The organism is Mesorhizobium sp. B2-4-12 (genome assembly GCF_006441575.1).
Lineage (GTDB): Bacteria > Pseudomonadota > Alphaproteobacteria > Rhizobiales > Rhizobiaceae > Mesorhizobium.
Genome location: NZ_VFVC01000014.1, coordinates 1 through 55,169, shown reverse-complemented (window position 1 = coordinate 55,169; position 55,169 = coordinate 1). Strand labels below are relative to the sequence as shown.

Here is a 55,169-nt window from a genome sequence, read left to right as displayed (position 1 = left end):
TGCCAACGCCTCGGTGACCGTCAATCCCTATAGCTCAGGCCGCCTTGCCGAACTGCTGGTCGAATCCGGCACTCATGTCGACAAGGGACAGATCATCGCGGCGCTCGATTCCGAAACCGAGATCATCGCTCTGGACCGGGCCAAGCTCGCTTTGCAGGATGCCCAGTCCAAGCTCGATCGCGTCAAGTCGCTGCGCGCCTCCAATGCCGCGACGCCGGTCGCCGTGGCCGATGCCGAAGTGGCACTGGCGAACGCCAGACTGGCGCTTCAGGACGCGGAGCTCGCGCTACGGCGCCGCTCCGTTCTGGCGCCTGTATCGGGCACTGTCGGCATCCTGCCGATCTCGGCCGGCAATTATGTCACCAACCAGTCGGCGATCGCCACGCTCGACGACCGCTCCTCGATCCTGGTCGATTTCCAGGTGCCTGAGCGCTTCGCCGCCGCCGTCAAGGTTGGTGCGCAATTGACGGCGACGCCGATCGCCAATCCGAGCAACGCCTATACCGGCACGGTATCAGCCATCGACAACCACATCGACGAGAAGAGCCGCACGCTGCTGGTCAAGGCCAAGATCGCCAATCCGGCCGATTCGCTGCGCGCCGGCATGTCGTTCTCCATCACCATGAAATTCCCCGGCGAAACCTATCCCGCCGTCAGTCCGCTGGCGATCCTGTGGGGGTCGGACGGCGCCTATGTCTGGCAGATCGAGGATGGCAAGGCCAAGCGCGTGCCGGTGCGTATCATCCAGCGCAACACCGAGACCGTGCTGATCGATGCCGAGATCGACAGCGGCGACATGGTGGTCACCGAAGGCACGCAGAGCGTCAGCGAAGGCGGCGAGGTCCGCATCGCCGGCCAGGACCAGCTCAACGCCAATACCGCCGAAGGCTCATGACCGGTACCGTCAACGCCGCCAGCGATACCGGCTTCACCGCCCTGTTCATCCGCAGGCCGGTCTTGGCCTTCGTGCTGAACGTGCTCATCGCGGTTGCCGGCCTCGCCGCCTTCTACGGCGTGGAGGTCCGCGAACTGCCCGACGTCGACCGCGCTGTGGTCACGGTCACGACCACCTTCGAAGGGGCGGCCGCCGAAACCGTTGACCGCGAGCTGACCGACACGATCGAGGGTGCGGTCGCCCGCGTCTCCGGCGTCAAGTCGATCTCTTCTTCCTCCTCCTTTGGCCAGAGCCGCGTCACCATCGAATTCAACGACGGCATCGACCTTAATGTGGCTGCTTCCGATGTGCGCGATGCCGTCGGCCGCGTCGCCAACCAGATGCCGGACACCGCCGATCCGCCGCGCATCGTCAAGGCGGACGCCAATTCCGACGCGGTGATGCGGCTTGCGGTGACCTCGGACAGCATGTCGATCCAGGACATGACAGTGGTGGTTCAGGATCAGATCGAGGATGAGCTAGCCGCCGTGCCCGGCGTCGCCGACGTCCAGGTCTATGGCGGCCGCGACAAGATCTTCCGCATCGATGTCGACCAGAACAAGCTCGCCAGTCTTGGCTTCACCGTCGCCGATCTCAGGGCGGCCCTTGCCTCGGTCGCCTTCGATTCGCCGGCCGGGTCGATCACCACGACCAACCAGGACCTGATCGTCCGTACCACGGCTGATGTGACCACCCCCGAGGAATTCGAAAACATCATCATCGGCGGCACGACGCGCATCCGCGATGTCGCCACCGTCACGCTCGGCCCCGATGTCGGCCAGACCACGCTGCGTTCCGACGGCAAGACCGGCATCGGTATCGGCATCATCCGCCAGGCGGAATCGAACACGTTGGATATTTCGACCGGCGTCCAGGCCGCCGTCGCCAAACTGCAGCAGAACCTGCCCAAGGGCATGGCGATCAAGATCACCAGCGACGACGCCGTGTTCGTCAAGGGCGCGGTGCACGAGGTCGAGATCGCGCTCGGCCTGTCGGTGACAATGGTGCTGATCGTCATCTATGCCTTCCTGCTCGACTGGCGCGCCACGCTGATCCCGGGCCTGTCGATGCCGGTCGCCATGATCGGCACCATCGCCGCCATCTATCTGGCCGGCTTCTCGGTTAACATCCTGACGCTGCTCGCGCTTGTGCTGGCGACGGGCCTTGTCGTCGACGACGCCATCGTCGTCCTGGAAAACATCGTGCGCCGCCGCAACGAAGGCATGGGGCCCCGCGCCGCTGCCGTGCTTGGTGCGCGGGAGGTGTTCTTCGCCGTCGTCGCCACGACGCTGACGCTGGTCGCCGTCTTCGTACCGATCTCGTTCCTGCCCGGCCAGACCGGCGGCCTGTTCCGCGAATTCGGCTTCGTGCTAGCCATGTCGGTGCTTCTGTCCTGCGTGGTGGCGCTGACGCTTTGCCCGATGCTCGCTTCGCGCATGCTGACCAGCGCATCGCTGCATCATCAAGGCGGCCATGGCATCGGCGCCCGTATCGGCGGCGCGTTGAACGCTGGCTACAAGCGGGCCCTGCACGCTTGCCTCGATGCGCCCTGGATCGTGATGCTTGTCGCGGTGCTGTTTGCCGGCACCGCCTTCACCCTGTTCGGCACCATCCGCCAGGAACTGACGCCGACCGAGGACCGCGCGGCGGTGCTGTTGCGCATCAATGCCCCGCAAGGCGTCAGCCTCGACTACACGACGCAGCAGATGCGGAAGATCGAGAAGCTGATCCAGCCGATGCGCGATTCCGGCGAGATCCGCTCCACCTTCGAGAACGCCGGTCAGAACGGCTCCTACAACTCCGGCTTCATGGTGATGACGCTGGCGCCATGGAACGAGCGCAGCCGCAGCCAGCAGGAAATCATGGCCGAGATCAGCCAGCTGACCAGGCAGGTGCCCAGCGTGCGCATCTTCCCGGTGCAGCCCAACAGCCTCGGCATCCGCGGGGCCGGCAACGGCCTGCAGTTCGCGCTGGTCGGCAACGACCGCAAGGCGCTCGGCGACGCGGCGGTCAAGATCATCGCCGAGATGCAGAAGGATTCCCGCTTCCAGACACCGCGCCTTTCGATCGATCCGACGCAGCCGCAGCTTGCCGTCGCCATCGACCGCGAGCGCGCCTCCGATCTCGGCATCGACATTACGGGCCTCGCCAACACCTTGCAGGCCATGCTCGACGGCAACGATGTCGTCGACGTCTACATCGCCGACCGCAGCTATGGCGTGAAGCTGGTCTCGACCACCAACCCGATCAACGATCCGACCGACCTGGAAAATATCTTCCTGAAGACGGCTGACGGCCGCTTCGTGCCGATGTCGACCATCGCCACGCTGACCGAACGCGCCGTGCCGCCGTCGCTGTCGCGCGAACAACAGCAGCCGTCGGTGGCCATCACCTCCAACCTCAGCGGCAATTTCGCACTTGGCGATGCGCTGACGCGCGCCGAGGAAATCGCCACGCCGCTCTTGCCGCCTGGCAGCCGCATTCTGCCGCTGGCCGAAGCCGCGACGCTGGGCGAGACCAACAGCGCCATGGTCACCATCTTCGGCTTCGCGCTGGTCATCATACTTCTGGTGCTGGCCGCCCAGTTCGAGAGCTTCGTCAGCGCGGTCATCATCATGGCCACGGTGCCGCTCGGTCTTGCTTGCGCCATCTTCGCGCTGCTGCTGTCTGGCACCAGCCTCAACGCCTACAGCCAGATCGGCCTGGTGCTGCTGGTCGGCGTCATGGCCAAGAACGGCATCCTGATCGTCGAGTTCGCCAACCAGCTGCGCGATCGCGGGCTCGGCGTGCGCGAGGCGATCGAGCAGGCCTCGACCATCCGCCTGCGGCCGGTGATGATGACGATGATCTGCACCGTGCTCGGCGGCGTGCCGCTGGTGCTGGCGGCCGGCGCGGGCGCCGAAGCGCGCGTGGCGCTCGGCTGGGTAATCGTCGGCGGGCTGGGGCTGGCCACCATCTCGACGCTCTTCCTGACGCCAGTCGCCTATCTGCTGATTGGCCGTTTCGTTACGCCGAAGACCCACGAGGAAGCGCGGCTGAAGCGCGAGCTCGAGGAAGCCGCCTACGCCAATGTGGAACCGGCGGAATAGGGAAAATCCAGGTCTATTTCAGCACCCGACCCTCAATCGACCAGCGCGCGGCGAGGAAATTCAGCACCGCCGCCACAATGACACCGCCGATCTTTGCCGGCCACACGCCGGCGATGCCGGCAAAGAGTGCGATCGACAGGCTGGAGACGCCGAGCGAAATCAGCGCCCCGAGCGAGGCGAAACGCAGGAAGGCGTCATGCAGCCGGATGGCTTGATTGCGCTCGAACGACCAGAAGCCATTTGCCACGAAAGAGAAGACGACGGCGATCGACCACGAGATGACGTTGGCGGGCAACGGCGGGATATGCAGCTCAAGCAGCAGGAAAAAGCCGGCAAGGTCGATGGCGGTGTTCGCGAGCCCGACAATGGCAAAGCGGACGATCTTGTTGCCGGTCGAACGCCGGGGCTGGTCGGCGCCGCTCATCCCCTGCCGTCCATGATCTCGACACCGGCGCGGGCGAGGCTCGCGCCGAAAGCGTCCGAGGCCAGAATCTCCAATTCGACCGTGCGCACGCTTTGCATCGGATCTCGCGCGCGCAGCGTTTCGTCGACATGGCCGGGATGGCACATGAATAACCCCCCTTGCGGCAACGCCTCGACGGCGGCCTGCAGCGCAGGCGCGAACTTTTCCGGCTGCCGCCAATCGTAGATGCCGGCAAGAGGCGTCATGACGATGAAACCGGCGCCTTGCATCGACCGATTGAAGCCCCGGGCCAGTGCTGCGATCGCCGCGACCTTCGGCATCGCTGCCGGTGCAGGAGCGCCGCGCAGCATCGGCCGGCCCGTGTCCGCGGGAAAACGCGCCAGCAGCCATTTGCGTACGACCGGCAGGAAATGCACGTGCTGGTGCCCGTCGACGAAGTCGGGCAGCCGGCCAAGCGTCTCGATGAAACGGCTGTATTGCGCGTCGAGCTCGGCATGGACATCCCGGTCGTCGACACGGCCGCGCAGGACTGGCAATGCCAGCGAACGGAGCGGCGGCAGCCGGCCCTCCGGCGCCAGGCTGGACTGGCCGGTGATGGCCCGCTGATCGGTGAGGGTCAGGTGCAATCCGATCGCCACGCGGCCGCGCAGCGGCTTGATAAGCGCCGCCGCCTCCGCCCATTCGGGAAAGCCGGTCATGCAGCTAGTGCCGGTCAGGCGTCCACGATCGAGCAGGTCGAGAATCCCCGCCGAGACGCCGGGCGCCAGGCCATAGTCATCGGCGATCAGGCGGATGCGCCGCGTCATGCGCCGGACGCGCCTGGCGGCCTGTGCAAAACGTCGCCGCGCACGACATCGCGTACGATGTAAATCGGCCGGTCCTTGCTCTCGCTGAGTGTGACCCAGACATATTCGCCGATCAGTCCAAGCAAGGTGAGGTTGAGGCCACCAAGCAGGACAACGGCGACCAGAAGGCTGGGGTAGCCTGGAACGGCAATGCCGTAGAATAACACTTCGAAGAACACCTTGGCGCCATAGGCCGCACCCGCCAGCGCCGCCAGCAATCCGCTCAGGCTGATCAGGCGCAGGGGAATGACGGAAAACGAGGTAAAACCTTCCAGCGAAAAGGCAAGCAGGTTGAGCCTGCTCCATTTCGACGTGCCGCTGGCGCGGTTCTCCGGCGAATAAGGTATGGCCTTCTGGCGAAAGCCAGCCCAGGCGAACAGACCCTTGTTGAATCGCCTTTTGTCACGCAAGCTTGTCAGCGCGCGGGCCACGGTACCGCGCATGACGCGAAAATCGCCCGCATTCTCGGGAATGTCGAAACGCTGGCTGCTGTTGATCAGGCTATAGAACAGCTTCGCCAACTGGCTGCGCCGCCAGCTGGCCTCGCGCCGGTCGTTCTGGGCGTAGACCACGTCGATGTCGGGGTGCTCCACCAACTCGCCAATCATTCGCAGGCTGACATCCATGGAATGCTGAAGGTCGGAATCCATGATCAGCACCATGTCACCGCGCGCGTAGTCGAGGCCGGCGAGCACCGCGACCTCCTTGCCGAAATTGCGGCTGAGCCGCACGATCTCCCAGGAACCGGACAGCGCCCGCGAAAATCGCTCCGCGCCGTCATCGCGGCTGCCGTCGTCGACCAGGATCTTGTGGACGGCCATGCCGAAACGCTGCGACACCACGACCTCCAGCTTGTCGAGCAAGGCGGCGAAAGCCGATGCGGATTGCGCCTCGTTGAAGAACGGCGCCACGATATCGAGAACAGACCGCGACTCAGCCATTTGCGACAGGCCCCTCATTCATCACCTTGCCTCGCGCCCTGGCCCAGAACCACCAGATCAGGGAACCGGCAATGACGGTGACCGCGATCGGCCGGAACCAAGGGTACGTGAAATCTTGGATATGACGCTCGATGCCCGTCAACCCTGTCACGAACAGCATCACGGACAGTATCGAGACGAGCACACCACCTCGCTCCTCGCGCCACAGCAAGGCAATGGCCAGACCGGCGGGCACGGCGATCATGGCATAGGTGTTGGGCTCGACGCGCGGGTTGAAGACACACATGTAGAACGTCGCCGTCAGGAAGATGGCGAGCTCAGCTGTTCCGCGTTCGAGCTTGCGATCGAACCAGACGACCATGGAAAGCGTGAACAGCGCCATGACGATGCGAACGATCGTCGCGCCGAATTCCGGGATTGGCAGCCCCATTTTGGTGAAGGGCGCCGTGAAGTCGGTGGGAACAAAATGGCTGGTATTGTCGACAGCCATCGAGGTCAGCATCCCCGCAAAAACCCGGTACTGCTCGGTCAGGTAGCCGGCGGGAGCGAATGCATAAGGCAGCGCGATCACGAACAGCACCGCGAGCACCAGCACCGGTATCAACCGGAAGCGCAGGGCGCCCACCAACAACAGCATGATGACCGCGGTCGGCTTGGCGATGATGGCAACCGAAGCCCAGAAGAAGGTCTCGGCGCGCCGCCCTTCGAGCGCCGACAGAGTGAGGAGCCAGCAGGCACCGGTCAAAAGGACCGTTGCCTGGCCATTGCGGATCGCGCCCAGGGACATCGGCAGGGCAAGGAAGAGCCCGAACGAAAGCAGCCACGTCAATTCCCCGCCGCCAAGCTTGCGCACCTGCCGCATCGCGACGAAGGTCAGCACCGCGAAACCGATGATATGCCACACCAGGCCGCCAAGATGAGAGCCGAGCTTGAACAGCGGGATGTAGAGCGCTGCAAAGGCCGGCGCGTAGAGATATCCCATCTCGGACTGGATATTGTAGAGCGGACGGCCGGCCAGAAACTCTTCGCTGCCATACCTGTAGGCCATCAACACGGAACGCGTGTCGGGCGCCCACAGGACGAGGACAAGAACGACCAGAAACGCTCCGACCCACAGGCCAAATCCCAAACGGTCGAAAACCGGCTTGGAAATCGTCATAAACGCACCCCACACCACTTCAGAACAGGCCCTTGCCCGCGCCGTCCGGCATTTCGATGGCGGCGGCATATCACGGACAAAGCGAATTGGCATAGGGGCTGAAGGACACGGCCATCAACTTCGCGAACTGCCGGCGACGGCCATGCACCGCGGCCTGGCTCGGAAAAGCCCTGAAAGCCTCGCATTGAAACTTCCGGCGCAGCTCCGAATGGCCTCAAGGCCGGATGAAAACCTTGCCGTTCGGCTTGGCCAGTTCACCCGGCACCCGCGTCACCGCCTCGGCGAGCGGCACGACAGCCGTCACGTCGGTCGACCAGCGTCCGTCGGAGAAACGCTTCTGGGCTTCCAGGATCGCAGGACCGCGCCGATCCTTGTATTGCCGCATCCATTCGCTCAGCCAGAAGCCTTCGATATGTTTGTGCTGGAAGATCAGCTGGCCGGGCTCGCGGATGATGGTGGGGTCGGGATCGAGCCGGCCATAGATGATCCACCGCGCCCGTTTCGGCATCGCATTGAAGATGGCTGACGCCAGCGGACCGGTGACCGCGTCCAGCAAGATGCGTGGCTGTTCGGCCTTCATCACCTCGCGCAGCGAGGCTTCGAAATCCGGCGCCCTCTCGTTGAGCACATGGGCAGCGCCGATCTCCTTCAGAAGAGCGATCTGCTCATCGCGGCGCACGGTGACGACAGCCCGGAACCCCTCCTCCCTGGCCAGGCCGATGATCAGCTTGCAGAGCTGGCTGGCGCCGGCAGTCATGACGAAGGCCTTTTCGCCCTCCTGCTTGACGATGTCGAACATGGCGATCGCGGTAAGCGGATTGACGATCATCGCCGCACCGTCCTCGTCGCGCACCGTATCGAGGAGCGGAATGCAGGCCGCCGCCTCGGCAACGGCATACTCGGCCCACGAGCCCCAGTTGCTGAGTCCTGTGGCGAAGGCCACGCGCTTTCCGACAAGGCTCTTGGGGTAAGGCTCGTCGCCGCCGGCCACGACGGTGCCGACGCCCTCGAAGCCGGCCGGCCGGCCCTTGGCGCGCGGCTGGCCATACTGGCCCTTGATGAAGGCGACATCGGATGGATTGATCGAAGCCAGACTGACCTTGATCAGCGCCTGGCTCGGTCCCGGCGTTGGCACCGCGATGCTGCCCGGCTGAAGATAAGGCTCCATTGCCTCAAGCATGCTGCCGCTCGGCGTCTTGGTGTAACCATCACCGACAAGCAGCAGTGCCTTCATCTGGGACGGGACGGTCATCGGAATAATCCTTCTTTGCTGGCGGAGAGATCGCAACGGGCCGGGATTGACCGGGCGCTCAGATCTTCTCCTGTGTGTATTTCTTCAGCTCCGTGCGCGCCACCTGCCGCCGATGCACGGCGTCCGGCCCATCGGCAAGGCGCAAGGTTCTGAGATGCGTCCACGAGCGGGCCAGCGGCGTGTCCTGGCTGATGCCTTGCGCCCCGAACATCTGCACCGCCTCGTCGGTGACTTTCAGCGCGACGCGCGGTGCGATCACCTTGATCTGGCTGATCCAGGGAGCCGCGGCGCGCGCATCGCCCTGGTCGATCATCCACGCCGCCTTGAGGCACAGCAGCCGGGCCATCTCGATCTCCATGCGGCATTCGGCGATAATGTCGAAATTGGCGCCGAGTTTCGCCAGGGGCTGGCCGAAGGCCTCGCGGCGCACCGAGCGCTGGCACAGCATCTCCAGCGCCATCTCGGCCTGGCCGATGGCGCGCATGCAATGATGGATACGGCCGGGGCCGAGCCGGCCCTGCGCGATCTCGAACCCCCTGCTCTCGCCGAGTATCAGGTTCGATGCCGGTACCCGGACATTGTCGAAGCGAAGGTGCATGTGGCCATGCGGTGCGTCATCGTCGCCATAGACCTGCATGGCGCGGACCTTGGTCACGCCTTTCGCGCCGGCAGGCACCAGGATCATCGAATGGCGGCGGTGCTGTGGCTCCCCGTCGCCGCCAGTCCGCACCATGACGATGTAGATGGCGCAGCGCGGATCGCCCGCGCCCGATGCCCACCATTTCTCGCCATTGAGCACATAGTCGTCGCCCTGCCGCTCGCAGCGCATCGAAATGTTGGTGGCGTCGGACGAGGCGACATCCGGCTCGGTCATCAGATAGGCCGAGCGGATTTTTCCATCCAAAAGCGGCTCGAGCCAGGTCATCTTGTGCTCGGCCGTGCCATAGCGCTCCAGCACCTCCATATTGCCGGTGTCGGGCGCCGAGCAGTTGAAGGTCTCGGCGCCGAGATGCGCCTTGCCCATTTCTTCTGCAAGATAGGCGTATTCGACAGTGGAAAGGCCATAGCCGCGTCCCGAGCCGGTCAGCCAGAAATTCCAAAGGCCGCGCTCTCTCGCGGTCTTCTTCAGCCCTTCCAGGATTTCGCTTTGGCGCTTGCTGTAGACCCAGCGGTCGCCCGCCTTGCCGACTTCGCCCAGGAATTCCTTGTCGAGCGGCATGATCTCGTCGCGCACCATGGCCGCGACACGCGTGTGGATCGGCTTCAGCCGCTCGGTCATGCCGAGATTCATCTCCGTCATCGGTCGCTAACCCTTCATGCAAGCCGGGCATTTTGTCAGTGGCAAGGATGACCGCACTTCGGATAGCCTTGTCAACGCGAACCGTTTGCCCGCATGCCGAGCGCGGAGGATTGTGATGAGCTATCTCGACGAGCTGTTTGCGGTAGCCGGCAAGACCGCGCTGGTGACGGGAGCGGCGACCGGCATCGGCCGCATGGCGGCGACCGCGCTGGTCAGGGCGGGAGCCAGCGTGATGATCGCGTCGCGCAAGGGCGAGGATTGCATCAAGGTCGCCGGCGAGTTGAACGCGCTCGGCGCTTCTGGCCGCGCCGAGGGCTTTGCCGGCGACGTCTCCAGCGAAGCCGGCATTGCGGCGCTCGTCGCCGAGGTCAAGGCGCGGACCGACAGGCTCGATATCCTCGTCAACAATGCCGGCGTTTCCTGGGGCGCGCCGCTGGAGAGTTTTCCCTACTCGGCCTGGGCCAAGGTGTTCGGCGTCAATGTCACCGCGGTCTTCCATCTGACGCGCGAATTGCTGCCGCTGCTCGAAGCGGCCGCCAGCGACGACGATCCGGCCCGGGTGATCAATCTGGGTTCGGTGATGGGCACGCAGCCCTTGGCCGACGATGCCTATTCCTACGCCGCCTCCAAGGCCGCCGTTCATCATCTGACACGCACGTTGGCGCTTGAGTTCGCCGCCCGCCGCATCACCGTCAACGCCTTCGCGCCGGGGCCTTTCCAGAGTCGCATGACGGCGTTTGCCACCGGCACGGATGAACAGGCCAGGCATGTCGGCAGCCACGTCCCGATCGGCCGCATCGGCGCGCCAGATGACATTGCCGGCGCAACGCTCTATTTGTGCAGCCGTGCGGGCAACTATGTCACCGGCGCCATCCTGCCGATCGACGGCGGGCAGTCGGTGCAGCATGGATTGACCCTGTTCAAGGAATGACATGTTCCGGCCGCAGAAGCCGGAGATGAACTGGAGGACATGAGCGTGGAACCGATCAGTCTCGATGTGCTTCTGGCCAGTGTCGGCAAGGAAGTCGGCGTCTCACCGTGGCGTGTGGTCACGCAACGCATGATCGACCAGTTCGCCGACGCTACGGACGACCATCAGTTCATCCACTGCGATCCGGAGCGGGCCAAGCGCGAGACGCCGTTCGGCGGCACCATCGCGCATGGCTTTCTGTCGCTGTCGCTGTTGTCGGCGATGACCTTCGAGACCATGCCACCGCTGGAAAATGGCAAGATGGGGGTCAATCACGGCTTCGATTCGCTGCGCTTTCTGGCCCCGGTAAAGACCGGCGCCCGTATCCGCACCCATTTCGTGCTGGCCGACGTCAAGGTCCGGCCGTCGGGCTGGGTGCAGACAGCGCACGATGTGACGATTGAGATCGAGGGATCGAAGAAACCGGCGCTGACCGCCCGCTGGCTGACGCTGACCCTGATCGAACGCCAGCCCGAGACCGCATGAACGACGCCAACGCGCTCGACCAGGCAGCGCTCGCGCCTTACCTTGAGGCGGCAATACCGGGCTTTTCGGGGCTCGCCACGATCGAGAAATTCAAATCCGGCCAGTCCAACCCGACCTATCTTCTTAAGGCGGCCAGCAGCCGCTATGTGCTGCGCGCCAAGCCACCGGGGCGGTTGCTGAAATCGGCGCATCAGGTCGACCGCGAATTCCGCGTGATGAAAGCGCTTTCCGGCACCGCCGTGCCGGTGCCGAAAATGCTGCATCTGTCGGCCGAGGAGTCGCCGATCGGCCGCATGTTCTACGTCATGGATTTCCTCGACGGCCGCATCTTCTGGGATCCGGCACTGCCGGAGGCGCGCGACAATGACGAGCGCGCCGCGATCTACGATACCACGAACGCCACGCTCGCGGCCCTGCACGATGTCGACGTCGAGGCCGTGGGCCTGTCCGATTTCGGCCGGCCGGGCAATTATTTCGAGCGCCAGCTGGCACGTTGGACCAGCCAGTACCGTGCCTCGGAAACCGGCACCATCGCCGAAATGGACCAGCTGATCGCCTGGCTGGAAACGCATATGCCCGCCGATGATGGCCTGATATCGCTGGTGCATGGCGACTATCGGCTGGACAATCTGATCTTCGCGCCGGACCGGCCAAAGGTGCTGGCGGTGCTTGATTGGGAACTGTCGACATTGGGCCACCCCTTCGCCGACATCGCCTATCAGTGCATGCAATGGCGCCTGCCGCACGCCTCCGGCTTTCGCGGCTTGGGCGGTATCGACCGCGCCGCCCTCGGGCTGCCCTCGGAAGAGGACTACGTCGCGGCCTACTGTCGCCGGCGCGGGCTCTCCGGCATCGGCAACTGGACCTTCTTCCTCGCCTTCTCCTTCTTCAGGCTGGCCGCGATCTGCCAGGGCGTCTACAAGCGGGCGCTCGACGGCAACGCCTCCAATCCTGAAAAGGCCAAAACCTACGGCGAGGCGGTGAAGCTGCTTTCGCATCTCGCCGCCAGACTGATTGAGGACAAGGCATGACGGACAGCTTTGAGGGAGCAACGGTGCTGATCACGGGTGCCGCCGGAGGTCTCGGCCGCGGTGCCGCGAAAGGCTCCTTCATGACCGGGCACGCACTGGCCGTCGATGGCGGCGTCGGCGCCATCTGATCCTGCCGCTTGGGAACAGGCGATGCCCTTGTTCGTTTCCGTACAGCGTATATAATTAGCCACGTACACCAACCAAAAGAGGCACCAGACTTGCCGCTGAGCGTCCAGAAACGCCGCGAAAAACAAAAGGCCGAACTGCGCTCCGAGCTCGTCGAGGCCGCGCACAAGCTCGTCCAGGAAGAAGGTTATGAAGGCCTGACCATCCGCAAGCTGGCCAAGCGGGTCGGCTATGCGCCGATGTCGGTCTATTCCTATTTCGCCGACAAGCAGGACATCCTGTTCGCCCTGGCAGAAGATGCGTTCGAGACGCTTGCCCGCCGTATCGAGGAGCACCCGTCCGACGATCCGATCGAGGCCTTGCAGGCTGTGATGACCGAGTATGCCGCGTTCGGGCTCGGCAATCCCAACGAATACCGCACCGTCTTCATGACCGAAAAGACCAAACTGCCGGAAGGCAGGAGCTATGAAGACATGGAGGAAGGCAACCCGGCGATGAAGGTGCTCATCAAACGGGTCGAAGCCTGTGTCGCCGCCGGCAAATTGCAGGGCGATCCGCGCGCCATCGCCACCATGCTGTGGGCTGTCGGCCACGGCACGATCTCGCTGCTGATCACCTTTCCCTTCTATCCCTTTGGCGACCCTCAGGCTTTCGTGAAACGGATGTGCGATTTCACCCTTGCCACGCTGAGCACGCAAGACGTGCCACCGCTGACCGAGACGCCGGTCAACTGCTGATAGTCGCTTGTTTAATTCCCGGATCTCTTCCCGTCATCCCGGCCGAACCGGGGGCAATTCTTGGGTTAACAATAATTTATCGTACGCGTACGATTTTGGCTTGAACTTCCGGATCGACGGGCGTATCTGTACGGCATATCGTACATGTACGAACAGAATTCGCCCGTCGAAAACGGAGACTGACAATGAAAAAGACCCTCCTCACCCTAGCCGCCGTGCTGGCACTTTCGGGCTCGGCCTTCGCCGCCAGCGCCGCCCAGCCGGTCAAGCAGGCGCCTGCCGCCTGCGTTGACACCAAGACCCATGCGAAGCTTGACTGCAGCGCGACGGGATCGATCGAAAAAACGACCACCAGCTCGACCGAAGGCAAGAGCCCGCGGCTCGGCATCGACATCAATCCGTGGATCGTGCCGAACTTCTGATCCACGGCCCTCGAAAAAGGGGCCACGGAGCCCTTGGGGCCGGAACTGGCTCTCCGAACGACCCTATCAGGCGATCGTCAGCGGTCGCCTGGCAGCAGAACTCTCAAAGGCCGCGTCGATCAGCTTCTGCATGTCGGCGGCGCGCCGGAAGGACGGATCGCCGTTGAGGCCGGTGTTCAGCGCGTCGGCAAAGCGCCGGGCGTTGCGCTTGACATCCGGCGGCGTCAGCGTCCGCCAGCGTTGCTGGTCGACATCCTTGCCGAGGCAAGCTGACAGGCTTGATACCTTGCCGTCGGTCTCGACCTTGATGGCTCCCTTGGTGCCGTGCATGGCCAGCGACAGCTCATTGGTGTTGCCGGTCATGTAGCGGCTCGCCACGATCGTGGCGAGGGCGCCCGACTTCAGCCGCGCCGTCATCACCACGCTGTCATTGGCATCCAGCACGTAGTCGCCGATCCGGTCGCCGTCGGCCTTGGGAAACGTCACCAGATCGGCATGGAGACTGACGATATCCTCCGCCGCGCCGTAGGTGGCGAAGTCCAGTATGTGGATACCGACATCGCCCAGCACGCCTGTCGAACCATGCCGGCTCGACAGGCGCCACAGCCATTTGTCCTCGACCCGCCAGTCGCCCCAGGATTTGCTGACCAGCCAGCTCTGCTTGTAGCTCGCCTCGACATGGCGCAAATCGCCGATCTCGCCGGCCTGCACCATGCGCCGCGCTTCCTGGATCGCGGGCGAGTTGCGATAGGTCAGGTTGACCATGTTAACGACCCCGGCCGCCTCGGCCGCTTCCGTCATGGCCAGCGCATCGGCGTGGTTCGGCGCCAGAGGCTTTTCGCAGAAAATGTGCTTTTCCGTAGCCAGCAGGGCCAGCGTCGTTGCCTTGTGCACGCCGTCCGGCGTCGCATTGATGGCGGCATCGAACTGCCCCCAGGCGATCGCCGCCTCCAGGCTCTCGAAGAAATCGCCGATCCTGTTGGCGGCGGCAAACGCCGCCGCGCGGCCCGGCACCTGATCGACACAAGCGACGATCGTGCAGCCGGGAATCGCGGCAAATTCCTCGACGTGATGCCCGGCAATGCCGCCGGTGCCAAGCAGAAGCAGCCTGTGTGTCATCGGCCCAAGCCCCTCATCAACTCACCCCAGGCAACTCAGCCCCGATCAGCTCATGCCCTTATCGCCGTCGGCATGCAGGCGTAGGCCCTTTTGGACAATCTTCTCCTTGGCCTTGTCGGCCGGCACGTTGGGCGCATCAGTGATGCCGGCCCATGCCGGTGCCGGGTTGTGCGCCCAGTGCACGGCGTTGCGCAGCACCTGCTGCACGCCCTCATTGTGATAGATCGGATAGGTCTCGTGGCCGGGCGAGAAATAAAAGATGCGGCCGGCGCCGCGCTGATAGGTCAGCCCCGACCGGAACACCTCGCCGCCCTCATACCAGGAGATGAACACTGTCTCGAGCGGCTCCGGCACCGCGAACGGCTCGCCATACATTTCGGTCTCGCCGATCTCCAGGCATTCGCCGATGCCTTGCGCGATCGGGTGACCGCGGTTGATCGCCCAGACGCGCTCGCGCTCGCCCGCCTCGCGCCATTTCAGCGAGCAGGGCGTGCCCATCAGCCGCTTGAATATCTTCGAGTAGTGGCCGGAATGGAGCACGATCAGCCCCATGCCTTCCCAGACCCGCTTCTGCACGCGCTCGACGACCTCATCCTTGACCTCGCCATGCGCTGCATGCCCCCACCATAGAAGCACGTCGGTGGCGGCAAGGCGCTTTTCGCTCAGGCCATGCTCCGGTTCCTGCAAGGTGGCAGCGGTCGCCTCGATGCCCTTGTCCTGGTTGAGCGCGGCCGCGATGGTGCCATGCATGCCAAGGGGATAGAGGCCGCGCACGGTGGCATTGGTCTGCTCATGGACGTTCTCACCCCAGACAATGGCTCTTATCGTCATCTTTCCCTCTCCAAAGCGCTTTGAATATCGCATCCACTGAGGTGCTGGGAAGATGCCTCTCAACCAAAATTTCTCAAAATCAGGGCTGGCGAGCCTTGCGTCCGGGGACGGTCTTGGCCTTGCCGGGTTTCGCCGGCCCGCCCGGAATGGCCGACCCGGTGATGGACACCGGATCGCTGGCCGGGAACGTGTCCTCGAGACCCTCCTCGAGTTCCTCTTCGGCGTTGGCCTCGTGATGCCGCTCCTGCTCAAGCGAGCGAACCGCCGCCGTTTTCGCTGTGGTTTTCCTGGGCGATTTCGGCGCGGACTTCGACGGCATCGGTATTTCTCCCTCGACCTGTCGCCGCACAACGAATGCTGGCGGCAAACGTTCCGGGGTCAGCCGGCGGCGTCGCGGGCTCCCTCGGACAGAAAAGTAAAGACATAGTCCGAGAAGGAACGCCAGCATTCGACCCGGAAGGCGTCGTCGGCCGTACGCAACAGCACGATCTCTGCCTTGCCGAGAATGGTGCGCGAGGCTGCGCCCACCGGAAATGCGTCGAGCGACAGATCCTGCGGGCAGCCCGAATTGATCGCGGCTTCGGCCGCCGGACCGGTGACGGCTATGGCAATGTTGCGATGCGAGATGCCGACCGACGAATGCAAGGCGGAAACCCCTGCGCAATCGGCGAGCGGGTCTTTGCCGGCCTCGTCAATGACAAGCCATTCGTCCGGCCCAAGCCAAAGCGCCGTGCGCCCGGCTTTCGACGTTGAAGTCTTCGGCTTCTTCGGCAAGGTCACGCCGAGCGCCTTTGACAGGGCAGCGACGGAAGCCTCCGGCGCGCGCAGCGAGATGCGTTCCGCCGGCGGCAGGACCTCGACCTTGACACCTGTCGCGGAGACGCTGCGCCCGGCCAATGCCGGACGCCGCTCGGCCGAAGGCGAAGCCGTCGCGGTGGTCTTTGCAGCAGCCTTAGCCATTGAGGCGCCCTCCCGTCTCGTCGAAGAACACCATGCCGGTAACCTCCACTTCGATCACCCCGTTCGGCATCGGCACGTAAAGCGTGTCGCCCATCCGGTCACGGCCGCCGGCGACCAGCGCCAACGCTATGGAACGGCCGCAATTCTGCGACCAGTAGCTCGAGGTGACATGGCCGATCATCTTCATCGGGATTGCCTGTTTGGGATCCTCGACGATCTGCGCGCCCTCTTCCAGCACCACCTTCGGGTCCTTGGTCTTGAGGCCGACAAGCTGCTTGCGGCCCTTGGCGACCAGGTCCGGCCGCATCATGCCCCTGATGCCGACGAAGTCGGTCTTTTTCTTGCCGACCGCCCAGTCGAGCCCAGCGTCGTTCGGCGTCACCGTGCCATCCGTGTCCTGGCCGACGATGATATAGCCCTTCTCGGCGCGCAGCACGTGCATGGCCTCGGTGCCGTAGGCGGCGGCGCCATGCTTCTGGCCTTCGGCCCACAGCGCCTCCCAGACGGCCTGGCCGTAATCGGCCGGCACGTTGACTTCGAAGCCGCGCTCGCCGGTGAACGACATGCGGAACAACCTGGTCGGCACGCCGCAGATCTTGCCTTCGCGCACCGACATATGCGGCAGCGCCTCGTCGGACATGTCTATGCCTTCGACCAAGGGTTCGATAATCTTCCGCGCGCTCGGCCCCTGCACGGCGATGACCGCCCATTGCTCGGTGATCGAGGTCAGCCAGACATTCAAATGCGGGAATTCGGTCTGGAGATAGTCCTCCATATGGTTCATGACGCGCGGTGCGCCACCAGTCGTCGTCGTCACGTGGAAACGGTCCGGCGCCAGCCTGCCGACGACGCCGTCATCATAGATGAAGCCGTCCTCGCGCAGCATGATGCCATAGCGGCAACGGCCGGGCTCCAGCTTCTCCCACGGGTTGGTGTAGAGCAGTTCCATGAACTTGGCGGCATCCGGCCCGACCACTTCGATCTTGCCCAGTGTCGAGGCGTCGAACAGGCCTGCCTGGTTACGGACGGCGACGCATTCGCGGTCGACCGCGGCATGCATGTCTTCGCCGGCCTTGGGGAAATACCAGGCGCGCTTCCACTGGCCGACATCCTCGAACACGGCACCATGTGCCTCTGCCCACGGATGGATCGCCGTCTTGCGCGTCGGATCGAACAGCGGCCCGCGCGCATGGCTGACGATCGCGCCGAAGGTGACAGGCGTGTAAGGCGCGCGGAACGTGGTCAGGCCGACCTCCGGGATCGGCTTGCCCAGCATTTCCGCCGCGATCGCCAGTCCATGCATGTTGGAGGTCTTGCCCTGGTCGGTCGCCATGCCGTTGGTGGTGAAGCGCTTGACGTGCTCGATCGAGCGCATGCCTTCATGCACCGCCTGGCGGATGTCCTTGGCGGTAACGTCGTTCTGGAAATCGACAAAGGCTTTCACCGTCGTGTCCGGCCCGGCCCCCGGCGCGGCGCCCAGCATGCCGCGCGACCAGTTCTCCGAGGCATCGACCTTCGGCTTCGTGCCCTTGGCGGTTTTGGCGCCGGCATCCTTGGCCGCCTTGGCGCCCGCCGCATAGGCCTCGTCCACCGTGGCCGACAAGCCGTCGGTGCCGTTGCAAGCGCCGACCGAGACGCAGTCCTGCGCATAAGTGCCCGGCACGAAGCGCTGAGTCTCGTCGTTGAAGGCGACTTTGCCGCGCGACTGCGAGAACAAATGCACCGACGGCGTCCAGCCGGCCGACATCAGGATTGCATCGACGGGAATGGTGCGCTCGCCGCCGCCATTCTTCGGCTGTACCGTCATCGACGCCACGCGCAGTTTGCCGCCGGCGCGGATCACCGCGCGGCCGAAATTGATCTCGATGCCGAGCGCCCTTGCCTCGTCGATCACCGGACCGGTCGGATTGTCGCGCAGGTCGACGATCGCCGCGACATTGACGCCGGCCTTCTTCAGGTCGATCGCCGCCGCGTAAGCCGAGTCATTGGCGGTATAGACGCCGACATTCCTGCCGACGGCCACGCCATAGTGGTTGAGGAAGGTGCGCGCCGCGCCCGCCAGCATAATGCCCGGCCGGTCATTGTTGGCGAACACCATATGGCGCTCGATGGCGCCGGAGGCCAGCACGACGCGCTTGGCGCGGACCTGCCAGAGCCGTTCGCGCGGCAGATCATGGCCGGGAGCCTTGAGGTGATCGCTGACGCGCTCGACCAGGCCGACGAAATTCTGCGCGTAGTAGCCGAACGCCGTGGTGCGCGGCAGCACGCGGACATTGTCCATCGCGCTCAGCCTGGCGATGGCCGCTTGCGCCCAGGCAAAACCGTCCTGGCCATCGATCTTCGCTCCACTCTCGAAACGCAGGCTGCCGCCAAACTCGGCCTGCTCGTCGGCCAGGATGACGCGTACGCCGGTCTCGGCCGCCGCAAGTGCCGCCGCGATGCCGGCGGCACCGCCGCCCAGCACCAGCACGTCGCAATGAGCATAGCGCGAGGAATAATGATCGGGATCAGGCTTGTTCGGAGAAACGCCAAGGCCGGCGGCTTCGCGGATCTTGGGCTCGTAGAGGCTCTTCCAGGCCGCCTTCGGCCACATGAAGGTCTTGTAGTAGAAGCCGGCCGAAAACATCGGCGACGCGATGTCGTTGACCGCGCCGACGTCGAAGGCGAGCGACGGCCAGCGGTTCTGCGAGTTGGCGGCGAGCCCGTCATAGAGCTCCTGCACGGTCGCGCGCACATTGGGCGTCTTGCGCGCGTCGTCGCGTACGATCTGCACCAGCGCGTTGGGCTCTTCCGCGCCGGCGGACAGCACGCCGCGCGGCCGGTGGTATTTGAACGAGCGACCGACCAGATGCACGCCATTGGCAAGCAGTGCCGAGGCCAGCGTGTCGCCCTCGATGCCGCTATAGGACCGGCCGTCGAAGCTGAACCGCGCGGTCTTGGCCTGGCTGAGGCGACCGGCGCTCGGAATGCGGAATGCGCCGCTCATTTGGCAACCACTTCGTTGGAGTTTTTGGGCAGCTTGGTGGGTTTCGGCTCGCCGGCCTTGTAGGTCATGACGAACTTGTCGGTCACGGTGTCACGCACGGCATTGAAGAAGCGGGCGCAGCCATGCATGTGCCGCCAGCGCTCGTAGATGATGCCCTTAGGGTTCGAGCGGATGAAGAAGAACTTCTCGAAATCGTCGTCGCTCTCGCCGGCCATGTTGGCCGAACGCGCTATATGCGCCTCGCCGGCGTTGCGGAACTCGAGTTCCGGGCGCTCTTCCTCGCAATAGGGGCAGCGGATGAGAAGCATTTTTCGTTGATCCTACAATTCGCCATGGCCGACGCGGGCGCCGGCGGGTTGGTCGCAAAGCTTCTGGCCCATTGTCATGAAGGGAGCGACGAGCCGCAGCCGCTCCTCGACGCTAGCCGAGGCACGAAACAGGTCGCGATTGGCCATGTTGCCGAGTGTCAATTGCATCGGGTCCGTGGTGACGATGACGCCGCGCGGTTTCAAATTCTCGTCCTCGTCCAGGCCTTCCGGCCGGCCTTCAAAGAACATCACGACTTTCTGGCCGGCGCTCCACACACAGGCGAGCATTCCCTCGTCGATCGAAAACGGCCATGCGGTCTCGTTGCCGGCGCGGCTGATCGGCTGCAGCCGCACTTCCTCCGGCGTCGGAAAATGGAACATGCCCTGTTCCCCCGCCAGCATCAGCGGCATCGCGACAGCCATTTCGGCCATCATCAGTGCGCCACCGCCGCCGCTGCCGCCTCGTCGATAAGACGGCCGGTGCGGAAGCGTTCGATGGTGAAGGGCGCGTTGATCGGATGCGGATCGTCCTTGGCGATTGTGTGGGCAAAGACATGGCCCGAGCCCGGTGTCGCCTTGAAGCCGCCCGTGCCCCAGCCGCAATTCACGTAGAGGCCGGGCACCGGCGTCTTGGCCAGGATCGGCGAGCGGTCGGGCGTCACGTCGACGATGCCGCCCCACGAGCGCAGCATCTTCATGCGCGTGAAGATCGGGAACATCTCGCAGATGGCGTCGAGCGTATGCTGCAATATGTGAAGCCCGCCGGTCTGCGAATAGGAGACATACTGGTCGGTGCCGGCGCCGATCACCAGTTCGCCCTTGTCGGACTGCGAGATGTAGGCATGCACGGTGTTCGACATCACCACGCAGGGCACCACCGGCTTGATCGGCTCCGACACCAGCGCCTGCAGCGGATAGCTCTCCAGCGGCATACGCACGCCGGCCATGTTCATGATCACCGAGGAGTGTCCGGCGGCGACGACGCCGACCTTCTTGGCGCCGATGAAGCCGCGTGTCGTCTCGACGCCGGTGACCGCGCCGTTCGGTGCCCGCTTGACCCCGGTCACCTCGCAATTCTGGATGATGTGGACGCCGCGCGCCGAAGCGCCGCGCGCATAGCCCCAGGCGACGGCATCGTGGCGCGCCGTGCCGCCCCGGCGCTGCAGCGCCGCACCCACCACCGGGTAGCGCGCATCTTTCGAGGTATTGAGCGGCGGGCAGAATTCCTTGGCCTGCTCCGGTGTCAGCCATTCATTGTCGATGCCGTTCAGCCGGTTGGCGTGGACATGGCGCTTCAGCACCTGGATGTCGTGCACATTGTGAGCGAGCATCATGACGCCGCGCGCCGAATACATGACGTTGTAGTTGAGTTCCTGGCTCAGCCCATCCCACAGCTTCAGCGCGTGGTCGTAGATGCCGGCGCTCTCGTCATAGAGATAGTTGGAACGGATGATGGTGGTGTTGCGGCCGGTGTTGCCGCCGCCCAGCCAGCCCTTTTCCAGCACAGCGACATTGGTGATGCCGTGCACCGTGGCAAGATAATAGGCGGTGGCCAGGCCATGGCCGCCGGCACCGACGATGATGACGTCGTATTCCTTCTTGGGCTCGGGCGAGGACCATTGCTCCTCCCAGCCCTTATGGCCGCGCATGGCCTCGCGGGCGATGGCGAATACCGAATATTTTTTCAACGTCCCAGCCTCTCGCCAAAAAGGTCTCGCAAAATGGCGCAGGGGCATTCACTCGGCCCCGGCGCGCGAGGTGTATCACTAGCGAAACAGCGCTGCCACCCTTGCGCTGTTTGCGACGGCGCTTGCCGTTTTGCGCCGTGGTGAAAAAGACGCCCGCTAGGCATCGGCACATTGGCCGGTTTCGGGTCGCCCGTCCGATCCCGGCTACCGCCAGGCCATCCGATGCCTCGAGCTTCACCACGGGCATCGCGCTGTTTGCCGACGGCGATCTCGATCAGCCGGACGTAAAAGGGCTTCAAGGCGATGAGGCCGTCCGTCACTTTTACCAGTCCGCCGGGCTTGCTTTTTTGGCGCGATTTGACGATCTCGTTTCCTGTCGAAACGGGTCTTCTTGCCGAAAAAGGTCCTGGAACCATGATGCTGATCCGAACCTACGTCGCCGCGAGCGCAATCGAGGGCGTCGGCATGTTCGCCGCCGAGCCGATCCGGAAAGGCGCCTCGATCTGGCGCCTCGATCCCGATTTCGACCGGCTGATCCCGATGGACAAATACGAGGCGGCGCCGCCGCCTCTGAAGGAATTGCTCGACCGCTACGCCTATCCGAGTCCCGATCGGCCGGGTTTCATGGTCTATGAGGTCGACAATGGCCGCTTCATGAACCATTCGGCGACGCCGAACACCGACTTTTCGCAATATGGCGGCGCGACCGCCACCCGCGACATTGCAATTGGCGAAGAGATCACCTGTGATTATGGCGAGTTCTTCGAGGATTTTGAGCGGCTGCATCTGGCCACGGCGTAGTCGGCCCCCTATCTCTTGTCCATTCGTGGCGATTAGGCCGCCGTCCTTCATTTCGGCTGTGGACAGCGCGGTCTGATTCTGCTATCAGCCGCCACAATTCGTGGTGTCGACCGCTGCGGAGGCTAGTGGCTATGGCCGCCTGCCTATTAATATCAAACCCGAAAGACAGGATTGCCCGTGCAGGTACTCGTCCGCGACAATAACGTTGATCAGGCGCTTCGCGCGCTGAAGAAGAAGATGCAGCGCGAAGGCATTTTCCGCGAAATGAAGATGCGTGGTCACTACGAGAAGCCTTCCGAGAAGCGCGCCCGCGAAAAGGCTGAAGCCGTGCGCCGCGCCCGCAAGCTGGCCCGCAAGCGCGCACAGCGCGAAGGCCTGCTGCCGATGACGCCGCGTCCGGTGGCTGCCGGTGCTGCCGGTGCAGCGCGTCCGCCGCGCTGATTATCGCCAATATTTCGTCCTTTTCGAAGGATACCAAGGTGGCGCGATGCGGAATCGCCGCCACCTTTTTGTTTAGAGCATGTGCGCCCGCCTGGGCGCGCAACATACGCTCTGACACTTTATGACATTGTGACCGGCCCGGAGGGGGGATCCGGACCTGAACGACGCGGCAAGTGAGGACAGGGCAGACATGAACGCAACAAGCGTGGAGCGGGGGACCGCATTGCGTGGTTTCGCCCTGACAGCGGCCCTGCTTTCCGGACTGGTGCTTGCCGCCTGCCAGACGTCGGGCCCGGCCGGCGAGTTCAACAACATCGACAAGGCGCAGGGGTCGAGCGAGAACATCTCCTCGCTGTCGGCGGTCATCCAGCGCAATCCCCAGGATCCCGAAGGCTACAATGTGCGAGGCTCGGCCTATGGCCGGGGCGGCCAGTACCAGGCGGCGCTCAAGGACTTCAACCAGGCTATCCAGCTCAATCCGAATTTCTACCAGGCCTATTCGAACCGCGCGCTCATCCAGCGCTTCCTCGGCAATCAGGAAGCGGCGCTTGCCGACTACAACCGCTCGATCCAGATCAACGGCAATTATGATGCCGCCTATATCGGCCGCGGCAATCTCTATCGCAAGGCGGGCCGCACCCAGGATGCCTTCAACGATTTCCAGAAGGCGATCCAGCTCGACACCACGGACGCCCGCGCTTATCACAATCGGGGCCTGATCTATCAGAGCCAGGGCCAGCACAAATTCGCCATCGAGGATTTCTCGACCGCCATCTCGCTGGCCCCTGATGCCGCGGAGCCTTACAACGGGCGCGGCCTCTCCTACCTGGCGACGGGCGACGAGGACAATGCCTTCTCCGATTTCAACATGGCCATCAAGCTCGACGGCCAGAATGCCGAGGCCTGGGCCAACCAGGCGCTGATCTACGAGAAGCGCGGCGACAAGGCGAAGGCGGCGAAATCCTATCACGAAGCCGTGCGCCTCAACCCCAGCTACCAGCCGGCCAAGGATGGCCTCGCTCGCGTCAGCTGACAGCCGGCTAAGTATTGTGGGTCGGGTTGCGTGTCCGAAAGACACGCGCTGCCGCAGATCGCCGCCATCTCGCAACCGCGCGTTAACCCCCGCAACAAGCCGTTAACCCTTGCCTTGTTCGCGCCAAGTTTTCGGCGGAACGGTCTGGTCACCCAAGCCGTTATTTCAAAGCATTTTGCGAAAGGACCCTCCCCCATGATCAAGAGACTCGTCTGCGCCGCGGCACTCGCCACGACCGTATTTGCTGCCGCTCCGACCAGTGCCGGAAAGCTGCAACTCGGCACGCTCGACTGCACCATCGATGGCGGTACCGGCTACATCGTGGCGTCCAACAAGGGTGTGTCCTGCGTCTTCCGCCCCCACCATCATGGGCCGTCGGAGATCTACACCGGCGTCATCTCCAAGCTCGGCGTCGACCTCGGCAAGACGCGTCAGGGCCAGCTCGTCTGGGCGGTTCTTGCCGCGACCCGCGACGCCGGCGACCTTGCCGGCAGCTATTATGGCGTGAACGCCGAGGCCAGCGTCGTCACCGGCGGCGGCGCCAATTTGCTGGTCGGCGGCTTGGACAGCGCCTTTATGCTGGAGCCACTCAGCGTGCAGGCGCAGACCGGCGTCAATCTTGCCGTGGCCGTGACCTCGCTTGAGCTGATCCATTCGCTCAAGTGAGTGGATGGAGCAACTCCAGGAGAAGTGTGAAACGGGTATCCCTACCGAATTGCCTTAGGACGGCTGCAGGCTCCACGATCCCTCACCCTGCGGCGCGGAACCGGATAGGATGGTTCCGCGCCGTTTGATTTGGGGGGACCGCCATGCCGAAGACAGCCATTGCCGCTGCCGTGATCGCAACCGTGCTTGCCGGCGCGGCGCAAGCAGAGGACGGCGGAATAGAGCTCGGCACGCTTGAATGCGCCATATCAGGCGGCACCGGTTTCATTTTCGGCTCGAGCAAGGATCTGAGCTGCACCTTCACTCCGACCGACAAAACCTTCGCGCCGGAAGCCTATTTCGGCGCCGTCAACAAATACGGCCTCGACATCGGCACTACGAAGCAGGCGGTGATGCAATGGCTGGTGCTGACGCCGCTGAAGAACATCTACGCGCCCGGCGCGCTGGCGGGCGACTATGTCGGCGCTAGCGCCGAGGTGACGGCGGCCGTCGGCGCCGGCGCCAATCTTTTGATCGGCGGCTCCTCGCAGGCCTTCACCCTCCAACCGCTCAGCCTGCAGACCCAGACCGGCATAAATCTCGCCATCGGCGTCAGCCAGTTCCAGCTGCGCAGCACAGAGAACTGATTGCTTCGCGAACGCGGCCAATCGCGGGAGACGGCCGCGGAACGCACTCTCAAAAAACCGCTTGAGCTCAGGCGCGGTTGAGGTCCTACAAGCCCGCCCCAGGCAAACGACGCCTGGTGCGGCGCACGATCCCGATGCGCATGGTCCTGCCGGAAAGCCTTGCTGGCTTCTGGTGCCATGCGCCGGCGTCGAGACATGCAGAGGCAGGGGTGAAGATGACTGAAATCAGCACAAACAGGGTCGACTGGCGCGCCTTGTGGGCGAGCGGCGACCTGGCGCGCTTCTGCTTCATCAGTCTCGGCATCCTGCTGCACGCCACCAATGAGACGATGGTGGCGACGGTCATGCCGGCCATGGTCGGAGAACTGGCCGGCGTGCAGCTCGTCGGCTGGTCCCTGGCAATCTACGAGCTTGGCGCCATTGTCGCCGGTGCTGCCGCCGGACGGCTGGTGAGCTATGTGGCGTTGCGCACCACCATGGTGGTCGCGGCACTGCTCTACGCCGCCGGGGCGCTGATCTGCGCCACCTCGCCGTCCATGCAATTGTTCCTTGCCGGCCGCCTGATCGAGGGGCTGGGTGGCGGCGCGCTGGTATCGCTGGCCTTCGTCTCGGTCGAGCGGCTGTTTTCGCGCGCCATCTGGCCGCAGCTCTTCGGCATCATGTCGGCGATCTGGGGCGTCGCGGCGTTCAGCGGCCCGCTGCTCGGCGCGATCATGACCGAGCTCCTGTCGTGGCGCTGGGCCTTCGGCGTCTTCACCTTGGGCGGCACCGCCATGGCGCTGGCGAGCTTCCTCGTGCTCGACACGCCGGAGGCGAAGAAACCCGCGACAAGCGCGGGCAAGGCCCCGCCCTTTCCGTTCGCGGCCCTCGGCTGCCTTGCCGTCGCGGTGGTGCTGATCGCCTCGGCCGGCGTCGATATCGCCCTGCTGCGCTCTTCGCTGCTGATCGTGCTTGGCCTGGCGGGTCTCGCGCTGTTTTTCTACATCGACGGGCTGAAGCCGCGCTCGCGGCTTTTCCCGGCGCGGCTGTTCTCGTGGCGCACACCGGTCGGCGCCGGCATGACCATGGTCGCCGCCTTTTCTATCGCGACCTGCTCCTTCGGCGTCTACGGACCCCTGCTGCTGACCAGCCTGCACGACATTCCGCTGCTCACCACCGGCTACATCATCGCCGCCGAATCGATCGCCTGGTCGATCCTGTCGATCCTCGTCGCCAACGCCCCGCCGCGGCGTGAGCGGCTGATCATCGTCTGTGGCGCATTGATGATCGCCGCGGGCATAGCTGGCTTTGCCTACACGATACCGCTGGGCTCGATCCCGCTGATCCTGGTCTGCGCCCTTTTGCAAGGCGGCGGCTTCGGCGTGGCCTGGCCATTCCTGACCCGCGTCATCGTCGCCTCCGCCCCGGACGACGAGCAGACCATCGCCTCGGCCGCGGTGCCGACCATGCAGCGCATCGGCTATGCCGTGGGTGCGGCCCTTGCCGGCATCGTCGCCAACGCCAGTGATTTTTCGCAAGGACTGAACCACGACGCGGCGGCCAATGTCGCGAGCTGGCTGTTCCTTGCTTTCGTGCCGCTTGGGCTGCTCGGCTGTCTCGCCGCCCTCCGGATGTCGGCGGCCGCGAACCGGCCGCTGGAAGCCACCGGCTGACTTGGGGTCAATCGAAGCGCCGTCTCAATCGACACGCAGGCGGTAGCCGACACCGGTTTCGGTGGTGATGTAGCGCGGCTGGTCGGGAGTCTTCTCGATCTTCTGCCTGAGCTGCCGGACATAGACCCTGAGATACTGCACGTCGGTGGTATCCCCCCAGATCTGCTTCAGGATGAAATGGTGGGTCAGCACCTTGCCGGCATGCTGCACCAGGATGCGCAGGATGTCGTATTCCTTCGGCGAGAGCTTTATCTCCCTGCCCTCGACCTTGACGATGCGCTTGACCAGGTCGACGCTGAGGTCGCCGCTCTGGAAAACCGGCTTCTCGCCCTGTTGCTGGAACTTGTGCCGCAGCGCCACGCGGATGCGCGCAACCAGTTCGTTCATGCCGAACGGCTTGGTGACATAGTCGTCGGCGCCGAGTTCGAGCGCGTTGACGATGCCCGCCTCGTCGGTGCGGCTGGAGAGGATGACGACGGGAACGTCCACGCCTTCGTCACGCCATTTGCGCAAGAGTTCATGGCCGCCCATGCCCGGCAGGCCGAGATCGAGCAACACCAGGTCGGGCCTTTCCTGTTCCATCAGTTCGATCGCCACCTTGGCGTTCGGCGCCTCGCTGACCGCATAGCCCTGGCTGGCGAGGCCGACCCGGAGCAGCTTGCGGATCGGCGGCTCGTCATCGACTACCAGTATCCTGACATTCGAATTCGTCATCAAAGCTGACCCACGCTGGGCCCGTCACCACGATTGCCGATATCGGCCGGCACCGGCATCCTGATGGTGAAAGCAGCACCGGGACGGTCGCTGCGATTGGTGGCCGAGATCGTGCCGCCCATCGCTTCGACAAAGCCGCGGCAGATCGACAGGCCGAGCCCGGTGCCGGCGCGCACCTGATCGCCCTTGCGCACCCGATAGAAGGTGTCGAACACGCGTTCCAGATCCTGCGCCGGAATGCCTGGTCCCTCATCCATGATCTGCACGACGACGGACCCATTGTCGGTCCATCCCTGCACACCGATCGTCGAGCCGGGTGGCGAATATTTCGACGCATTGTCGAGAAGATTGAACAGGACCTGTTCGAACAGCACGGGATCGAGCTTCGGCATCGGCAGGTCAGGCGGAATATCGACCGTGATCTTGTGTTCGCTGGTGATCTTGCGGGCGCGGTCGAGCGCCGTGCCGACGATATCGCCGACATAGTGGAGGGCACAGTTCGGCTCCATCGCACCGGATTCGATCTTGGTCATGTCGAGCAGATTGGCGATGAAGCGGTTCAGCCGTTCCGACTCGTCGATCACCGTCGACAGAAGCTCCGCCCTGTCCTGCTCGGGGAGATCAGGCGCGAATTCCTTGAGCGTGCCGGCCGCCCCCATGATGGCCGAGAGCGGCGTTTTCAGATCATGCGAAATCGAGGTCAGCAGGGCCGAGCGCAGCCGGTCGGCCTCGGCGGCGAGCTTGGCCCGGTCGACGTCGGCGACCAGTTGGATGCGCTCGATCGCCACCGCAGCCTGGTCGGCCAGCGCGTCGAGCAGGCGCTGTTGCTCGGGCGTCAGCAGCGGGCCCTGCTTGTCATTGTCGAGGCCGACGACACCGAGCGCGGTGCGCCCCGTGCGCAAGGGAAGATAGAGGCGTTTGGCGCCGGGCAGCGTGTCGGCGCCGCGCCCGGCGGCACGGTTGTGCTCCCAGGCCCAGCGGGCGGCGGCGATGTCGGCCTCGGCCAGCGTGTCGTCGGGCGGATAACCGGCCTTGACGGTTATGGTGCCGTCTTCGGGCAGAAGCAGCACCACGCGCAGCTTCAGCATCGAGGCGATCTGGAAGGCGGTGGCCCAGAGAACGTCATCGAGCGTACCGGCGCCGGCGAGCTTCTTGGAGAACAGATAGATGTCTTCCGTGGCCCGCGCCCGCGAGCGTGCGGCGACCGCCTGACGCTGCACGCGGGCCGTCAGGTCGCTGGCGATGACGGCGACGACCAGGAACACGCCGAGCGCGACAATGCTCTCCGGATCCCGGATCGTCAGCGTGTAGCGCGGCTCCAGGAAGAAATAGTTGAAGGCAACGGCGCTGACGACGCAGGCATACAGGGCCGGCCAGAGACCACCGGCGACGGCGGACGTCAGCACCCCGATGAGGAAGATGATCGCGAGGTTGCGAACGTCGAGAAACTGGTCGAGCAGGACGGCGAAAGCGAGCGAGCCGGCGACAAAAGCGGTAGCCTTGAGATAGGGCCGGATCTGGAATTGCCATTGCTCGTCGGCCGCCTTGACGCTTCTCGAACTTGCCTCGCTATCCCGCTCGGTCCCGGAAATGACATGGACGCTGATGTCGCCGGCGTTGCGGATCAGGTCATAGGTGAGCGATCCCTCGATCAGTTCGCGCCAGCGCGACCGGGTCGGCCTGCCGACCACGATATGGGTGAAGTTGTTCGCCGTCGCGTGGCGGACAATGTCCTGCGCGACGTTCTGGCCGGGAATGGTCGTCACCTCGGCGCCGAGCTGCTCGGCAAGGCGCATCAGCGTGGCGAGGCGGTCCTTGTCTTCCTCGGACATGCCGGCCGAGCGAGGCGTATCCACATGAAGCGCCGTCCATGGCGCGCGAAGCCGGTCGGCCAGCCTGCGGGCGTAGCGGATGCGGGCAGCACCGCCTGGACGCGCATCGACGCAGACGAGAACCCGTTCCCCGGCAGCCCACGGTCCCGAAATGGCGTGCGCCTGCATGTGGTTGAGCAATTGCTCGTCGACGCGCTGGGCCGTGCGGCGCAGCGCCAGCTCCCGCAGCGCCGTCAGATTGCCCGGCGAGAAATAGTTCTCGATGGCGCGTTGCGCGGTGTTGGGGAAATAGACCTTGCCTTCCTGCAGCCGCTTGATCAGGTCATCGGGGGTCAGATCGATGATTTCGACGTCGTCGGCCTGGTCGATGATGGAATCGGGAACCGTCTCGCGAACCCTGACCCGCGTGATCTGGGCGACGACGTCGTTCAGGCTTTCGACATGCTGGATGTTGAGCGTCGTGTAGACGTCGATGCCTCGCGCCAGGATTTCCTGGACGTCGAGGTAGCGCTTGGGATGGCGGCTGCCGGACGCGTTGGTGTGGGCGAGCTCGTCGACGAGGACCAGCGCCGGGCGCCGGGCGAGGATGGCATCGATGTCCATCTCGTCGAGAATACGCCCCCTGTAGTGGACCTTGCGGCGGGGAATGACTTCATAACCCTCGACCAGGGCCTGGGTTTCCCGGCGGCCATGCGTCTCGACGACGCCGATCACCACATCGATGCCGTCGGCCAGCCTGGCACGACCCGACATCAGCATTTCGTAAGTCTTGCCGACACCGGGCGCCGCGCCAAGGAATATCCGCAGACGGCCGCGCCCCTCCCGCTCGGCATGCTCGAGCAGCGCATCGGGGGAAGGTCTGTTTTCGCTGCTTCTCTCTTCCGGCATTGGAACCGATCATGTATGGCACCGGGGATGCTGTCGATCCCCGGCGCCTGCCATCAACTATTTCGCGGCGTCCAGCGCCATGTTGAGCGCCAGCACGTTGACCACAGGCTCTCCCACGAAACCGAGTTCCCGGCCTTCGACCTGGCCGTCGACGAGCGCCTTGACCTTGGCTTCGTCGATGCCCCTGGCCTTGGCCACGCGGGGCACCTGGAAATAGGCGGCCTCCGGGCTGATATGCGGGTCGAGGCCGCTGCCGGACGTCGTGACGAGATCCATCGGCACCGGCGCGTTCGGGTTTTCCGCCTTCAGCTTCCCGGCATCGCCCTTGATGCGCTCGATCAGCTTGGGATTGGTCGGGCCGAGATTGGAACCGCCGGAGGCGCTGGCGTCATAGCCGTTGCCGGCGGCCGAAAGCCTGCCATGGAAATACTTGTCGCTGGCGAATGCCTGGCCGATCAGTTCGGAGCCGATCACCTTGCCATCCTTTTCGATCAGGCTGCCATTGGCCTGCTTCGGGAACAGCGCCTGCGCGATTCCGGTCATGCCCAGCGGATAGACCAGGCCGGTCAGCACGGTGAAGAAAGCGATCATGACGATCGCGGGTCTGATTTGCTTGAGCATCGGAACGATCCTTATGCGAGGCCGAGGGCCGTGACGGCCAGGTCGATTATCTTGATGCCGGCGAACGGCACTATGATCCCGCCAAGGCCGTAGACGAGGAGGTTGCGGCTGAGCAGCGCACCGGCGCCGATCGCCCTGTATTTGACGCCGCGCAGCGACAGCGGGATCAGCGCGATGATGATCAGCGCGTTGAAGATGATGGCCGACAGGATGGCGCTCTGCGGTGTCGCCAGATGCATGATGTTGAGCGCTTGCAGCGGACCGGTGGTTTGGCCGGGCGCGACGTAGAAGACCGCGAACATGGCCGGAATGATGGCGAAGTATTTGGCCACGTCGTTGGCGATGGAGAAAGTGGTCAGCGAGCCGCGCGTCATCAGCAGCGCCTTGCCGATCTCGACGATCTCGATCAGCTTGGTCGGGTCGCTGTCGAGATCGACCATGTTGCCGGCTTCGCGAGCGGCGACCGTGCCGGTATTCATGGCGACCCCGACATCGGCCTGGGCGAGCGCCGGCGCATCGTTGGTGCCGTCGCCGCACATGGCGACCAGTTTGCCCCTGGCCTGCTCGTCGCGGATCAGCTTCAGCTTGTCCTCGGGCGTCGCCTGGGCAAGGAAGTCGTCGACGCCGGCTTCCGCCGCGATGGCCGCCGCCGTCATCGGGTTGTCGCCGGTGATCATCACCGTGCGGATGCCCATCTTGCGCAGCTCGGCGAAACGCTCGCGGATGCCGCCCTTGACGATATCCTTGAGGTGGACGATGCCGAGCAGGCGCCCGTCCCGCTCGACCGCCAGCGGCGTGCCGCCGGACTTTGCGACCTCGTCGGCAATCGCCTGCAAGTCGCGCACGGTGTCGCTGCTCGGGCGCGCGCCATTGGCAGCGACGGTCGACTGGTTGACATGGGCGAGCACGGAATCGACCGCGCCCTTGCGCACCGAGGAGCCGTCGATGTCGACACCGCTCATGCGGGTCTGCGCGGTGAACGGCACGAAGGTCGCATGCAACGTCGCCATGTCGCGGGCACGGACGGCGTATTTCTCCTTGGCCAGCACGACGATCGAGCGGCCCTCCGGCGTTTCGTCGGCGAGCGAGGCAAGCTGCGCCGCGTCGGCCAGTTCCTGCTCGGTGACGCCCTTGACCGGACGGAACTCGGTCGCCTGGCGGTTGCCGAGCGTGATGGTGCCGGTCTTGTCGAGCAGCAGCGTGTCGACGTCGCCCGCCGCTTCCACGGCCCGTCCGGACATGGCCAGCACGTTGAAGCGCACCAGCCGGTCCATGCCGGCGATGCCGATGGCCGACAGCAGCGCGCCGATCGTGGTCGGGATCAGGGTCACGAACAAAGCGACAAGCACGGTGACCGAAATATAGCCGCCGGAATAGGACGCAAAACTCGGGATGGTCGCCGTGGCCAGCACGAAGATCAGCGTCATGCCGACGAGCAGGATGTTGAGCGCGATCTCGTTCGGCGTCTTCTGGCGTTCGGCGCCTTCGACCAGCGAGATCATGCGGTCAAGGAATGTGTGTCCGGCGGCGGCGGTGATGCGGACGCGGATCCAGTCGGACAGCACCTGGGTGCCGCCGGTGACCGCCGAGCGGTCGCCGCCGGATTCGCGGATCACCGGCGCGGATTCGCCCGTGATCGCCGCCTCGTTGACCGAGGCGACGCCTTCGATCACCTCGCCGTCGGATGGGATGATGTCGCCCGCTTCGACCAGCACGGCGTCGCCGACCTTCAAGCTGGTGCCGGGCACCGTCTGGAACTTGGTGCGGTCCTCGCCGGTCAGCAGCTTGGCCTGCGTCTCGGTGCGCGCCTTGCGCAGCGAATCCGCCTGCGCCTTGCCGCGCCCCTCGGCGACGGCTTCGGCGAAATTGGCGAAGAGCACCGTGAACCAGAGCCAGATGATGATCTGCAGCGTAAAGCGCGGATCGCCACCGCCGGTGAGGAGATCCTTGACGAACAGCACTGATGTCAGCGCCGTAACCACCGCGACGACGAACATCACCGGATTGCGGGCCAGAGTGCGTGGATCGAGCTTGCGGAATGCGCCGCCGATGGCGGGCCACAGGATGCGTGCATCCATGATGCTCGCGGATTTTGAGTGTCTCATCTTGAAGCTCCAGCTTCGCTGTTGTTGGTCGGCACCGACCGATCGGGCGCCTGAAGAAGATGCGGAAGCCCGTAGGCCAGCAACCAAAGGGCGATCATGACGATGGCAAGTCCGAGGAACGTCGACATCGTCGGAAAGGGAGGAGGCTTGCCGCCCCTTTCACCTTCACCGTCGGGCCGATGCCGGCCATTCGGACGTCTGATGTTGAACATGGACATGTCCGCCTCAGAAGGTCTGCCCGTGGATCATCGCCAGATGCTCGACGATCGGGCCGACGGCGAGCGCCGGGAAGAAGGTCAGCCCGCCGACGATGACGATGACGCCGACCAGCAGCCCGACGAACAGCGGACTGTCGGTCGGGAAGGTGCCGGCCGAGGCCGGCACGGTTTTCTTCGCCGCCAGCGAACCCGCGATGGCGAGCGCCGGGATGATGACCAAGAAACGGCCCATCAGCATGCCGATGCCGAGCGTGACGTTGTACCAGGGCGTGTTGCCGCTGAGGCCGGCGAAGGCCGAGCCGTTGTTGGCGGCCGCCGACGTGTAGGCGTAGAGCATTTCGGAGAAACCATGCGGGCCGCCATTGGCGATGGACGCGACGGCACTCGGCAGGACCACCGCGGCGGCGGTGAAGACGAGCATCGCCAGCGGCAGGCACAGGATCGCCAGCATCGCCATCTTGACCTCCTTGGCCTCGATCTTCTTGCCGAGATATTCGGGCGTGCGTCCCACCATCAGCCCGGCGACGAAAACCGCGATCAGGATGAACATCAGGATGCCGTAGAAACCGGCACCGACGCCGCCGACGATGACTTCGCCGAGTTGCATGTTGATGATCGGGACCATGCCGCCGAGCGCGGTGAAACTGTCGTGCATGGCATTGACCGCGCCGCAGGATGCGGCCGTGGTGATGACCGCGAACAACGCCGACAGCGCGATGCCGAAGCGGGTTTCCTTGCCTTCCATATTGCCGCCGTCAATGCCCAGCGCGTGCATCAGCGGATTGCCCGCGGCTTCCGCCCAGTAACAGACGGCGACGCCGGCGATGAACAGAACGCCCATCGACGCCAGGATCGCCCAGCCCTGGCGCTGGTTGCCGACCATGCGACCGAAGACGTTGGTGAGAGCAGCGCCGAGCGCGAACATCGTCACCATCTGGATCAGGTTGGAAATCGCGTCGGGATTTTCGAACGGATGCGCCGCATTGGCGTTGAAGAAACCGCCACCATTGGTGCCAAGCATCTTGATGGCCACCTGCGAAGCGACCGGCCCAAGCGCGATCGTCTGCTTGGCGCCCTCCAGCGTGGTGGCGTCGACATATGGCCCAAGCGTCTGCGGCACGCCGAGCCAGACATAGACCAGCGTCAGCACGATGCAGACCGGCAAGAGCACGTAAAGCGTGCAGCGGGTCAGGTCGATCCAGAAGTTGCCGATCGATCTGCCGGAGGCGCGGGCGAAGCCTCGGATCAGCGCGATCGCGATCGCGACGCCGGTTGCCGCCGAAACGAAATTCTGGACCGTCAGGCCGGCCATCTGCACGAGATACGACATCGTGCTTTCGCCGCCGTAGTTCTGCCAGTTGGTGTTGGTGACGAAGCTGGCGGCCGTGTTGAACGCAAGCGCCGGGCCCACCGCGCTCATGCCTGCGGGGTTGTAGGGCAGGCTGCCTTGCAGGCGCTGCAGGAGATAGAGCACCAGGAAGCCGGCAAGATTGAAGAGCAGCAGGGCCACCGCATAGGCGGCCCAGTGTTGTTCTTCTCGCTCGCTGGTTCCGCAAATGTGGTAGAGCCCGCGCTCCAGCGGGCCGAAGATGGGTGAAAGCGGCGTGCGCTCACCGTTGAAGACGCGGTGCATATAGAAGCCAAGCGGCTTCACAAGCAAAACGATGATCCCGCAAAAGACCAGGATCTGTATCCAACCGTTCAGTGTCATGGCTGTGGCTTTCCGTGCCTTCAGAAGCGTTCTGGACGAACGAGCGCGTAGGTCAGGTAGGCGAGCAGGAACACCGTCACGCCGCCACCCAGGATGTAATCGAAAAGCATGGTCCGGTCCTTCAGCTCAAATTCCATCGCAGGCTTTGACGTAGGCAAAGGACAGGGCAAAAAACAAAATCCCCATCCCCAGAAAAACGACGTCCATTGTGCTTGTTCCTTGCTTCCACTTTTCTACTTCGCCCTAGCCTGGCCAGCTCGGCACCCACGTCGAAACAGTGCGCCGCACTTCAAGTGGCGGCCACGTCCGACGTTTTTCTCAAGGGGAATATGGGCCCGATCGCCATAAAGGTTCGAGACGGCGCGAGGCGGAAAGAAATAGAAATTTCATAAAGGTTTTGCCGCCTCGTCGCCGTCAGCGAGCCGGCGTTTCGATTTGGATCTGGTGGATTGCGGCGCGCAACCACGCCTTGGGGCAAGCACTGGGTGTTCGGGCGATGGCGGGCATTAACATTCGTTAGAGTGCGCTATTCGCTGGCAAACACCACCGCTGATGGAACAACCACCCGGCCCGCGAATTGTCGGTCGAATCTCATAAACCCGTCAGCCTGAGGTCCAGCCGCACCATGCCAAGACATTATCTCGATCTCTACAGTGGCGACGGGCTGACGATGGACGATGACGGCCGGTCTTCGAAACCCGCGAGCGCATGCGGCGCGAAGCGATCCGCACCCTGCCCGACATCGTCCGCGACGAGATGATCGAGAATGATCATACGGCCATCACTGTCAAGGTACGCGACGAGGACGCCTATCTTCGAGGCATCGCTTGTCGTCTCTTCCAGGTGGTGTGACTGACAGCTTCCAGCCCGAGCACCGATGACAAACGTTTCCCAATTATCATTTGTAATCGTCGCACCCCCCGCAACGCTGCACCATAAGGCTTGAGGATGATGGAGGCGGCGATTGTTCCGAAAACGGTGCCTCCCAGGACGGAGTAGCGGCACATGGTTCGTGCAAAAGTCGACACCCAGCGTGACGAGCGCGCCAAGCGTGAATCGCAAATCTTGATCGATGCAGAGCGGGCAGCCCGCGAGGAAAAGACAGCCAGGCTGAGAGCGCTGCGCCTTGCCGCGCGAGCGGCGAACGGACCTGAAGCGGCGAGCCCCAGGCCGGCACCCCGACACGCGCATCCGAAAGGGTGACGGCAAGACGCGTGCCCGACTTATGGAAGGGCTATGTTGCGGTTGCTATGAGCGATCCGCCGATTGTGTTCTGAAATTCGCCATCATCCAGGGCTGCGCCGCATTCCCGGCTGTCTCATTCTCGGCTGTCTGGCGCTTCGCCAACAGGCGAAGCTTTGCCGCACTGTTTCCCAGCGAGACGCCGGGCTTCTCGACAACAAGGTCGGCAAATATCAAGGCTGGCATCCTCGCTACTTCAAAGCCACGCGACTGACGCTGACAGGATTTGGATCGGTGACAGTACGACCTCGAACATCCCCAAGTACACCACGCTAACGCAGTTCAAGGCGTACCTGAAGACGTACTTCGATACGCTCTACGCGCCGGCGTGCCGAAGTTCCTCGAACAACGTCCAACAACACTAGTTCCTCGCAGATGGCTGCTATTACCGTCGATGCGATAAACATCACCAAGAGGTACGGCAGCGGCGGTTCGGCCGTGTGGGCATGATGGACCAACGGCACTTAGGCGCGATCACCAAATGCCTTGGCTGGGGAAAAAAGCGAACGGCACCATGAACTGGGTGCGGATGATCGGCAGGGCGTGTTGCGGTCGCGACTCTAATGAGGCGCGAGCCCGGCTCATTCATCTGGACTGACACTCTGGATGATCGAACCGGGCCTTCCCGCAAACGTCAAACGTTAGCCACCCATCTTCTTTGCCATCGCGCAGAACTCTGCGTGCGACTTGTTAACAGCGGCATCGCCGCAGTCTTTCAGCACCGCCTTACGCTCATCGGGTTTCATGGCCGTCCACGCGGTCTTGAAATCCTTTTCGGATTTCATTGACTTCATGCCGGCATCGGTGAAGAACGGCGACATCTTGGCCGGGTCATCGAGTGCTGACGTGCCGCCGCTCGTAGAAGCAGCTATTGCAGTACTACCCATCATTGCGAGCGCAATTGCGCCCATACTGAGCACTTTGATGTTCATTTGAATATCCTCCGTGGGTCATTCACCAAAGTTGTGACCGTAACGGAAGAACGTGTACTGACTCGGGTCGGTTCCCGCGCGCTGCAAAACAAACTTGCGATTCGAGCTGAGCGCGTCCGGGTTGATCAGATGCCCGCCCTCTTTCTTCTGGTGACACATCAGCCGGCTACCCCCGCTGCTCGGTAATCATGCACTCGGCCCTTTTGCCCAACCTGAAAGGGCGTCTTTTGCCACGAGGAAGAATTCGCTAGGCGCCCGGGCCGGGGTGTGTAGGGTAGGCGGGACGCCCCAAGCTCCCACCACATTCTTGCCCGGGACCTGCTTTCCAAACAAGCAGAGAACACCCCGCGGTTTGACCGAGGAGCGGCTTTCGCCCCCCGGGTTCAATCCATGACGCGCACCGCGAAGCGCTTCCCAAGCACGCGACCGACCAAATTAAGTTGATTTAATTACATAAATTGTAACAAACAGCACGCCTATCATGGCGGCCCGTGAACATAATGCCAGCCAAAGGGCTATACCGCTGTCTCTGTGGCGACGGGCTTTTTGAGAGGCGATGCTGGAAGCCCAAGCTCTAAGACCGCTGATCCAAAGACCTAATGCGATCACGCACCCAATTGAAAAGACCGCAGCCTTGATCATTGGTGCTTTTTAGGTGCCAAGAGTTAACTTTGGATTCGAGGCAAGGCAGTGAGGCTGTGCGAGGAGACCCGTGGCAGGAGCTTGAGTGATACGAGGACAGGCGAAAGGTTGGCTGACGGGCCCGGCGATTGCTCCAGATTGGTCTAAGTAGTTGGTCAAAGCTATAATGACCAATTCCACTAACCATTTGATTTTGCCGGCGTAAATGCCACAATCGTGAGAATGGCGGAGAGAGCGGGATTCGAACCCGCGTTACGGTTTCCCGTAAACACACTTTCCAGGCGTGCGCCTTCAACCACTCGGCCACCTCTCCGTCCTTTGCCTTCGCGCCGGCCGGTTCGCCGTGCGGGTTGGGGAGATGCATCTCCTTGGGGCTGCGGCGGAGCTTCCGCGCCATGGATGCCGTCCAACCAACGGGCATCCTTCCCCGGCACCTGAGCCGTCAAAGCAACAGGCGCGGGGCTCATCTAGTCGATCCCGCGCCGAATGCCAAGCCATAACGGCACTCTATTCGCTTTGCCGACCACACAGCGTTTCGCAAAGCCGCCGTCGTACCCGAATTTGAGACGACGGCACCCGAATGATGTGCACAGGCAAGGGGCGGCTTCTTCGCCGGTTCGGTGATCGCCGATGTCGCCGATAAGCTGCTTCGAGGGCGGTTGCGGCTATTTCGCCGCCTTCATCGGCATGGCCGGGCTGGTGGTCGGCGCCATCGCCGGCGGCATTCTCGCCGTCTGGCTCCCTCACCGGCATAGGCGTCGGCCGGCCGCATAGGGCCGGTGGCGTAGGAAGAGGAAGCCCGAGCCTTCAAATTCGCGTATCGCGGTTGCGGGCAAGCCATCCCCATTCTATTTCTCGTTTCGGGACACGTGCCGAAGGTTCCTGGGAAGCGTCCAGGATCGGCCGGGGGAGAGCCTTGATGTTTCGTTTCATCTTTCGTCTTGCTGCCATGGTCGCGCTGTCGGTTTCCGTCATCATGGCGGTGCTCGACACCACCCGCACGGTGGCGGCTTCGGCCCTTGTGCTCACCCCGCTCAACGCCAGCTGGCTGGCCGTCTCGCCGGACACAAGGGCGGCCTTCGAAACCTTCGTCCGCGCCAAGGCCAGTCCGCTGCTGTGGGATGGCGCCATTGCCTGGGTGCTCAACCAGCCGGGATTTGCCGTGTTCGCGGTGCTGGCCTTCCTGCTCTACGCCATCGGCTACAAGCGGCAGCGGCGTGCAGGTCAGTTCGCCGCCAACTGATCCGCAAGGACCAAACTGCCGGCACGGCTTGCCCTTGGCACGCTTTTCCAAAGGGTCAAAATTCCGCGTGAATTTTGTTTCGGGCCGTGCCAGATTGCCGCCGAGCGGGAGGGCAGTACACTCCTGGCTGACGTCGCATGCCTGCCGCAGAACCGGACAGGCGGGCGGGGCGTAACGGAAAAATAACCGACAGGGTGTGGATCACATGAAACGTATCGTTCTCGGCCTTCTGGCCGCAACCGCAATGGTTCTTCCGGCTTTTGCCGCGGATGTCCAGCCGGCCATCCTCTATGATCTGGGCGGCAAGTTCGACAAATCGTTCAACGAAGCGGCCTATCACGGCGCCGAGAAGTTCAAGACCGAGACCGGCACGCCCTATGTCGAATTCGAGGTGTCCAATGCCTCGCAGCGCGAGCAGGCGCTGCGCCGCTTCGCCGAGGACGGCCACAACCCGATCGTCATGGCCGGCTTCGCCTGGGAGGATGCGCTGAAGAAGGTCGCGGCCGAATATCCCGATCTCAACTTCGCCATCATCGACGATGCCGTCGACCTGCCCAATGTCCGCTCGCTGGTGTTCAAGGAGAACGAAGGCTCCTACCTCGTCGGCATCATGGCGGCGATGGCCTCGAAATCGAAGAAGGTCTCCTTCGTCGGCGGCATGGACATCCCGCTGATCCGCAAATTCGAATGCGGCTATGTCGGTGGCGCCAAGGCGGCCGGTGCGACGGAAGTGATCCAGAATATGACCGGCGACACGCCGGCCGCCTGGAACGATCCGGCCAAGGGCGGCGAAATCGCCAAGACGCAGATCGACCAGGGCTCCGACGTGGTCTACGCCGCGGCCGGCGGCACCGGCGTCGGCGTGCTGCAGGCGGCGGCTGATGCCGGCAAGCTCGGCATCGGCGTTGATTCCAACCAGAACGGCCTGCAGCCCGGCAAGGTGCTGACTTCGATGATGAAGCGCGTCGACGTCGCAGTCTACACCGCCTTCATGGACGGCAAGAACGGCACTTTCAAGGGCGGCGTCGAAAACCTCGGCCTCAAGGAAGGCGGCGTCGACTACGCCATGGACGACAACAACAAGGCGCTGGTGACCGACGCGATGAAGGCTGCCGTCGAAAAGGCCAAGGCCGACATTATCGCCGGCAAGATCCAGGTGCACGACTACACGGCCGACAACGCCTGCCCCTATTGATCGGCAGCGCTCTTCAGCCATGATTTTGCAGACCGCCGGGTGAAAGCCCGGCGGTTTGTTCTTGCTGGATGGGGCGACGCTTCAATCCGTCCGGAGGGAATGACATTCGAGAGAGCGATGCAGCTGACAATCGAACCCATGCAGGACCACGACATCGAGACCGTGGCGCGGCTGCGCCTCGCGGCCTTTTTCGAAGGCACGGGAAGGACGCTTGAAGACGATGCGGCAGGACTTCGAAAATTGCTTGCAGGCGACGGGTTCGAGGCGGCCCTGGTCGTCCGGATTGACGGTGTGCCGGTCGGCACCTGCCTGTTGGTGCGCGACGAATTGGAACCGGCGCACGATCTGACGCCTTGGCTGGCGGGCCTTGTCGTCGACGCCCCGTATCGAGGCAAAGGGATTGGCACGGCGCTGGTCAATGCGATCGAAGCGCATGCGGCCTCCGTCGGTGTCGAGACGCTTTATCTCTACACCTGGGAAGCGCGCGACTTCTACGCGGCTCTTGGCTGGACTTGGGTGGAGACATTCGAGCAGGATGGCGAGACGATGCTGCTGATGTCGCGTGGACTTGGCCTATAACCTTCCCATCAGATAGCCGAATACGAACACAGCAATCAGCGCAGCGGCAATGATCATCCCGCACCGGGCGCCAAGAGAATGCACACCGAACCCATGTGGCTTCCTGGCAAGACCATGGATCACCGGCTTGACGTCGTCCAGGCCGGCGGCGCGCATCTGCGGCAGTTCGGCGATGCGCTGCGAGATCAGCCGCCACCGATCGTCGCCGCCCGACGGCACGGCACGGTCGAAGATGTGCATGCGCTCGGCAAGCCGTATCACCGCATCGCGGAAGGCTGGGTCGATCTCCAGGTCCCGCTCGGCCCGTTGGCGCTCCGCGTCTTTCATCAGGCCGAGCACATAGTCCCCAGCCCTTGCCCTGCGGTCGCCCTCCCCGGCCATGGCTCCCCTCCACCCTACCAGTGCGGCGGTTTGGTCACCGGCACGTCTGACCCCGCCTGCTCCTCGAGCGCCAGGAAACGCTCGGTCAGCGCGTCGAGCTTGCGCTGCATGCGCTCGATCACCGTCCACTGCTCGGCGATCTGGCCCGACAGCTCCTCGATGGTCTTTTCCTGCTCGGCGGCTCGGATTTCGAGCGTCGTCAGCCGGTCGGCGGGCGTGGTCATGCGAAGTCCCCAGTTTGTACCGCGATGCTTGCGCCGCGGTTTCAATTCGGCTTCGCCATACTAGCGAATGTGAGAGCTTCGGACACGTTCGAAATTGACAAGGGCGCGCGGATTTGTCGAGAGTGGACGCTGCTTCGGCCAATTGGCATGGGCGGAGCGTCATGCTAGGCATTTTGACCAAGCGATAAAAAAATAAGAGTGGGACAGGCTGCATGGCGCAAGCCGCAATCGAACTGATCGGCATCAACAAGAGTTTTGGCGCCGTGCGTGCCAACCGCGACATCAATCTGGAGATCGCGCGCGGCACCATCCACGGCATCGTCGGCGAAAATGGCGCCGGCAAGTCGACGCTGATGTCGATCCTCTACGGTTTCTACCAGGCCGACGGCGGCGAAATCCGCGTCGGCGGCAAGCCGGCGTCGATCAAGACGCCCAACGACGCGATCGCGCTCGGTATCGGCATGGTGCACCAGCATTTCATGCTGGTCGACAATTTCTCGGTGCTGGAGAACATTATTCTCGGCGCCGAAAACGATGCGCTCTTGAAGAGCAGCATCGCCAAGGCGCGTTCCGAGCTGGAGCGGCTGGAACGCGAATACGGGCTGGAAGTCGATCCCGACGCGATCATCGAGGAACTGCCGGTTGGCCTGCAGCAGCGTGTCGAAATTCTGAAAGCGCTCTATCGCGGCGCCGAGATCCTGATCCTCGACGAGCCAACGGGCGCGCTGACGCCTGCCGAGGCCGACCATCTGTTCCGCATCCTCAAGCAGTTGAAGGAACAGGGCAAGACGGTGGTTCTGATCACCCACAAGCTGCGCGAGATCATGGCCATCACCGACACCGTGTCGGTCATGCGCCAGGGCACGATGGTAGCGACCCGGGAGACGAAGAAAACCACCGTCGAGGAACTGGCCGAACTGATGGTCGGGCGCCGTGTGCTTCTGCGGGTCGAAAAGGGCGAAGCCGCCGCCGGTGCCGTCAAGCTCGCGGTCAAGAACCTGACGGTCAGGGATTCCCGTGGCGTCACCATGGTCGACGATATCTCCTTCGATGTGCGCGCCGGCGAGATCGTCGGCATCGCCGGCGTCGCCGGCAACGGCCAATCCGAGCTGCTCGAGGCGATTTCCGGCATCAGGCATGCCGTTTCAGGCTCGGTCATGCTCGACGGCAAGCCCATCGACCTGACGGGCAAGGCCGATCCCGGCGAATTGCGCGACCGCGGCCTCGCGCATGTGCCGGAGGACCGCCATCATGTCGGGCTGGTGCTGGCCTTCGAGGAGAACGAGAACTCCATTCTCGGCTATCACGACGACCCCCGCTATCTCAAAGGGCCATTCCTCAATGTCGATGCCATCATGGCCGATGCGAAGGACAAGATCGAGAAATACGACATCCGTCCCGGCAATCCGCGCCTGAAGACCGCCAATTTTTCGGGCGGCAACCAGCAGAAGATCGTGCTGGCGCGGGAGATGGAACAGGATCCCGGCGTGCTGATCGTCGGCCAGCCGACGCGCGGCGTCGATGTCGGCGCCATCGAATTCATCCACAAGCGCCTGATCGCCATGCGCGACCAGGGCAAGGCCGTGCTGGTGGTGTCGGTCGAGCTCGACGAAATCCGCTCGCTCTCCGACCGCATCCTGGTGATGTTTGCCGGCCGCATCGTCGGCGAACGCGGCCCCGAAGCGACCGAAGGCGAGCTCGGCCTGCTGATGGCCGGAGTCGAGCAGGAGGCCGCCGCATGAGCACGCCTTACGCCAAATTGCCGGCCTGGGCCGACTATGGGCTGATTCCGCTGATCAATCTGGCCGTGGCTTTCATCGTCGCCGGCTTCGTCGTCCTGCTGGTCGGCGAAAATCCGTTCCGCGCCGCCGTCATCCTGGTCCAGGGGGCCTTCGGCAAGGGAACAGGCATCGCCTTCACCCTCTTCTATGCCACCACCTTCATCTTCACCGGGCTCTCGGTGGCGGTGGCCGCGCATTGCGGCCTGTTCAACATCGGCACCGAGGGGCAGGCCTACATCGCCGGCCTTGGCATTGCCATCGTCTGCCTGTCCTTCGACAGCGTGTTGCCCTGGTGGCTGACATTTCCGCTGGCCATCGTCGCTTCCGCGCTTGTAGGCGCGTTGTGGGCGCTGATCCCGGCCTATCTGCAGGCCAAGCGTGGCTCGCACATCGTCATCACCACCATCATGTTCAATTTCATCGCCGCCTCGATCATGGTCTACCTCCTGGTGGGGCCGTTGAAGCCGGCCGGGTCGCAAGCCCCGCAGACCCGGAACTTCCTTGCCGGAGCCGAACTGCCCAAACTCAACTGGATCATCGAGCTGTTCGGCGCCAAGATCCGTTCGGCCCCGCTCAACGTCACCTTCCTGCTGGCGTTGGTCATGGCCTTCCTGGTCTGGCTGCTGATCTGGCGCACCAGGCTCGGCTATGAGATGCGCACCTATGGCCACAGCCCGAAGGCGGCGTGCTATGCCGGCATTTCGGAAACCCGCATCATCATCACGGCGATGATGATCTCGGGCGCGCTCGCCGGCATGATGGCACTCAATCCGGTGATGGGCGACCAGCACAATGTCGCGATCGACTTCGTCTCCGGCGCCGGCTTCGTCGGCATCGCCGTGGCGCTGATGGGGCGTCTGCACCCGGTCGGCATCGTGCTGGCGGCGATCCTGTTCGGCATGCTCTACCAGGGCGGCGCCGAACTCGCCTTCGAGATGCCGGCGATCAGCCGCGACATGATCGTCATCATCCAGGGGTTGGTCATCCTGTTCGCCGGCGCGCTCGAACATATGTTCAGGCCTTACATCCAGGCGCTGTTCGCCTCGTTCAGCCCACGGTCGGTCGGCATGGAAGCGGTCAAGGGAAAGGGCGCCTGAGATGGACGTGTTCAACGCGATCGTCCAGACATTGGACTCGACCATCCGCCTCTCGGTGCCGCTGCTGCTGGCATGCCTTGCCGGCCTTTATTCGGAACGCGCCGGCATCTTCGACATAGGGCTCGAAGGCAAGATGCTGGTTGGCGCATTCGCAGGGGCGGCCGCGGCGTCGGTCTTCCACTCGGCCTTGCTCGGCCTCGGCATGGCTATCCTGATCTCGGTCGCGTTTGCCATGGTGCACGGCTTCGCCTCGATCACCCATCGCGGCAACCAGATCGTTTCCGGCGTGGCGATCAATTTCATCGCCGCCGGATCGACCATCATCCTCGGCCAGGCCTGGTTCCAGCAGGGCGGACGCACGCCGGCGCTGCAGCCGGGCGAACGGTTCGAAGCGATCATCTGGCCCGGCGCCGATGCCGTCAGGGACGTGCCGATCATCGGCCCGATCTATGCGGAGTTGATCTCCGGTCATTCGCTGCTGGTCTACCTCGCCTTCCTTATGGTGCCCTTCACCTGGTGGGTGCTGTTTCGCACCCGCTTCGGCCTCAGGCTGCGCGCCGTCGGCGAAAATCCCGCCGCCGTCGATACCGCCGGCATTTCCGTCGCCTGGCTGCGCTACAGAGCGCTCATCTGCACCGGCATCCTCACCGGCGTCGCCGGCGCCTATCTGTCGATGGTGCAGAATGGCGGTTTCGTGAAGGACATGACCGCCGGCAAGGGCTACATCGCGCTGGCCGCGCTGATCTTCGCCAAGTGGAAGCCGGTCAACGCCATGTTCGCCTGCCTTCTTTTCGGCTTCCTCGACGCGCTGTCGATCCGCTTGCAGGGCTCGCCGCTGCCCATCATCGGCAAGGTGCCGGTGCAGTTCATGCAAGCCCTGCCCTATATCCTCACCGTCGTCCTGCTCGCCGGCTTCATCGGCAAGGCGATCCCGCCCCGCGCCGGCGGCGTGCCCTATGTCAAGGAGCGCTGAGCGAACGGAATCCACTGGCGGACGGCTTTTGAACGAGATCATGGGAGAGAACAACTGAATGTCGCATGATCTGTTCGAAGCGGCCAAGACCGCCATGGTCAAGGCCTATGCGCCCTATTCCAAGTTTCCCGTGGGCGCCGCCTTGCGTACCGAGGATGGACGCATCTTCACCGGCGCCAACGTCGAGGTCGCCTCCTATCCGGAGGGCTGGTGCGCCGAAACGACAGCGCTTGGCCACTACATTATGGGCGGCGGCGGCAAGATCGTCGAAATCGCCGTCCTTGCCGAACGCATAGCCAAATGCACGCCTTGCGGCGGCTGCCGTCAGCGGCTGGCCGAATTCTGCCGCCCTGAAACCAAGCTCTATCTCTGCGACGACACGGGTGTGGCCGAGACCGTGACCATGGGCGACATGTTCCCCTACGGCTTCCGCGGCGACATTTTGAAGTGAAGCGCTGGCTGAAATGAAGCATTGGCTGAAACCACGGGCTTGCTGAAATGACGGAAAAGGCGCTGGATCATCTCATCGAGAAGCTGGACGGGCTGGCGCCGTCGACCGCGCTGGTGCTGGGCTCGGGCCTCGGCGGCCTCGTCGACCGGATCGAGAACCCGATCCGCGTCTCCTATGCCGACCTGCCCGGCTTTCCCAAGAGCGGCGTCAGCGGCCATGCCGGCGAGGTTGTGGCGGGACTGTTTGCCGGTACGCCGGTGCTGATGCTGTCCGGCCGAGCCCACTACTACGAGCACGGCAACGCGGCTGCGATGCGGCCGGTGCTGGAAGTGCTTGCCGGCATCGGCATCACAAAACTGATCCTCACCAATGCCGCCGGCTCGGTCGATCCGGACATGCCGCCGGGCTCCGTCATGCTGATCACGGACCACATCAACTTCTCCGGCACCAACCCGCTGATCGGCGAGCCGAGCGACCGCCGCTTCGTCGGCCTGACCGAAGCCTATGACGCCGGCATCCGCAAGGCGATCGAGCGCGCGGCGAACGCGACCGGCACCGCGCTGCACAAGGGCGTCTATATGTGGTTTTCCGGGCCGTGTTTCGAAACGCCGGCCGAAATCCGCATGGCGCGCATCATGGGTGCCAACGCGGTGGGCATGTCAACCGTGCCGGAAGTCATTCTGGCCCGCTTCCTTGGGCTGCGGGTCGCCGCCTGCTCGGTCATCACCAACCTTGCCGCCGGCATGACCGGAGCCGAACTTTCGCACCAGGAGACCAAGGACATGGCGCCGGTTGGCGGGTCACGACTGGCAACGGTCCTTCAGCGCGTGTTCCGCGACAGGCTTCTGGAGAACTGATGCTTCCGCAGGAAATCATCCGCCACAAGCGAGACGGCCAGAGGCTCTCGGCTCGCGAAATCGCGGCCTTCATCGACGGCGTGACGTCAGGTGCCGTCACCGACGGCCAGGCCGCGGCTTTTGCCATGGCGGTGTTCTTCAACGGCATGAACCGGGACGAGGCCGTGGCATTGACACTGGCCATGCGCGATTCCGGCGATGTGCTCGACTGGTCGGACCTGCCCGGCCCGGTCACCGACAAGCATTCGACCGGAGGTGTCGGCGACAATGTCTCGCTGATGCTGGCGCCGATCGTCGCCGCCTGCGGCGCCTACGTCCCGATGATCTCGGGGCGTGGCCTTGGCCATACCGGCGGCACGCTGGACAAGATGGATGCGATCCCCGGCTATATCAGCCAGCCCGACATTGCATTGTTTCGCCAGGCGGTACTGGAAACGGGCTGTGCCATCATCGGCCAGACCGCCGACCTCGCGCCTGCCGACCGCCGACTCTACGCGATCCGCGACGTGACCGCCACTGTGGAATCGGTGCCGCTGATCACCGCCTCGATCCTCTCGAAGAAGCTCGCCGCCGGCCTGGGCTCTCTGGTGCTCGACGTCAAGGTCGGCAATGGCGCCTTCATGGAGAAGTCGCGTGATGCGACCGCGCTCGCCAACAGTCTGGTCGAGGTCGCCAGCGGCGCCGGGCTGAAAGTGTCCGCCCTGATCACCGGCATGAACGAGCCACTGGCCTCGGCTGCCGGCAACGCCGTCGAGGTGCGCAACGCCGTCGACTTCCTGACCGGCCGTCTTCGCGACCGGCGACTGGAGGACGTGACCCTGGCGCTGGCGGCCGAAATGCTGCAGTCGGCGGGACTGGTGTCGTCCAACCAGGATGGCATGCGGCGCGCCACCGAGACGCTCGCCAGCGGGCGCGCCGCCGCCACCTTCGCCCGCATGGTGACGGTGCTCGGCGGCCCCGCGGATTTCATCGAGAGGCCGGAAAAATATTTGCCGGAGGCGGCAACGGAATTCGCGGTCAAGGCGACGACGCAGGGTTTCGTCACAAGCATAGCCGCCCGCGATATCGGCCTTGCGGTGGTTGGTCTGGGCGGCGGGCGCACCCGGCCCGACGACAGGATCGATCCCACCGTCGGCATCACCAGGCTGCTGCCCATTGGCGCGGAAGTACAAGCCGGAGATGCGCTGGCGCTGATCCATGCCCGCTCCCCGTCCGATGCCGAGGCGGCAGCAGCGGCCGTGCTTTCGGCCTATGCGATCGGCGCTTCGAAACCGCCGGCGGACAAAACCGTCATCCGGCGGATCCTGCCTCGCGGTTAACTACTGGACGAGGAGCAGGGAGCCGTTTTCGACCTGGTACTTCTGGAGCCGCGTGAGGAAACTCATGCCTATGAGATTGGTTTGAAGCGCCTTGTCGTCGAGCACGACCGCTTGGACGTCTTCCACCTGGATGGCGCCGATCTGCAGCCGATCGACCGTGACCACGGCAGCCTTGATCGTGCCGTTGGCGGTGTTGACCTGGCGCGTGAAATCGGAAGGGCTCAGCGACAGGCCGATCCTGCGGGCCGTCGAGGTGTTGATGGCAACCAGCGTCGCACCGGTATCGATCATGCCGTCGACCTGACGACCGTTGAGCTTGAACTGCGAGGTGAAGTGTCCGCGCGCGTCCGCCTCGACCACGAACTTGCGGCCCAGCGGTTGCGCTGCAGCCGGCTTGTCCGGCATCGCCGCCAGCTTCAGGTCCGGCTGGGTCTCCGTGGCCGGCTTGGCGGTAATCGCCGATCTCAGCAATCCCTCGATAAGCTGGGGATTTGACTGATAGATCATCGGGATGGATGCGGCTATTCCGGCGGACGCACCAAGAATGAGAAGTGTTCGCAGCATGGGTCAACCTTTGAGGGCTGATCCTTAGTCCGGATATGGTGTTTGGCGCTTTAACGCTCTCCGAAACCGCATCCTTGCGTAAACAATCGGTAAACCTGGTTGCGGCTTTGAGCAATTCCAGGAAAAGGGCACAGCGGTTTTCCGTCCGGAATTGAGAAATCAAAGACAAAAGCGGGTCAACGATTCAATCGAACGCTGAACCGCTTCGACAGCTGCTATTTCGTCCCGTACATACGGTCGCCGGCGTCGCCGAGCCCAGGCATGATATAGCCCTTCTCATTGAGCTGGCGGTCGATGGAGGCGGTGAAGACCGGGACGTCCGGATGCGCCTTGGTGAAACGCTCGATGCCTTCGGGCGCCGCCAGCAGGCACAGGAAGCGGATGTTGGTGGCGCCGCGCCCCTTCAACTTGTCGATCGCCGCGATCGCCGAATTGGCGGTCGCCAGCATCGGATCGACGACGATCACCAGCCGGTCGGCGAGATCGCTCGGCGCCTTGAAGAAATACTCGACCGCTTCCAGCGTCTCGTGGTCGCGGTAGAGACCGATATGGGCGACGCGAGCCGCGGGCACCAGGTCGAGCAGGCCTTCCAGCAAGCCGTTGCCGGCGCGCAGCACCGAGGCAAAGACCAGCTTCTTGCCCTCCAGCGTCGGCGCTTCCATCTCCTCGATCGGGGTCTCGATGGTGGTGGTGGTCAGTTCAAGGTTGCGGGTGACCTCGTAGCCGAGCAGCAGCGATATCTCGCGCAGCAGCCGCCTGAAGCCGGCCGTCGAGGTCTCCTTCTTGCGCATGATGGTCAGCTTGTGCTGGACAAGCGGATGATCGACGACGGTGACGCCCTTCATGATGTGCTCCGACGTGGTGGTTCGCGGTGGGTGGTTGAATAGTGAGTAGTGAATAGTGAGCCGATTTGCGAGTCCCCGCCTGAGGAAAGCGCCGGCCTTCAACCGCTCGATGCGTGCACGGCCAAACTGCCCACTACTGAGTACTGACTACTCACTATCGCGATCACCGCACCTTCGCGTCCAACCGGCCCAGCAGCATCGCCTTGGTCTTCCTGTCGACGAAGGCCGCTTCGATAGCGGTTCTGGTGACCGCCGCCAGCGCCTTTTCGCTCATTGAAAAATGCTCGGCGGCGATATCGTATTCGCGCTTCAGCGAGGTCCAGAAATAGGGCGGGTCGTCGGAATTGAGCGTCACCTTGCAGCCGGCGGCCCGCAGGGCGGGAAACGGATGGTCGGCGAAACTGTCGAACACCTTGAGCGCGATGTTGGAACCGGGGCAGCATTCCAGCACGACGCCCTCATCGGCGATGCGCCGGACAAGCTCCGGGTTCTCGATGGCGCGCACGCCATGGCCGATGCGGGAGGGGCGGATGTGGTCGAGCGCGGCCTGTACGGTTTCCCAGCCTGTCAGTTCGCCGGCATGGACGGTTATGCCGAGCCCGGCTTCGCGAGCGATCTCGAAAGCCCTGACATAGTCTTCCATGTCGCCTATCCGCTCATCGCCGGCGACGCCGAAGCCGGTGACCAGCGGATGCCCGCAGCGCGCCGCGAAACGCGCTGCCTGTTCGATCGACTCGACGCCAACATGGCGCACGCCCGTGACGATCATGCGGCCCTCTATGCCGGTCTTGGCCTTGGCGCGCAGCATGCCTTCGCCGAGCGCGTCGGTATAGGCCTTGGGCGACAGCCCGGCTTTGATCGCATGGTCGGGCGAGGTGAAGACCTCGGAATAGATCGCCCCGTCGCGGGCGAGGCTGGTCAGATAGTGGTCGGCCAGCCGCGCATAGTCCTCCTCGGTCCGGAACAGATCGGAGGAGAAATCATAGGCGGCGAGAAAGGAGGTGAAATCGTGCCAGACGAAGGAACCGTTCTGGATATAGGGCGAGGTATCCTTGCCGTATTTCTGCGCCTGGCGGATGACGAGTTCGGGCGCCGCTGCCCCTTCAATGTGGCAGTGCAGTTCCGCTTTCAATGGCATTCAAACATCCCGTCGGTCAGTCCAGGTCTTGAAAACCGCCACCTGGAAGCGCGGCTGAACACCGCGCCTTAAACAATAGCGCCCGCACCATCGATCGGCTATGGTCCCGCCGGTTTTATGACGGATCAAAAAAATGTCTGGTGAGAGAACCACGGCCGCCGGCGGCATGGAAACCTCTTATGGTTTCAAGCGTGTAGGGGAAAGCGAGAAGCAGTCCCTGGTCAACGATGTTTTCCACAAGGTCGCCAACCGCTACGACCTGATGAACGATCTTATGTCGGGTGGCCTGCACCGGCTGTGGAAGGATGCCATGGTCACTTGGCTCAATCCGCCCAAGCGGGCGGGCTGGCGCGTGCTCGACGTTGCCGGCGGCACCGGCGACATTGCCTTCCGCATCGTCGATACCAGCCACGGCCACGCTCATGCCACCGTGCTCGACATCAACGGTTCGATGCTCGCCGTCGGCCGCGACCGGGCCGAGAAGAAAGGCCTGTCCGGCAACACCGATTTCGTCGAGGCCAATGCCGAGGAACTGCCCTTCGCGGATGCCACGTTCGACGCCTACACCATTGCTTTCGGCATCCGCAACGTGCCGCGCATCGATGTCGCCCTCGGCGAAGCGTTCCGCGTGCTGAAGCCTGGCGGCCGGTTCCTGTGCCTGGAATTTTCCGAGGTCGAGATGCCGCTGCTCGACAAGGCTTACGAAGCCTGGTCGTTCAACGCCATTCCCAGGATCGGCAAGATGGTCACCGGCGACGGCGAGCCCTATTCCTACCTGGTCGAATCGATCGCGAAATTCCCCAACCAGCCGAACTTCGCGGCAATGATTTCCCGCGCTGGCTTCGAGCGTGTTTCCTTCCGCAACTATTCCGGCGGCATAGCGGCCCTGCATTCGGGCTGGAAGCTTTGAGGCCGTCGCATATCTACCCCGCTCGATGCGCTCAGTGCCGGTTCAACGGATCGGCGGGGCGAGCGCAGCCATGAGCACGGTCAGCGCAGGATTTCGGCTCATGCGGGCCGGCTGGGTGCTGGTGCGCGAGGGCGTCGTCGCCGCCTTGCCCGGCGAGGAGTTGTCCGGCCTGCCGAAATTCGGCTGGCGGCTGGCGCGGCTGTTCACCCGTCGCCGCGCACTCGCCTATCAGCGCAGCGACCGGCTGGCCAAGGCCGTGGTCCGGCTCGGCCCGTCCTATGTGAAGCTTGGCCAGTTCCTGGCGACGCGGCCCGACGTCGTCGGCAATGACATGGCGCTCGATCTTGCCATGCTGCAAGACAAGATGCACACCTTCCCGAGGGCCGAGGCGATCGCGGCCATCGAAGCGTCGCTCGGGCGCAAGGTGGCCGATCTCTACGCGCAATTCGGCGACCCGGTCGCCGCCGCTTCCATCGCCCAGGTCCACGCCGCCGAAACCCTCCACGAAGGTGCTGCCAGCAAGGTGGCGGTGAAGGTGATCCGGCCGGGTGTGCGCCGCCGCTTTTTTCACGACTTGGAAAGCTATTTCCTCGCCGCCCGCCTGCAGGAAAGGTACATCCCCTCGTCACGCCGGCTGCGGCCGGTTCAGGTCACCGAGACGCTGGCGCAAACCACCAAGATCGAGATGGACCTGCGCCTCGAAGCCGCGGCACTCTCCGAACTTGGCGAAAACACCAGGGATGATCCCGGTTTTCGCGTACCCTATGTCGACTGGGAACGCACCGGCCGCGACGTGTTGACCATGGAATGGGTCGAAGGCGTCAAGATGAACAACATCGCCGGCCTCGAAGCCGCCGGCCACGACCTGAAGGCGATCGCCGCCAATCTCGTCCAGTCGTTCCTGCGCCATACGCTGCGCGACGGCTTCTTCCATGCCGACATGCATCCCGGCAATCTGTTCGTCGAAGCGAATGGCACCATCGTCGCCGTCGATCTCGGCATTGCCGGCAGGCTCGGCAAGAAGGAGCGCCGCTTCCTCGCCGAGATCCTCTACGGCTTCATCACGCGCGACTATCTGCGCGTCGCCGAGGTGCATTTCGAGGCCGGCTATGTGCCGCGCCAGCACAATGTCGCGGCCTTCGCGCAGGCGATCCGCGCCATCGGCGAGCCGATCCACGGCCAGCCGGCCGAGACCATTTCGATGGCCAAGCTTTTGACGCTGCTGTTCGAGGTGACCGAACTCTTCGACATGGCGACAAGACCGGAACTGATCCTGCTGCAGAAGACCATGGTGGTGGTCGAGGGCGTGGCGCGTACGCTCGATCCGGTCTTCAACATGTGGAAGACGGCCGAGCCGGTGGTCAGCGGCTGGATCGCCGGGAATCTCGGCCCGCGCGGCATGATGATCGATGCGCGTGATGGCGCCAAGGCGCTGCTGACGCTCGCCCGCCAGGCGCCGGAGCTTGCGGCGCGCACTGATCGGCTGTCGCGAGAGATCGATCTGATGGCCGAGCACGGGCTGCGCTTCGACGAAACCACCGCCCGCGCCATCGGCAAGGCCGAGGCCCGGTACAGCCGTTCGGGCCGCGTCGCGCTGTGGGTAATCGCGCTGACACTGGTCTATATTGCCTGGAAGCTGATTTAGCTCCGCCGCGTCAGCACTGTCCGTAGCTTGCTGCGATATGATTGCATTGCTATCATTGCTATCGGAAGATGAGCAGAGCGCAATCACATGGCAAGCATCACCATTCGCAACCTCGGCGATGAGGTCAAGGAACTGCTGCGCCGACTGGCGGCGGAAAACGACCGTTCCATGGAAGAGCAGGCACGAGTCATGATCCGGGCCGCGGTTGACGGGCAGGCCCTGCCGACCGGTCGCCTCGACCAGATTGAGAAAGCCCTGCACGACCTGGCCGCCTCACAGGGCTCGACGGCCCCGGCCATCGCAACGGCAGCCAGGATTTCTGCCCGCGGCAGTCTCTCCGGCAAGCGCATCCTGCTGATCATCGGCGGCGGCATTGCAGCCTACAAGGCGCTGGACCTGATCCGGCGGCTGCGCGAGCGCGGTGCCGCGGTGCGGGTGGTGATGACGTCAGCCGCGCGGGAGTTCGTCACCACGCTGTCGGTCGGCGCGCTTTCGGCAGATCATGTCTTCACCGAACTGTTCGACCGCAATGACGAGCATGATGTCGGCCACATCAGGCTGTCACGCGAGGCCGACCTGCTGGTGGTGGCGCCTGCGACCGCCGACCTGATGGCCAAGCTTGCCAATGGCCACGCCAACGACCTCGCATCCACCGTGCTGATCGCCACCGACAAACCGGTGCTGATGGCACCGGCCATGAACCCGAGGATGTGGGCGCATCCTGCGACGCGGCGCAACCGCGCCACGCTGGCCAAGGACGGCGTTGCCTTTGTCGGCCCTGCCAAAGGCGAGATGGCTGAGAGCAATGAGGCGGGCGAAGGCCGCATGGCCGAACCGCTGGAGATCGTCGCCGCGATCGAGGCGCTGCTCGATCTCAGTCCGAAACCTTTGGCTGGCAAGAAAATCATCGTCACTTCCGGCCCGACGCATGAGCCGATCGACCCGGTGCGCTACATCGCCAACCGTTCGTCCGGCAAGCAGGGCCACGCCATCGCGGCGGCACTGGCAAGATTGGGCGCCGATGTGCGACTGGTCTCCGGCCCGGTCGCCATTGCCGATCCGGCCGGCGTGAAGACCATTCACGTCGAGCGCGCGCAAGGGATGCGCGATGCTGTGGAACAGCTTTTGCCTGCCGACGCCGCGGTCTTCGTCGCTGCCGTTGCCGACTGGCGCTCCGAAAATTCCGCCGGCGAAAAGATCAAGAAGGTGGCGGGCGAAGGGCCACCGGTGCTTCGTATGGTGGAGAACCCCGACATCCTTGCCGGGGTCGGCCACCACAAGCAGCGACCCGGCCTGGTCGTGGGCTTCGCCGCCGAGACGCAGGACCTTTTGCGCAATGCCGAGGCCAAGCTGAAGAAGAAAGGCGCCGATTTTATCGTCGCCAACGACGTCTCGCACGAAAGCGGCATCGGCCCTTCAGGCGTCATGGGCGGCGATCGCAACCGGGTCCGGATCGTCTCGAAGACCGGCGTCGAAGAGTGGCCCGAAATGACCAAGGACGAGGTGGCGGCACGGCTCGCCACCCTGATCGCCGAGCGCCTCAAAACGATCGTCGTCTAACCAAGGCGCGCGACGCACGCACCGCCTGCCGCTCGACGGCGGCAAGGCGATGCCTCAGCTTCGCCGGTCCGGAGACCCTCTCCCCGTCAGTTAGCCAAAAAGCTCCGCCGTGCGGGCGAGCGCGCCCCCGAAGCCGTTGAGCGGAATGGAAAAGCTCACCTGCTGTCCCGTGTCGGCCGCGAAAGTGTCGATCTTGAGGGTCGTGCCCGACTTGAGCAGCGGCGTGACGTTGGCATCGAATGCCACCGGCACGAGGCAGCCGACCACCTGACAGGTGTTAAACGGCAGGCTGCCATCGAGTTTCTGGTTGTCGACGGTCAGGGTGACACCCTTGGCGAGCGCGAGGCCAAACGGCAGGGCAAGGGTTTCGCTCGCGTCGTCGCCGCTCTTGCTCGACAGCTCGATCGCCAGCAGACGCTGGTTGCTCTGCTTGTTGAACTGCTGATGCGACAGGCTGCATACCTTGGCAGTGCCCGATACCTGGCAATTGACCGTCCAGTCGCCATGGGTTTCAGACAAGGCCGACGCGCCGCCAGGCAGTTGCGGCGCACTGGCGGCGGCATTTGCAGCCGAAGTTGCCTTGTCGCCCTTCGTTTGCGCCGCCATGGCCGGCAGACCGGCGATGCAGGCCGCACCCAGCATCGCCACAAGATACGCGTAGTTTCTCATCAAGAC

Annotated in this window: 57 protein-coding genes and 1 tRNA gene (1 of these 58 running past the window's edge); 29 read left to right on the top strand and 29 right to left on the bottom strand. The window is 63.8% G+C overall.

The window, feature by feature from the left end; all coding sequences use genetic code 11:
• Positions 1–895, top strand: partial view of an efflux RND transporter periplasmic adaptor subunit gene (locus FJ934_RS11165; protein WP_140609738.1) — the 3' portion only. 266 nt of this gene lie to the left of the window's left edge; the window shows 895 of its 1,161 coding nt (coding positions 267–1,161); its start codon lies off the left edge, out of view; it ends in the stop codon at positions 893–895.
• On the top strand, positions 892–4,023 hold the full coding sequence (locus tag FJ934_RS11160) for an efflux RND transporter permease subunit (RefSeq protein ID WP_140609665.1): 3,132 nt from the start codon (positions 892–894) through the stop codon (positions 4,021–4,023). Before FJ934_RS11165 ends, FJ934_RS11160 begins: the two co-directional genes overlap by 4 nt.
• A gap of 13 nt (positions 4,024–4,036) precedes the next feature.
• Here FJ934_RS11160 and FJ934_RS11155 read toward each other — a convergent pair whose 3' ends face one another.
• From FJ934_RS11155 to FJ934_RS11130, 6 genes are all read right to left on the bottom strand, one after another.
• Positions 4,037–4,447: a GtrA family protein gene (locus FJ934_RS11155; protein ID WP_140609663.1), complete on the bottom strand. Its 411-nt coding sequence runs from the start codon at positions 4,445–4,447 to the stop codon at positions 4,037–4,039.
• The gene (locus tag FJ934_RS11150; protein WP_140609661.1) at positions 4,444–5,253 is read right to left on the bottom strand and encodes a ChbG/HpnK family deacetylase; all 810 of its coding nucleotides are present in this window, start codon (positions 5,251–5,253) and stop codon (positions 4,444–4,446) included. The genes FJ934_RS11155 and FJ934_RS11150 overlap by 4 nt, the downstream gene beginning before the upstream one ends.
• Entirely contained in the window at positions 5,250–6,233 is a 984-nt protein-coding gene (locus tag FJ934_RS11145) for a glycosyltransferase family 2 protein (RefSeq protein ID WP_140609659.1), read from the bottom strand. The genes FJ934_RS11150 and FJ934_RS11145 overlap by 4 nt, the downstream gene beginning before the upstream one ends.
• A complete protein-coding gene (locus FJ934_RS11140) occupies positions 6,226–7,392 on the bottom strand; it encodes a glycosyltransferase family 87 protein (RefSeq protein WP_140609657.1) in 1,167 nt (388 codons plus the stop codon). Before FJ934_RS11140 ends, FJ934_RS11145 begins: the two co-directional genes overlap by 8 nt.
• A 214-nt stretch (positions 7,393–7,606) precedes the next feature.
• Positions 7,607–8,644, bottom strand: coding sequence for a zinc-binding dehydrogenase (locus FJ934_RS11135; protein ID WP_140609655.1), 1,038 nt, complete (start codon positions 8,642–8,644; stop codon positions 7,607–7,609).
• A gap of 58 nt (positions 8,645–8,702) precedes the next feature.
• Entirely contained in the window at positions 8,703–9,944 is a 1,242-nt protein-coding gene (locus FJ934_RS11130; protein WP_140609653.1) for an acyl-CoA dehydrogenase family protein, read from the bottom strand.
• A 115-nt stretch (positions 9,945–10,059) separates the two neighbouring features.
• Between FJ934_RS11130 and FJ934_RS11125 the strand changes: the two genes are divergently transcribed.
• From FJ934_RS11125 to FJ934_RS11105, 6 genes are all read left to right on the top strand, one after another.
• Positions 10,060–10,875 carry an SDR family oxidoreductase gene (locus tag FJ934_RS11125; RefSeq protein WP_140609651.1) on the top strand — a complete coding sequence of 272 codons (816 nt, stop codon included), beginning with the start codon at positions 10,060–10,062 and terminating at the stop codon, positions 10,873–10,875.
• A gap of 39 nt (positions 10,876–10,914) precedes the next feature.
• Positions 10,915–11,400 carry a MaoC family dehydratase gene (locus tag FJ934_RS11120; protein ID WP_280175382.1) on the top strand — a complete coding sequence of 162 codons (486 nt, stop codon included), beginning with the start codon at positions 10,915–10,917 and terminating at the stop codon, positions 11,398–11,400.
• Positions 11,397–12,431, top strand: coding sequence for a phosphotransferase (locus FJ934_RS11115; RefSeq protein ID WP_140609649.1), 1,035 nt, complete (start codon positions 11,397–11,399; stop codon positions 12,429–12,431). The genes FJ934_RS11120 and FJ934_RS11115 overlap by 4 nt, the downstream gene beginning before the upstream one ends.
• Positions 12,428–12,559, top strand: a complete 132-nt coding sequence (locus tag FJ934_RS28650; RefSeq protein ID WP_281407056.1) for a hypothetical protein — start codon at positions 12,428–12,430, stop codon at positions 12,557–12,559. Before FJ934_RS11115 ends, FJ934_RS28650 begins: the two co-directional genes overlap by 4 nt.
• A 90-nt stretch (positions 12,560–12,649) precedes the next feature.
• Positions 12,650–13,294: a TetR/AcrR family transcriptional regulator gene (locus FJ934_RS11110; RefSeq protein ID WP_140609647.1), complete on the top strand. Its 645-nt coding sequence runs from the start codon at positions 12,650–12,652 to the stop codon at positions 13,292–13,294.
• Between the two features lie 185 nt (positions 13,295–13,479).
• Positions 13,480–13,716 (top strand): DUF680 domain-containing protein, encoded by a 237-nt coding sequence (locus tag FJ934_RS11105; RefSeq protein ID WP_140609645.1) that lies wholly within the window; start codon positions 13,480–13,482, stop codon positions 13,714–13,716.
• Between the two features lie 66 nt (positions 13,717–13,782).
• Here the strand turns inward: FJ934_RS11105 and FJ934_RS11100 are convergent, their stop codons facing one another.
• The 8 genes from FJ934_RS11100 to FJ934_RS11065 form a co-directional block, all read right to left on the bottom strand.
• Positions 13,783–14,835, bottom strand: a complete 1,053-nt coding sequence (locus tag FJ934_RS11100; RefSeq protein ID WP_140609643.1) for a Gfo/Idh/MocA family oxidoreductase — start codon at positions 14,833–14,835, stop codon at positions 13,783–13,785.
• 45 nt (positions 14,836–14,880) lie between these two features.
• Complete coding sequence (locus tag FJ934_RS11095; protein ID WP_140609640.1) at positions 14,881–15,666, bottom strand: ThuA domain-containing protein; 786 nt, start codon at positions 15,664–15,666, stop codon at positions 14,881–14,883.
• A gap of 79 nt (positions 15,667–15,745) precedes the next feature.
• Positions 15,746–15,985: a hypothetical protein gene (locus FJ934_RS11090; protein WP_140609638.1), complete on the bottom strand. Its 240-nt coding sequence runs from the start codon at positions 15,983–15,985 to the stop codon at positions 15,746–15,748.
• A 59-nt stretch (positions 15,986–16,044) separates the two neighbouring features.
• Positions 16,045–16,626: a sarcosine oxidase subunit gamma gene (locus FJ934_RS11085; RefSeq protein ID WP_140609636.1), complete on the bottom strand. Its 582-nt coding sequence runs from the start codon at positions 16,624–16,626 to the stop codon at positions 16,045–16,047.
• Complete coding sequence (locus FJ934_RS11080) at positions 16,619–19,612, bottom strand: sarcosine oxidase subunit alpha (RefSeq protein WP_140609634.1); 2,994 nt, start codon at positions 19,610–19,612, stop codon at positions 16,619–16,621. The genes FJ934_RS11085 and FJ934_RS11080 overlap by 8 nt, the downstream gene beginning before the upstream one ends.
• Positions 19,609–19,920: a sarcosine oxidase subunit delta gene (locus tag FJ934_RS11075; protein WP_023810124.1), complete on the bottom strand. Its 312-nt coding sequence runs from the start codon at positions 19,918–19,920 to the stop codon at positions 19,609–19,611. The genes FJ934_RS11080 and FJ934_RS11075 overlap by 4 nt, the downstream gene beginning before the upstream one ends.
• A gap of 12 nt (positions 19,921–19,932) precedes the next feature.
• Positions 19,933–20,355, bottom strand: coding sequence for a hypothetical protein (locus tag FJ934_RS11070; RefSeq protein ID WP_140609632.1), 423 nt, complete (start codon positions 20,353–20,355; stop codon positions 19,933–19,935).
• A complete protein-coding gene (locus FJ934_RS11065) occupies positions 20,355–21,608 on the bottom strand; it encodes a sarcosine oxidase subunit beta (RefSeq protein ID WP_140609630.1) in 1,254 nt (417 codons plus the stop codon). The genes FJ934_RS11070 and FJ934_RS11065 overlap by 1 nt, the downstream gene beginning before the upstream one ends.
• 414 nt (positions 21,609–22,022) lie before the next feature.
• On the opposite strand from FJ934_RS11065, the gene FJ934_RS11060 reads away from it, so the two are divergent.
• The 6 genes from FJ934_RS11060 (at position 22,023) to FJ934_RS11035 (ending at position 26,827) form a co-directional block, all read left to right on the top strand.
• The gene (locus tag FJ934_RS11060; protein WP_140609628.1) at positions 22,023–22,409 is read left to right on the top strand and encodes an SET domain-containing protein-lysine N-methyltransferase; all 387 of its coding nucleotides are present in this window, start codon (positions 22,023–22,025) and stop codon (positions 22,407–22,409) included.
• 177 nt (positions 22,410–22,586) lie between these two features.
• Complete coding sequence (gene rpsU, locus FJ934_RS11055) at positions 22,587–22,850, top strand: 30S ribosomal protein S21 (protein ID WP_008874389.1); 264 nt, start codon at positions 22,587–22,589, stop codon at positions 22,848–22,850.
• Positions 22,851–23,040: 190 nt separating this feature from the next.
• Positions 23,041–23,883 (top strand): tetratricopeptide repeat protein, encoded by an 843-nt coding sequence (locus tag FJ934_RS11050; RefSeq protein ID WP_140609626.1) that lies wholly within the window; start codon positions 23,041–23,043, stop codon positions 23,881–23,883.
• A gap of 195 nt (positions 23,884–24,078) precedes the next feature.
• A complete protein-coding gene (locus tag FJ934_RS11045; RefSeq protein WP_140609624.1) occupies positions 24,079–24,549 on the top strand; it encodes a DUF992 domain-containing protein in 471 nt (156 codons plus the stop codon).
• Between the two features lie 143 nt (positions 24,550–24,692).
• The gene (locus FJ934_RS11040) at positions 24,693–25,175 is read left to right on the top strand and encodes a DUF992 domain-containing protein (RefSeq protein ID WP_140609622.1); all 483 of its coding nucleotides are present in this window, start codon (positions 24,693–24,695) and stop codon (positions 25,173–25,175) included.
• Between the two features lie 215 nt (positions 25,176–25,390).
• A complete protein-coding gene (locus FJ934_RS11035) occupies positions 25,391–26,827 on the top strand; it encodes an MFS transporter (RefSeq protein ID WP_140609620.1) in 1,437 nt (478 codons plus the stop codon).
• A 24-nt stretch (positions 26,828–26,851) separates the two neighbouring features.
• Here the strand turns inward: FJ934_RS11035 and FJ934_RS11030 are convergent, their stop codons facing one another.
• From FJ934_RS11030 to kdpF, 7 genes are read right to left on the bottom strand one after another with little or no spacing between them, the layout of a single operon-like run.
• On the bottom strand, positions 26,852–27,541 hold the full coding sequence (locus FJ934_RS11030) for a response regulator transcription factor (RefSeq protein ID WP_140609618.1): 690 nt from the start codon (positions 27,539–27,541) through the stop codon (positions 26,852–26,854).
• Entirely contained in the window at positions 27,541–30,261 is a 2,721-nt protein-coding gene (locus FJ934_RS11025; RefSeq protein WP_140609616.1) for a sensor histidine kinase KdpD, read from the bottom strand. The genes FJ934_RS11030 and FJ934_RS11025 overlap by 1 nt, the downstream gene beginning before the upstream one ends.
• A gap of 57 nt (positions 30,262–30,318) precedes the next feature.
• Positions 30,319–30,882, bottom strand: coding sequence for a potassium-transporting ATPase subunit KdpC (kdpC, locus tag FJ934_RS11020; protein WP_140609614.1), 564 nt, complete (start codon positions 30,880–30,882; stop codon positions 30,319–30,321).
• An 11-nt stretch (positions 30,883–30,893) separates the two neighbouring features.
• Positions 30,894–32,987 carry a potassium-transporting ATPase subunit KdpB gene (gene kdpB / locus FJ934_RS11015; protein ID WP_140609612.1) on the bottom strand — a complete coding sequence of 698 codons (2,094 nt, stop codon included), beginning with the start codon at positions 32,985–32,987 and terminating at the stop codon, positions 30,894–30,896.
• On the bottom strand, positions 32,984–33,205 hold the full coding sequence (locus tag FJ934_RS11010; protein WP_140609610.1) for a hypothetical protein: 222 nt from the start codon (positions 33,203–33,205) through the stop codon (positions 32,984–32,986). The genes kdpB and FJ934_RS11010 overlap by 4 nt, the downstream gene beginning before the upstream one ends.
• 7 nt (positions 33,206–33,212) lie before the next feature.
• Entirely contained in the window at positions 33,213–34,916 is a 1,704-nt protein-coding gene (gene kdpA, locus FJ934_RS11005; protein ID WP_140609608.1) for a potassium-transporting ATPase subunit KdpA, read from the bottom strand.
• Between the two features lie 20 nt (positions 34,917–34,936).
• Complete coding sequence (gene kdpF / locus FJ934_RS11000; protein WP_140609606.1) at positions 34,937–35,026, bottom strand: K(+)-transporting ATPase subunit F; 90 nt, start codon at positions 35,024–35,026, stop codon at positions 34,937–34,939.
• A 598-nt stretch (positions 35,027–35,624) separates the two neighbouring features.
• On the opposite strand from kdpF, the gene FJ934_RS28350 reads away from it, so the two are divergent.
• The gene (locus FJ934_RS28350; protein ID WP_246671485.1) at positions 35,625–35,768 is read left to right on the top strand and encodes a hypothetical protein; all 144 of its coding nucleotides are present in this window, start codon (positions 35,625–35,627) and stop codon (positions 35,766–35,768) included.
• Between the two features lie 153 nt (positions 35,769–35,921).
• The gene (locus FJ934_RS10990; RefSeq protein WP_140609604.1) at positions 35,922–36,119 is read left to right on the top strand and encodes a hypothetical protein; all 198 of its coding nucleotides are present in this window, start codon (positions 35,922–35,924) and stop codon (positions 36,117–36,119) included.
• A 680-nt stretch (positions 36,120–36,799) separates the two neighbouring features.
• Here the strand turns inward: FJ934_RS10990 and FJ934_RS10985 are convergent.
• Positions 36,800–37,090: a hypothetical protein gene (locus tag FJ934_RS10985; protein WP_140609602.1), complete on the bottom strand. Its 291-nt coding sequence runs from the start codon at positions 37,088–37,090 to the stop codon at positions 36,800–36,802.
• 865 nt (positions 37,091–37,955) lie between these two features.
• Positions 37,956–38,045 (bottom strand) — tRNA-Ser (locus FJ934_RS10980).
• Between the two features lie 317 nt (positions 38,046–38,362).
• Here FJ934_RS10980 and FJ934_RS27965 point away from each other — a divergent pair.
• The 4 genes from FJ934_RS27965 (at position 38,363) to FJ934_RS10965 (ending at position 40,749) form a co-directional block, all read left to right on the top strand.
• Complete coding sequence (locus tag FJ934_RS27965) at positions 38,363–38,506, top strand: hypothetical protein (RefSeq protein ID WP_181165586.1); 144 nt, start codon at positions 38,363–38,365, stop codon at positions 38,504–38,506.
• 145 nt (positions 38,507–38,651) lie between these two features.
• Complete coding sequence (locus tag FJ934_RS10975; protein ID WP_140609600.1) at positions 38,652–38,975, top strand: hypothetical protein; 324 nt, start codon at positions 38,652–38,654, stop codon at positions 38,973–38,975.
• Positions 38,976–39,180: 205 nt separating this feature from the next.
• Positions 39,181–40,170 carry a BMP family ABC transporter substrate-binding protein gene (locus FJ934_RS10970; RefSeq protein ID WP_140609598.1) on the top strand — a complete coding sequence of 330 codons (990 nt, stop codon included), beginning with the start codon at positions 39,181–39,183 and terminating at the stop codon, positions 40,168–40,170.
• Positions 40,171–40,287: 117 nt separating this feature from the next.
• Positions 40,288–40,749, top strand: coding sequence for a GNAT family N-acetyltransferase (locus FJ934_RS10965; protein ID WP_140609596.1), 462 nt, complete (start codon positions 40,288–40,290; stop codon positions 40,747–40,749).
• On the opposite strand, the gene FJ934_RS10960 is transcribed toward FJ934_RS10965, so the two are convergent.
• Both FJ934_RS10960 and FJ934_RS10955 read right to left on the bottom strand, forming a co-directional pair.
• Positions 40,744–41,130, bottom strand: coding sequence for a hypothetical protein (locus tag FJ934_RS10960; RefSeq protein WP_140609594.1), 387 nt, complete (start codon positions 41,128–41,130; stop codon positions 40,744–40,746). The two genes, FJ934_RS10965 and FJ934_RS10960, sit on opposite strands and share 6 nt — an antisense overlap.
• A gap of 14 nt (positions 41,131–41,144) precedes the next feature.
• On the bottom strand, positions 41,145–41,354 hold the full coding sequence (locus FJ934_RS10955) for a SlyX family protein (RefSeq protein WP_140609592.1): 210 nt from the start codon (positions 41,352–41,354) through the stop codon (positions 41,145–41,147).
• 212 nt (positions 41,355–41,566) lie between these two features.
• Between FJ934_RS10955 and FJ934_RS10950 the strand changes: the two genes are divergently transcribed.
• From FJ934_RS10950 to deoA, 6 genes are read left to right on the top strand one after another with little or no spacing between them, the layout of a single operon-like run.
• Entirely contained in the window at positions 41,567–43,096 is a 1,530-nt protein-coding gene (locus tag FJ934_RS10950) for an ABC transporter ATP-binding protein (RefSeq protein ID WP_140609590.1), read from the top strand.
• Positions 43,093–44,232, top strand: coding sequence for an ABC transporter permease (locus FJ934_RS10945; RefSeq protein WP_140609588.1), 1,140 nt, complete (start codon positions 43,093–43,095; stop codon positions 44,230–44,232). The genes FJ934_RS10950 and FJ934_RS10945 overlap by 4 nt, the downstream gene beginning before the upstream one ends.
• Position 44,233: 1 nt before the next feature.
• A complete protein-coding gene (locus FJ934_RS10940; RefSeq protein WP_140609586.1) occupies positions 44,234–45,205 on the top strand; it encodes an ABC transporter permease in 972 nt (323 codons plus the stop codon).
• A 58-nt stretch (positions 45,206–45,263) separates the two neighbouring features.
• Positions 45,264–45,656 (top strand): cytidine deaminase, encoded by a 393-nt coding sequence (gene cdd, locus FJ934_RS10935; protein ID WP_140609584.1) that lies wholly within the window; start codon positions 45,264–45,266, stop codon positions 45,654–45,656.
• 47 nt (positions 45,657–45,703) lie between these two features.
• The gene (locus FJ934_RS10930; RefSeq protein WP_140609582.1) at positions 45,704–46,513 is read left to right on the top strand and encodes a purine-nucleoside phosphorylase; all 810 of its coding nucleotides are present in this window, start codon (positions 45,704–45,706) and stop codon (positions 46,511–46,513) included.
• Positions 46,513–47,832 (top strand): thymidine phosphorylase, encoded by a 1,320-nt coding sequence (gene deoA, locus FJ934_RS10925; RefSeq protein ID WP_140609580.1) that lies wholly within the window; start codon positions 46,513–46,515, stop codon positions 47,830–47,832. Before FJ934_RS10930 ends, deoA begins: the two co-directional genes overlap by 1 nt.
• Here deoA and FJ934_RS10920 read toward each other — a convergent pair whose 3' ends face one another.
• From FJ934_RS10920 to FJ934_RS10910, 3 genes are all read right to left on the bottom strand, one after another.
• Positions 47,833–48,396: a TIGR02281 family clan AA aspartic protease gene (locus tag FJ934_RS10920; protein ID WP_140609578.1), complete on the bottom strand. Its 564-nt coding sequence runs from the start codon at positions 48,394–48,396 to the stop codon at positions 47,833–47,835.
• Between the two features lie 215 nt (positions 48,397–48,611).
• Positions 48,612–49,241, bottom strand: a complete 630-nt coding sequence (gene upp, locus FJ934_RS10915) for a uracil phosphoribosyltransferase (RefSeq protein WP_095199484.1) — start codon at positions 49,239–49,241, stop codon at positions 48,612–48,614.
• Between the two features lie 163 nt (positions 49,242–49,404).
• On the bottom strand, positions 49,405–50,379 hold the full coding sequence (locus FJ934_RS10910; protein WP_140609576.1) for an adenosine deaminase: 975 nt from the start codon (positions 50,377–50,379) through the stop codon (positions 49,405–49,407).
• A 133-nt stretch (positions 50,380–50,512) separates the two neighbouring features.
• Between FJ934_RS10910 and ubiE the strand changes: the two genes are divergently transcribed.
• The 3 genes from ubiE to coaBC all read left to right on the top strand — a co-directional run bounded on the left by ubiE (position 50,513) and on the right by coaBC (position 54,494).
• Positions 50,513–51,289: a bifunctional demethylmenaquinone methyltransferase/2-methoxy-6-polyprenyl-1,4-benzoquinol methylase UbiE gene (ubiE, locus tag FJ934_RS10905; protein WP_140609574.1), complete on the top strand. Its 777-nt coding sequence runs from the start codon at positions 50,513–50,515 to the stop codon at positions 51,287–51,289.
• Between the two features lie 70 nt (positions 51,290–51,359).
• Positions 51,360–52,934 (top strand): 2-polyprenylphenol 6-hydroxylase, encoded by a 1,575-nt coding sequence (ubiB, locus tag FJ934_RS10900; protein WP_140609572.1) that lies wholly within the window; start codon positions 51,360–51,362, stop codon positions 52,932–52,934.
• A gap of 87 nt (positions 52,935–53,021) precedes the next feature.
• Positions 53,022–54,494 carry a bifunctional phosphopantothenoylcysteine decarboxylase/phosphopantothenate--cysteine ligase CoaBC gene (coaBC, locus tag FJ934_RS10895; protein WP_210241954.1) on the top strand — a complete coding sequence of 491 codons (1,473 nt, stop codon included), beginning with the start codon at positions 53,022–53,024 and terminating at the stop codon, positions 54,492–54,494.
• Between the two features lie 90 nt (positions 54,495–54,584).
• Here the strand turns inward: coaBC and FJ934_RS10890 are convergent.
• Positions 54,585–55,169 (bottom strand): invasion associated locus B family protein (locus FJ934_RS10890; RefSeq protein ID WP_246671484.1); only part of this gene is annotated, 585 nt, incomplete at its 5' end.

Excerpts from the sequence above, each read along its gene's own strand:
- FJ934_RS11160 (WP_140609665.1), top strand. The coding sequence starts at position 892 with ATGACCGGTACCGTCAACGCCGCCAGCGATACCGGCTTCACCGCCCTG.
- FJ934_RS11155 (WP_140609663.1), bottom strand. The coding sequence starts at position 4,447 with ATGAGCGGCGCCGACCAGCCCCGGCGTTCGACCGGCAACAAGATCGTC.
- FJ934_RS11150 (WP_140609661.1), bottom strand. The coding sequence starts at position 5,253 with ATGACGCGGCGCATCCGCCTGATCGCCGATGACTATGGCCTGGCGCCC.
- FJ934_RS11145 (WP_140609659.1), bottom strand. The coding sequence starts at position 6,233 with ATGGCTGAGTCGCGGTCTGTTCTCGATATCGTGGCGCCGTTCTTCAAC.
- FJ934_RS11140 (WP_140609657.1), bottom strand. The coding sequence starts at position 7,392 with ATGACGATTTCCAAGCCGGTTTTCGACCGTTTGGGATTTGGCCTGTGG.
- FJ934_RS11135 (WP_140609655.1), bottom strand. The coding sequence starts at position 8,644 with ATGACCGTCCCGTCCCAGATGAAGGCACTGCTGCTTGTCGGTGATGGT.
- FJ934_RS11130 (WP_140609653.1), bottom strand. The coding sequence starts at position 9,944 with ATGACGGAGATGAATCTCGGCATGACCGAGCGGCTGAAGCCGATCCAC.
- FJ934_RS11125 (WP_140609651.1), top strand. The coding sequence starts at position 10,060 with ATGAGCTATCTCGACGAGCTGTTTGCGGTAGCCGGCAAGACCGCGCTG.
- FJ934_RS11120 (WP_280175382.1), top strand. The coding sequence starts at position 10,915 with ATGAGCGTGGAACCGATCAGTCTCGATGTGCTTCTGGCCAGTGTCGGC.
- FJ934_RS11115 (WP_140609649.1), top strand. The coding sequence starts at position 11,397 with ATGAACGACGCCAACGCGCTCGACCAGGCAGCGCTCGCGCCTTACCTT.
- FJ934_RS28650 (WP_281407056.1), top strand. The coding sequence starts at position 12,428 with ATGACGGACAGCTTTGAGGGAGCAACGGTGCTGATCACGGGTGCCGCC.
- FJ934_RS11105 (WP_140609645.1), top strand. The coding sequence starts at position 13,480 with ATGAAAAAGACCCTCCTCACCCTAGCCGCCGTGCTGGCACTTTCGGGC.
- FJ934_RS11100 (WP_140609643.1), bottom strand. The coding sequence starts at position 14,835 with ATGACACACAGGCTGCTTCTGCTTGGCACCGGCGGCATTGCCGGGCAT.
- FJ934_RS11095 (WP_140609640.1), bottom strand. The coding sequence starts at position 15,666 with ATGACGATAAGAGCCATTGTCTGGGGTGAGAACGTCCATGAGCAGACC.
- FJ934_RS11090 (WP_140609638.1), bottom strand. The coding sequence starts at position 15,985 with ATGCCGTCGAAGTCCGCGCCGAAATCGCCCAGGAAAACCACAGCGAAA.
- FJ934_RS11085 (WP_140609636.1), bottom strand. The coding sequence starts at position 16,626 with ATGGCTAAGGCTGCTGCAAAGACCACCGCGACGGCTTCGCCTTCGGCC.
- FJ934_RS11080 (WP_140609634.1), bottom strand. The coding sequence starts at position 19,612 with ATGAGCGGCGCATTCCGCATTCCGAGCGCCGGTCGCCTCAGCCAGGCC.
- FJ934_RS11075 (WP_023810124.1), bottom strand. The coding sequence starts at position 19,920 with ATGCTTCTCATCCGCTGCCCCTATTGCGAGGAAGAGCGCCCGGAACTC.
- FJ934_RS11070 (WP_140609632.1), bottom strand. The coding sequence starts at position 20,355 with ATGATGGCCGAAATGGCTGTCGCGATGCCGCTGATGCTGGCGGGGGAA.
- FJ934_RS11060 (WP_140609628.1), top strand. The coding sequence starts at position 22,023 with ATGATGCTGATCCGAACCTACGTCGCCGCGAGCGCAATCGAGGGCGTC.
- FJ934_RS11050 (WP_140609626.1), top strand. The coding sequence starts at position 23,041 with ATGAACGCAACAAGCGTGGAGCGGGGGACCGCATTGCGTGGTTTCGCC.
- FJ934_RS11045 (WP_140609624.1), top strand. The coding sequence starts at position 24,079 with ATGATCAAGAGACTCGTCTGCGCCGCGGCACTCGCCACGACCGTATTT.
- FJ934_RS11040 (WP_140609622.1), top strand. The coding sequence starts at position 24,693 with ATGCCGAAGACAGCCATTGCCGCTGCCGTGATCGCAACCGTGCTTGCC.
- FJ934_RS11035 (WP_140609620.1), top strand. The coding sequence starts at position 25,391 with ATGACTGAAATCAGCACAAACAGGGTCGACTGGCGCGCCTTGTGGGCG.
- FJ934_RS11030 (WP_140609618.1), bottom strand. The coding sequence starts at position 27,541 with ATGACGAATTCGAATGTCAGGATACTGGTAGTCGATGACGAGCCGCCG.
- FJ934_RS11025 (WP_140609616.1), bottom strand. The coding sequence starts at position 30,261 with ATGCCGGAAGAGAGAAGCAGCGAAAACAGACCTTCCCCCGATGCGCTG.
- kdpC (WP_140609614.1), bottom strand. The coding sequence starts at position 30,882 with ATGCTCAAGCAAATCAGACCCGCGATCGTCATGATCGCTTTCTTCACC.
- kdpB (WP_140609612.1), bottom strand. The coding sequence starts at position 32,987 with ATGAGACACTCAAAATCCGCGAGCATCATGGATGCACGCATCCTGTGG.
- FJ934_RS11010 (WP_140609610.1), bottom strand. The coding sequence starts at position 33,205 with ATGTCCATGTTCAACATCAGACGTCCGAATGGCCGGCATCGGCCCGAC.
- kdpA (WP_140609608.1), bottom strand. The coding sequence starts at position 34,916 with ATGACACTGAACGGTTGGATACAGATCCTGGTCTTTTGCGGGATCATC.
- kdpF (WP_140609606.1), bottom strand. The coding sequence starts at position 35,026 with ATGCTTTTCGATTACATCCTGGGTGGCGGCGTGACGGTGTTCCTGCTC.
- FJ934_RS28350 (WP_246671485.1), top strand. The coding sequence starts at position 35,625 with ATGCGGCGCGAAGCGATCCGCACCCTGCCCGACATCGTCCGCGACGAG.
- FJ934_RS10990 (WP_140609604.1), top strand. The coding sequence starts at position 35,922 with ATGGTTCGTGCAAAAGTCGACACCCAGCGTGACGAGCGCGCCAAGCGT.
- FJ934_RS10985 (WP_140609602.1), bottom strand. The coding sequence starts at position 37,090 with ATGAACATCAAAGTGCTCAGTATGGGCGCAATTGCGCTCGCAATGATG.
- FJ934_RS27965 (WP_181165586.1), top strand. The coding sequence starts at position 38,363 with ATGTCGCCGATAAGCTGCTTCGAGGGCGGTTGCGGCTATTTCGCCGCC.
- FJ934_RS10975 (WP_140609600.1), top strand. The coding sequence starts at position 38,652 with ATGTTTCGTTTCATCTTTCGTCTTGCTGCCATGGTCGCGCTGTCGGTT.
- FJ934_RS10970 (WP_140609598.1), top strand. The coding sequence starts at position 39,181 with ATGAAACGTATCGTTCTCGGCCTTCTGGCCGCAACCGCAATGGTTCTT.
- FJ934_RS10965 (WP_140609596.1), top strand. The coding sequence starts at position 40,288 with ATGCAGCTGACAATCGAACCCATGCAGGACCACGACATCGAGACCGTG.
- FJ934_RS10960 (WP_140609594.1), bottom strand. The coding sequence starts at position 41,130 with ATGGCCGGGGAGGGCGACCGCAGGGCAAGGGCTGGGGACTATGTGCTC.
- FJ934_RS10955 (WP_140609592.1), bottom strand. The coding sequence starts at position 41,354 with ATGACCACGCCCGCCGACCGGCTGACGACGCTCGAAATCCGAGCCGCC.
- FJ934_RS10950 (WP_140609590.1), top strand. The coding sequence starts at position 41,567 with ATGGCGCAAGCCGCAATCGAACTGATCGGCATCAACAAGAGTTTTGGC.
- FJ934_RS10945 (WP_140609588.1), top strand. The coding sequence starts at position 43,093 with ATGAGCACGCCTTACGCCAAATTGCCGGCCTGGGCCGACTATGGGCTG.
- FJ934_RS10940 (WP_140609586.1), top strand. The coding sequence starts at position 44,234 with ATGGACGTGTTCAACGCGATCGTCCAGACATTGGACTCGACCATCCGC.
- cdd (WP_140609584.1), top strand. The coding sequence starts at position 45,264 with ATGTCGCATGATCTGTTCGAAGCGGCCAAGACCGCCATGGTCAAGGCC.
- FJ934_RS10930 (WP_140609582.1), top strand. The coding sequence starts at position 45,704 with ATGACGGAAAAGGCGCTGGATCATCTCATCGAGAAGCTGGACGGGCTG.
- deoA (WP_140609580.1), top strand. The coding sequence starts at position 46,513 with ATGCTTCCGCAGGAAATCATCCGCCACAAGCGAGACGGCCAGAGGCTC.
- FJ934_RS10920 (WP_140609578.1), bottom strand. The coding sequence starts at position 48,396 with ATGCTGCGAACACTTCTCATTCTTGGTGCGTCCGCCGGAATAGCCGCA.
- upp (WP_095199484.1), bottom strand. The coding sequence starts at position 49,241 with ATGAAGGGCGTCACCGTCGTCGATCATCCGCTTGTCCAGCACAAGCTG.
- FJ934_RS10910 (WP_140609576.1), bottom strand. The coding sequence starts at position 50,379 with ATGCCATTGAAAGCGGAACTGCACTGCCACATTGAAGGGGCAGCGGCG.
- ubiE (WP_140609574.1), top strand. The coding sequence starts at position 50,513 with ATGTCTGGTGAGAGAACCACGGCCGCCGGCGGCATGGAAACCTCTTAT.
- ubiB (WP_140609572.1), top strand. The coding sequence starts at position 51,360 with ATGAGCACGGTCAGCGCAGGATTTCGGCTCATGCGGGCCGGCTGGGTG.
- coaBC (WP_210241954.1), top strand. The coding sequence starts at position 53,022 with ATGGCAAGCATCACCATTCGCAACCTCGGCGATGAGGTCAAGGAACTG.